This window comes from Bacillus sp. FSL W8-1141, assembly GCF_038593205.1.
In the GTDB taxonomy this organism is placed as follows: Bacteria; Bacillota; Bacilli; order Bacillales; family Bacillaceae; genus Bacillus; species Bacillus altitudinis.
On sequence record NZ_CP151973.1, the window covers coordinates 3607935 to 3665605 of the forward strand.

The 57671-nt window shown below is 41.9% G+C and carries 51 protein-coding genes, 1 pseudogene and 2 riboswitches (2 of these 54 cut by a window edge); of the genes and pseudogenes, 17 read left to right on the plus strand and 35 right to left on the minus strand.

Features of this window, described 5'->3' with window-relative positions:
- From NSQ52_RS18595 to NSQ52_RS18605, 3 genes are all read left to right on the plus strand, one after another.
- Positions 1–1094, plus strand: partial view of a four-carbon acid sugar kinase family protein gene (locus NSQ52_RS18595; protein WP_342473748.1) — the 3' portion only. 328 nt of this gene lie to the left of the window's left edge; the window shows 1094 of its 1422 coding nt (coding positions 329–1422); its start codon lies beyond the left edge, outside the window; the stop codon is at positions 1092–1094.
- A 50-nt stretch (positions 1095–1144) separates the two neighbouring features.
- Positions 1145–2464 carry a gluconate:H+ symporter gene (locus NSQ52_RS18600; protein WP_008345676.1) on the plus strand — a complete coding sequence of 440 codons (1320 nt, stop codon included), beginning with the start codon at positions 1145–1147 and terminating at the stop codon, positions 2462–2464.
- A gap of 81 nt (positions 2465–2545) precedes the next feature.
- Positions 2546–2658: riboswitch (SAM riboswitch) on the plus strand.
- Positions 2659–2745: 87 nt separating this feature from the next.
- Positions 2746–3870, plus strand: coding sequence for a 5-methyltetrahydropteroyltriglutamate--homocysteine S-methyltransferase (locus NSQ52_RS18605; RefSeq protein ID WP_342473749.1), 1125 nt, complete (start codon positions 2746–2748; stop codon positions 3868–3870).
- 54 nt (positions 3871–3924) lie between these two features.
- Here NSQ52_RS18605 and NSQ52_RS18610 read toward each other — a convergent pair whose 3' ends face one another.
- The 11 genes from NSQ52_RS18610 to NSQ52_RS18660 form a co-directional block, all read right to left on the minus strand.
- Positions 3925–5343: a glycoside hydrolase family 1 protein gene (locus NSQ52_RS18610; protein WP_342473750.1), complete on the minus strand. Its 1419-nt coding sequence runs from the start codon at positions 5341–5343 to the stop codon at positions 3925–3927.
- Entirely contained in the window at positions 5315–7222 is a 1908-nt protein-coding gene (locus NSQ52_RS18615; RefSeq protein ID WP_268430364.1) for a beta-glucoside-specific PTS transporter subunit IIABC, read from the minus strand. The genes NSQ52_RS18610 and NSQ52_RS18615 overlap by 29 nt, the downstream gene beginning before the upstream one ends.
- Before the next feature lie 325 nt (positions 7223–7547).
- A complete protein-coding gene (locus NSQ52_RS18620; RefSeq protein WP_017368351.1) occupies positions 7548–8381 on the minus strand; it encodes a PRD domain-containing protein in 834 nt (277 codons plus the stop codon).
- Between the two features lie 224 nt (positions 8382–8605).
- Positions 8606–9421 (minus strand): YwqG family protein, encoded by an 816-nt coding sequence (locus NSQ52_RS18625; RefSeq protein ID WP_017358646.1) that lies wholly within the window; start codon positions 9419–9421, stop codon positions 8606–8608.
- A 173-nt stretch (positions 9422–9594) separates the two neighbouring features.
- The gene (locus NSQ52_RS18630; protein WP_024719223.1) at positions 9595–10434 is read right to left on the minus strand and encodes a methyl-accepting chemotaxis protein; all 840 of its coding nucleotides are present in this window, start codon (positions 10432–10434) and stop codon (positions 9595–9597) included.
- A gap of 149 nt (positions 10435–10583) precedes the next feature.
- Positions 10584–11318: an energy-coupling factor transporter transmembrane component T gene (locus tag NSQ52_RS18635; protein WP_024719222.1), complete on the minus strand. Its 735-nt coding sequence runs from the start codon at positions 11316–11318 to the stop codon at positions 10584–10586.
- Entirely contained in the window at positions 11308–12900 is a 1593-nt protein-coding gene (locus tag NSQ52_RS18640; RefSeq protein WP_144679022.1) for an ABC transporter ATP-binding protein, read from the minus strand. The genes NSQ52_RS18635 and NSQ52_RS18640 overlap by 11 nt, the downstream gene beginning before the upstream one ends.
- Positions 12875–13474 carry an ECF transporter S component gene (locus NSQ52_RS18645; RefSeq protein WP_019743666.1) on the minus strand — a complete coding sequence of 200 codons (600 nt, stop codon included), beginning with the start codon at positions 13472–13474 and terminating at the stop codon, positions 12875–12877. Before NSQ52_RS18645 ends, NSQ52_RS18640 begins: the two co-directional genes overlap by 26 nt.
- Complete coding sequence (tenA, locus tag NSQ52_RS18650) at positions 13471–14157, minus strand: thiaminase II (protein WP_342473751.1); 687 nt, start codon at positions 14155–14157, stop codon at positions 13471–13473. Before tenA ends, NSQ52_RS18645 begins: the two co-directional genes overlap by 4 nt.
- Before the next feature lie 87 nt (positions 14158–14244).
- Positions 14245–14348, minus strand: a riboswitch (TPP riboswitch).
- Positions 14349–14404: 56 nt separating this feature from the next.
- Positions 14405–15532 carry a hypothetical protein gene (locus tag NSQ52_RS18655; RefSeq protein ID WP_342473752.1) on the minus strand — a complete coding sequence of 376 codons (1128 nt, stop codon included), beginning with the start codon at positions 15530–15532 and terminating at the stop codon, positions 14405–14407.
- Positions 15533–15673: 141 nt separating this feature from the next.
- Positions 15674–16330, minus strand: coding sequence for a type 1 glutamine amidotransferase domain-containing protein (locus tag NSQ52_RS18660; RefSeq protein WP_017358640.1), 657 nt, complete (start codon positions 16328–16330; stop codon positions 15674–15676).
- A gap of 224 nt (positions 16331–16554) precedes the next feature.
- Between NSQ52_RS18660 and NSQ52_RS18665 the strand changes: the two are divergent.
- Positions 16555–16749, plus strand: a pseudogene (locus tag NSQ52_RS18665) (hypothetical protein); the annotation flags it as partial.
- Between the two features lie 143 nt (positions 16750–16892).
- Here NSQ52_RS18665 and NSQ52_RS18670 read toward each other — a convergent pair.
- From NSQ52_RS18670 to NSQ52_RS18720, 11 genes are all read right to left on the minus strand, one after another.
- Positions 16893–17264 carry a DUF1304 domain-containing protein gene (locus tag NSQ52_RS18670; RefSeq protein WP_007498006.1) on the minus strand — a complete coding sequence of 124 codons (372 nt, stop codon included), beginning with the start codon at positions 17262–17264 and terminating at the stop codon, positions 16893–16895.
- The gene (locus NSQ52_RS18675; protein ID WP_008345710.1) at positions 17261–17524 is read right to left on the minus strand and encodes an ORF6C domain-containing protein; all 264 of its coding nucleotides are present in this window, start codon (positions 17522–17524) and stop codon (positions 17261–17263) included. The genes NSQ52_RS18670 and NSQ52_RS18675 overlap by 4 nt, the downstream gene beginning before the upstream one ends.
- Positions 17525–17731: 207 nt before the next feature.
- A complete protein-coding gene (locus NSQ52_RS18680; protein WP_342473753.1) occupies positions 17732–20113 on the minus strand; it encodes an immune inhibitor A domain-containing protein in 2382 nt (793 codons plus the stop codon).
- Between the two features lie 189 nt (positions 20114–20302).
- Positions 20303–20596, minus strand: coding sequence for a putative quinol monooxygenase (locus NSQ52_RS18685; RefSeq protein WP_327862300.1), 294 nt, complete (start codon positions 20594–20596; stop codon positions 20303–20305).
- Between the two features lie 25 nt (positions 20597–20621).
- Positions 20622–21260: a nitroreductase family protein gene (locus tag NSQ52_RS18690; protein ID WP_342473754.1), complete on the minus strand. Its 639-nt coding sequence runs from the start codon at positions 21258–21260 to the stop codon at positions 20622–20624.
- Between the two features lie 13 nt (positions 21261–21273).
- Positions 21274–21717, minus strand: a complete 444-nt coding sequence (locus NSQ52_RS18695; RefSeq protein ID WP_045033720.1) for a MarR family transcriptional regulator — start codon at positions 21715–21717, stop codon at positions 21274–21276.
- A gap of 547 nt (positions 21718–22264) precedes the next feature.
- A complete protein-coding gene (locus tag NSQ52_RS18700; protein WP_039164991.1) occupies positions 22265–23566 on the minus strand; it encodes a pyrimidine-nucleoside phosphorylase in 1302 nt (433 codons plus the stop codon).
- A 24-nt stretch (positions 23567–23590) separates the two neighbouring features.
- The gene (locus NSQ52_RS18705) at positions 23591–24772 is read right to left on the minus strand and encodes a NupC/NupG family nucleoside CNT transporter (RefSeq protein WP_017358632.1); all 1182 of its coding nucleotides are present in this window, start codon (positions 24770–24772) and stop codon (positions 23591–23593) included.
- Positions 24773–24939: 167 nt separating this feature from the next.
- Complete coding sequence (deoC, locus tag NSQ52_RS18710) at positions 24940–25611, minus strand: deoxyribose-phosphate aldolase (RefSeq protein ID WP_096882069.1); 672 nt, start codon at positions 25609–25611, stop codon at positions 24940–24942.
- A gap of 84 nt (positions 25612–25695) precedes the next feature.
- Positions 25696–26640, minus strand: coding sequence for a sugar-binding transcriptional regulator (locus NSQ52_RS18715; RefSeq protein WP_007498020.1), 945 nt, complete (start codon positions 26638–26640; stop codon positions 25696–25698).
- A 60-nt stretch (positions 26641–26700) separates the two neighbouring features.
- On the minus strand, positions 26701–27576 hold the full coding sequence (locus NSQ52_RS18720; RefSeq protein ID WP_342473755.1) for an aldose 1-epimerase family protein: 876 nt from the start codon (positions 27574–27576) through the stop codon (positions 26701–26703).
- 239 nt (positions 27577–27815) lie between these two features.
- On the opposite strand from NSQ52_RS18720, the gene NSQ52_RS18725 reads away from it, so the two are divergent.
- A complete protein-coding gene (locus NSQ52_RS18725; protein WP_047947041.1) occupies positions 27816–29639 on the plus strand; it encodes an acyltransferase family protein in 1824 nt (607 codons plus the stop codon).
- 95 nt (positions 29640–29734) lie between these two features.
- On the opposite strand, the gene NSQ52_RS18730 is transcribed toward NSQ52_RS18725, so the two are convergent.
- The 3 genes from NSQ52_RS18730 to NSQ52_RS18740 form a co-directional block, all read right to left on the minus strand.
- Positions 29735–31006, minus strand: coding sequence for an MFS transporter (locus tag NSQ52_RS18730; protein ID WP_342473756.1), 1272 nt, complete (start codon positions 31004–31006; stop codon positions 29735–29737).
- 220 nt (positions 31007–31226) lie between these two features.
- The gene (locus tag NSQ52_RS18735) at positions 31227–32324 is read right to left on the minus strand and encodes a saccharopine dehydrogenase NADP-binding domain-containing protein (protein ID WP_342473757.1); all 1098 of its coding nucleotides are present in this window, start codon (positions 32322–32324) and stop codon (positions 31227–31229) included.
- A complete protein-coding gene (locus NSQ52_RS18740) occupies positions 32321–33028 on the minus strand; it encodes a class I SAM-dependent methyltransferase (RefSeq protein WP_341018001.1) in 708 nt (235 codons plus the stop codon). The genes NSQ52_RS18735 and NSQ52_RS18740 overlap by 4 nt, the downstream gene beginning before the upstream one ends.
- A 125-nt stretch (positions 33029–33153) precedes the next feature.
- On the opposite strand from NSQ52_RS18740, the gene NSQ52_RS18745 reads away from it, so the two are divergent.
- The gene (locus NSQ52_RS18745) at positions 33154–34161 is read left to right on the plus strand and encodes a LuxR C-terminal-related transcriptional regulator (RefSeq protein ID WP_203143857.1); all 1008 of its coding nucleotides are present in this window, start codon (positions 33154–33156) and stop codon (positions 34159–34161) included.
- 35 nt (positions 34162–34196) lie between these two features.
- Here NSQ52_RS18745 and yidA read toward each other — a convergent pair whose 3' ends face one another.
- Positions 34197–35009, minus strand: coding sequence for a sugar-phosphatase (gene yidA / locus NSQ52_RS18750; protein ID WP_342473758.1), 813 nt, complete (start codon positions 35007–35009; stop codon positions 34197–34199).
- Positions 35010–35320: 311 nt separating this feature from the next.
- Here yidA and NSQ52_RS18755 point away from each other — a divergent pair, with 311 nt between their 5' ends.
- Complete coding sequence (locus NSQ52_RS18755) at positions 35321–35680, plus strand: MerR family transcriptional regulator (RefSeq protein ID WP_007498034.1); 360 nt, start codon at positions 35321–35323, stop codon at positions 35678–35680.
- Positions 35681–35824: 144 nt separating this feature from the next.
- Positions 35825–36808 carry a Gfo/Idh/MocA family oxidoreductase gene (locus NSQ52_RS18760; RefSeq protein ID WP_046344808.1) on the plus strand — a complete coding sequence of 328 codons (984 nt, stop codon included), beginning with the start codon at positions 35825–35827 and terminating at the stop codon, positions 36806–36808.
- A gap of 41 nt (positions 36809–36849) precedes the next feature.
- On the opposite strand, the gene NSQ52_RS18765 is transcribed toward NSQ52_RS18760, so the two are convergent.
- Positions 36850–38364 carry a PAS domain-containing protein gene (locus NSQ52_RS18765; protein ID WP_342473759.1) on the minus strand — a complete coding sequence of 505 codons (1515 nt, stop codon included), beginning with the start codon at positions 38362–38364 and terminating at the stop codon, positions 36850–36852.
- Positions 38365–38682: 318 nt separating this feature from the next.
- Between NSQ52_RS18765 and NSQ52_RS18770 the strand changes: the two genes are divergently transcribed.
- Positions 38683–40020 (plus strand): amino acid permease, encoded by a 1338-nt coding sequence (locus tag NSQ52_RS18770; RefSeq protein ID WP_024719206.1) that lies wholly within the window; start codon positions 38683–38685, stop codon positions 40018–40020.
- Positions 40021–40239: 219 nt separating this feature from the next.
- On the opposite strand, the gene NSQ52_RS18775 is transcribed toward NSQ52_RS18770, so the two are convergent.
- From NSQ52_RS18775 to NSQ52_RS18805, 7 genes are all read right to left on the minus strand, one after another.
- Complete coding sequence (locus NSQ52_RS18775) at positions 40240–41193, minus strand: DNA alkylation repair protein (protein ID WP_342473760.1); 954 nt, start codon at positions 41191–41193, stop codon at positions 40240–40242.
- A gap of 256 nt (positions 41194–41449) precedes the next feature.
- A complete protein-coding gene (locus NSQ52_RS18780) occupies positions 41450–42778 on the minus strand; it encodes a GntP family permease (protein WP_008347326.1) in 1329 nt (442 codons plus the stop codon).
- Positions 42779–42802: 24 nt separating this feature from the next.
- Positions 42803–44347 carry a gluconokinase gene (gene gntK, locus NSQ52_RS18785; protein WP_024720429.1) on the minus strand — a complete coding sequence of 515 codons (1545 nt, stop codon included), beginning with the start codon at positions 44345–44347 and terminating at the stop codon, positions 42803–42805.
- A gap of 185 nt (positions 44348–44532) precedes the next feature.
- Entirely contained in the window at positions 44533–45366 is an 834-nt protein-coding gene (locus tag NSQ52_RS18790; protein ID WP_039165382.1) for a MurR/RpiR family transcriptional regulator, read from the minus strand.
- A 116-nt stretch (positions 45367–45482) separates the two neighbouring features.
- The gene (locus tag NSQ52_RS18795) at positions 45483–46418 is read right to left on the minus strand and encodes a nucleoside hydrolase (RefSeq protein ID WP_056408434.1); all 936 of its coding nucleotides are present in this window, start codon (positions 46416–46418) and stop codon (positions 45483–45485) included.
- 99 nt (positions 46419–46517) lie between these two features.
- Positions 46518–46991: a DUF1433 domain-containing protein gene (locus tag NSQ52_RS18800; RefSeq protein WP_342473761.1), complete on the minus strand. Its 474-nt coding sequence runs from the start codon at positions 46989–46991 to the stop codon at positions 46518–46520.
- A 63-nt stretch (positions 46992–47054) separates the two neighbouring features.
- Positions 47055–47555 (minus strand): DUF1433 domain-containing protein, encoded by a 501-nt coding sequence (locus tag NSQ52_RS18805; RefSeq protein ID WP_341299125.1) that lies wholly within the window; start codon positions 47553–47555, stop codon positions 47055–47057.
- 115 nt (positions 47556–47670) lie between these two features.
- Between NSQ52_RS18805 and NSQ52_RS18810 the strand changes: the two genes are divergently transcribed.
- From NSQ52_RS18810 to NSQ52_RS18820, 3 genes are all read left to right on the plus strand, one after another.
- Complete coding sequence (locus tag NSQ52_RS18810; protein ID WP_342473762.1) at positions 47671–49155, plus strand: lipase; 1485 nt, start codon at positions 47671–47673, stop codon at positions 49153–49155.
- A gap of 12 nt (positions 49156–49167) precedes the next feature.
- A complete protein-coding gene (locus tag NSQ52_RS18815) occupies positions 49168–49578 on the plus strand; it encodes a hypothetical protein (protein ID WP_160758273.1) in 411 nt (136 codons plus the stop codon).
- Between the two features lie 82 nt (positions 49579–49660).
- On the plus strand, positions 49661–51337 hold the full coding sequence (locus NSQ52_RS18820; protein WP_047946714.1) for a hypothetical protein: 1677 nt from the start codon (positions 49661–49663) through the stop codon (positions 51335–51337).
- Between the two features lie 15 nt (positions 51338–51352).
- Here NSQ52_RS18820 and NSQ52_RS18825 read toward each other — a convergent pair whose 3' ends face one another.
- Entirely contained in the window at positions 51353–52252 is a 900-nt protein-coding gene (locus tag NSQ52_RS18825) for a LysR family transcriptional regulator (protein WP_342473763.1), read from the minus strand.
- A 171-nt stretch (positions 52253–52423) separates the two neighbouring features.
- On the opposite strand from NSQ52_RS18825, the gene NSQ52_RS18830 reads away from it, so the two are divergent.
- The 5 genes from NSQ52_RS18830 to NSQ52_RS18850 all read left to right on the plus strand — a co-directional run.
- Positions 52424–53419 carry a LacI family DNA-binding transcriptional regulator gene (locus NSQ52_RS18830; protein WP_024720441.1) on the plus strand — a complete coding sequence of 332 codons (996 nt, stop codon included), beginning with the start codon at positions 52424–52426 and terminating at the stop codon, positions 53417–53419.
- A gap of 172 nt (positions 53420–53591) precedes the next feature.
- Positions 53592–54857: an extracellular solute-binding protein gene (locus NSQ52_RS18835; protein WP_342473764.1), complete on the plus strand. Its 1266-nt coding sequence runs from the start codon at positions 53592–53594 to the stop codon at positions 54855–54857.
- Between the two features lie 145 nt (positions 54858–55002).
- Entirely contained in the window at positions 55003–56241 is a 1239-nt protein-coding gene (locus NSQ52_RS18840) for a sugar ABC transporter permease (protein WP_045033662.1), read from the plus strand.
- A gap of 1 nt (position 56242) precedes the next feature.
- Entirely contained in the window at positions 56243–57085 is an 843-nt protein-coding gene (locus NSQ52_RS18845; RefSeq protein WP_007497274.1) for a sugar ABC transporter permease, read from the plus strand.
- An 11-nt stretch (positions 57086–57096) separates the two neighbouring features.
- A protein-coding gene (locus NSQ52_RS18850) for a glycosyl hydrolase 53 family protein (protein WP_058337131.1) crosses the window boundary here: on the plus strand, positions 57097–57671 show its 5' portion. The gene runs 634 nt beyond the window's last position; 575 of the gene's 1209 nt are visible here — the first part of the coding sequence; its start codon is at positions 57097–57099; its stop codon lies off the right edge, out of view.

The following is a 57671-nucleotide window of genomic DNA, read 5'->3' on the forward strand; positions in this document are numbered from 1 at the left end:
TTGTCAGCCGGGGGGACTCCACCCTACGTGGACACTTCCCGCTAGAGACTGAAATTCTCAGAACGACCATTGAACAGCAAAGCTCCCGCCAATTTGACGGCGAAATCCTTCTTCCCTTTTTTAAAGAAGGCGGCCGCTTTACGATTGGCAATATTCACTACGTACAGGAAGGTCACGAATTAATTCCTGCTGGTGACACAGAATTTGCATTGGATCGTACATTCGGATTTCAATCTTCTCACCTCGGAGAATGGATCGAAGAGAAATCAAACGGATCGTTCACTAAGGAAAACACTACTTATATTTCTTTAGAAGATATCCGGGCTTTACGTATTGAACAAATCAAGGATCAGCTGATGACCGTGAAGGATTTTCAAAAAGTGGTTGTAAATGCAGTAGACTATGACGATGTCAAAGTCTTTGTCATTGCCCTCATAGATGCCATCAAAGCAGGTCAGCACTTTCTATTTAGAAGTGCGGCAGCTCTCACAAAAGTGCTTGGCGGTGTTGAGGATCAAGCACTATTAACTAGACAAGACTTAATACAGGAAGAAAGCACGCACGGTGGCCTCATCATGGTCGGTTCCCATGTCAAAAAAACAACCGAACAATTGCGAGCGCTGCAGCAAAATAAAGACATTGCATTTATTGAATTTGATACACACCTCGTGTTAGAACCTGAAGCATTTCAAGAGGAAATTGACCGCGTGATTCAACAAACTGAACGGCTTTTAACAACCGGGCAATCGGTTGCTGTTTATACAAGGAGAGAACGGCTTGATCTTGGGGACGATCGTCAAGAGGAAGAATTGAAACTGTCTGTTCAGATTAGTGATGCTGTGACAAGCATTGTTCAGCGCCTCTCCATTCGCCCTAAGTACCTCATTGCCAAAGGCGGAATCACCTCAAGCGATATTGGAACAAGAGGACTCAGTGTCAAACGTGCGACCGTCGCAGGTCAAATCAAACCAGGTATTCCCGTTTGGCAAACAGGCGAAGAAAGCAAATTCCCATTCATGTCTTATGTGATTTTCCCGGGAAATGTTGGCTCAAAGGATACGTTAAAAGAAGCAGTAGACATACTTGAAGGATAAAGCAGAGGGAGCGTTCACGCTCCCTTATGCAACACAAAGGAGGAAAGATCATGTCGTTAGTTTTTATCGGACTTGGCGTTTTGTTATTACTTTTACTCATGGTTGTCTTTAAGTTAAACGCTTTCATTTCGTTGATTATTGTCTCTTTAATCGTTGCCGTTTTAGAAGGCATGTCACCACTTGAAGCGATTGCTTCAGTCGAAAAAGGGCTTGGAAGTACACTCGGCCATCTGGCGTTGGTTCTTGGCTTTGGAGCGATGCTTGGTAAATTGATGGCTGATTCTGGCGGTGCTCAACGTATTGCCATGACACTCATCGACCGCTTTGGTATCGGGAAAATCCAATGGGCGACGATGCTGACTGGATTTGTTATCGGAATTGCTCTATTTTATGAAACCGGATTCATTATTCTTATTCCATTAGTCTTTACCATTGCTCAAGCCGCAAGACTTCCTGTGTTGTATGTGGGAATGCCGCTCGTCGCTGCACTCATTACAACACATGGCTTCCTCCCTCCTCATCCAGGGCCGACAGCCATTGCCAATGTATTTCAAGCCAACATGGGACAAACCTTATTGGTTGGAATTATTTTAGCCATTCCTGCTGTTTTAGTAGGCGGACTTCTGTTTACGAAACTATTTAAGAAAGATCAACTGCATGCACACATTCCAAAGGACTTGTTTAATCCAAAGGAATTTACAGAAGAGGAAATGCCAAGCTTCGGCATTAGTATTTTCACCGCTATTTTACCTGTATTGCTCATGACATTCAGAGCATGTTTAGAAATTTTCTTCCCGTCCTCCCCGCTACTACCGGCGGCTGAGTTTTTAGGTGAGCCGGCGATTGCCCTATTAATCTCTGTGCTGCTTGCCATCTACACATTTGGTCTTGGCAGAGGAAAGAGCATGCAGGACGTCATGAAGTCGATTACGGATTCAATTGGCTCCATTGCGATGATTCTATTGATCATTGCAGGCGGCGGCGCCTTTAAACAGGTGCTCATTGACAGCGGCGTTGATCAATACATTGCAGGGATTATGCAAGGAAGCACACTGTCTCCTCTGCTCCTCACTTGGCTGATTGCAGCTGTCCTTCGTGTCTCTTTAGGGTCAGCGACTGTCGCGGGTCTCACAGCAGCTGGCATTTCTGCACCGCTGATAGGTTTGACGGGAGTCAGCCCAGAATTAATGGTGATTGCAACAGGCGCCGGCAGTATAACATTCTCTCATGTGAATGATGCGGGTTTCTGGATTTACAAAGAATACTTTAATCTGTCGATGGCTCAAACTTTTAAAACTTGGACATTAATGGTGACTGTTCTATCACTTGTTGGATTAGCTGGTGTTCTCGTCGCTGATTTGTTTATGTAGGAAAATAAATAGGAAAAACCATTGACTTTTTCTCGAAAAGATTGAATAATTGTGTTTATTAAGAAAATTGAATCAAAGGTAACCTTATTAAGAGTGGTGGAGGGACTGGCCCTGTGAAACCCGGCAACCGCTGTTCCTAGGAACAGAATGGTGCTAATTCCTTAAGCAAGCTGATGCTTGTTTGAAGATAAGGCAGAGATCTCACAGTATATGATGCTCTTCCTTATCCAAGGAAGAGCTTTTTTATTTGATTTATAACCTGAAGAAAGAAGGGATTCAGCATGACACAAGTACAAACCATTGGTAAGAAAACAACAAAGCCGCCATTTCGCGCAGATCAAGTAGGGAGTTTACTTCGTTCTGAACGCATCAAAGAAGCACGCAAGCAAAAAGCAGACGGTACACTCACAGCAGAGCAGCTCCGACAAATTGAAAATGAAGAAATCACTCGTATTGTAGAGAAGCAAAAAGAAATTGGATTAGAGGTTGTCACAGATGGAGAATTCAGACGTGCATGGTGGCATTTTGACTTTCTAGAAGGGCTTGATGGGGTCGAAGGATTTGAAGCAGACCAAGGCATTCAATTCCACAATACGACAACAAAAGCGAGAGGCATCAAAGTAACAGGTAAGATTGATTTTACTGATCATCCAATGCTGGAGGATTATCGCTTCCTTCACAGCATCGCGGGTAATCATACGGCTAAAATGACGATTCCAAGTCCGAATATGCTCTTTTTCCGTGGAAAGCTTGAAGAAGGTGTGTACGACAGCTTAGATGATTTTCACCATGACGTGGCACAAGCTTATAAAAAAGCCATCCGTGCTTTTTATGATGCAGGCTGCCGTTACTTACAGCTAGATGATACAGCTTGGGCTGTGTTCTTTTCTGAAAAAGGACATGAACAAATCAAAGCTTTTGGCCGCGAGGAAGATGAACTGCGTGAATCGTTTGCGAAAACAATCAATGAAGCGGTTGCCGATCGACCAGATGATTTAGTGATCACCATGCACATTTGCCGTGGTAACTTTAAATCGACGTGGGCAGCTGAAGGTGGTTACGAGGCAGCGGCTGAAACGATTTTTGCGGGTCTGGATTTGGATGGTCTCTTCTTAGAATTCGACGATGACCGTTCTGGCGGATTTGAACCCCTGCGTTATGTGAAAAATCCAAACCTTCAAATCATACTAGGTCTTGTCACTTCAAAGTATGGGGAACTTGAGCCCGTTGATCAGATCAAAAGACGAATCGAAGAAGCGGCACAATATGTGGACATCAACCAAATCTGTTTAAGCCCACAATGTGGATTCGCCTCAACGGAGGAAGGCAATTTGTTAACAGAAGAACAGCAATGGGAAAAGCTGCGTCATGTGATTGAGATTGCGGATCAAGTGTGGACATCATAGTCCACTCACAATAAAAAGAGACAAACCGTTTGATCAGCGGTTTGTCTCTCTTTTTTATGCGTCTAAATGCTTTCCATTTGTCGCGATCACTTGTTTATACCAATCAAAGCTTTTCTTTTTCTTTCTATCTAATGTACCGTTGCCTTCATTGTCACGGTCGACATAAATGAAGCCGTAGCGTTTTTTCATTTCAGCTGTTGATGCACTGACAAGATCAATTGGGCCCCAGCTTGTATAGCCGATCAGATCAACGCCGTCTGCGATCGCTTCTCTTGCCTCAAGCAAATGACTTCTTAGGTAATCAATTCGGTAATCGTCTTGAATTGAGCCGTCTTCTTCTACTTGATCCACAGCACCCAATCCATTTTCTACGATAAACAATGGTTTTTGGTAGCGGTCATATAGTTGGTTTAGTGTTGTACGAAGTCCTTTTGGATCAATTTGCCATCCCCAATCACTTGCTTCTAGATAAGGGTTTTTCACGCCTTCAAATAGGTTGCCACCAGTCACTTGTCCAAGTACCTCTGGATCTGTACTTGTCACAAAACTCATATAATAGCTGAAGCCAATATAGTCGACTGTATGGTTTCTTAGAATGTCTTCGTCACCGTCTTGGAATTCAATGTTGATGTTATTTTCCAGGAAATAACGTTTCATATATCCAGGGTAATAGCCTCTTGACTGTACATCTGAGAAGAACAATGTTTTACGATCTTGATCCATCGCAGCAAACATATCTTCTGGTCTTGAGCTGTACGGATAAGTTGTCATCGCTGCAATCATACAACCGATTTTCGCATCAGGAATGATTTCGTGTCCTGCTTTAACAGCTAGAGCACTTGCAACAAATTGGTGATGCGCTGCTTGATATTGAATGCTTTTCTCGTCTTCGCCTTCTTCAAATACAAGGCCACCCCCTGTGAAAGGAGCATGTAAGACGACGTTAATTTCATTGAAAGTCATCCAATATTTCACTTTATCTTTAAAGCGAGTGAACAATGTTTTAGCGTATGTTTCATAAAGACCCACAAGCTTACGGTTTCTCCATCCGCCGTAATTTTTCACAAGTGCAAGTGGCATTTCATAGTGAGAGATCGTGACAACTGGCTCAATTCCATGCTTATGCAGTTCATCAAATACTTTTTCATAGAAAGCGAGGCCCGCTTCATTCGGTTCCGCATCGTCGCCATTTGGGAAAATACGTGGCCAAGAAATGGATAGTCTGAAGCACTTGAATCCCATTTCTGCAAACAGGGCAATATCTTCTTTGTAGCGATGATAGAAGTCGATCGCATCATGATATAAGTTAAGGTCTTTCATTGATTCATCGAATGGGTGCATAATACCGTGTGGTGATACATCCGCTGTCGATAAGCCTTTTCCATCTTTGTTATAAGCGCCTTCAATTTGGTTGGCGGCTACTGCGCCGCCCCATAAGAAACCTTTAGGAAATGTTTTTTCTAAATTGGTCATGTTGAATGCCCTCCTCATTTTCTTCTACACTGACTGTAAGCAATGTCTCTTTTACTGTAATCGCCCCATCTGTTTTCGCATCAACTTGTGCAAAATCATTTGTGTTGGTGACGATAATTGGCGTTGTTACATCATAGCCATCTTGCTGAATGCCCTTGATATCAAATTCAACTAGCAGATCTCCTGCTTGAACGAGATCACCTGACTGCACATGACTTGTGAAATGTTTACCGCCAAGTTTTACTGTATCAATCCCCACATGGATGAGAAGCTCTGTGCCTTGATCACTCTTTAAACCAATGGCATGTTTCGTTTGGAAAATGGTTTCAACTTTGCCGTTGAACGGTGCTACTACACGTCCAACTGTTGGGACAATGGCTGTTCCTTTACCCATGATTTCATTAGAGAATGTTGCATCATTTACTTGATTGAGCGGCTTTAGTTGACCTTCAAGCGGGCTTTGTACCACTTCATTTTGAAGCGCTACTGTGTCTTTCTTTTCTTCTGGTTTGTCTGCTTTTGTATCATCTTTCACTGGTACATCTTTGAACCCTAGAACAAGTGTCATGATGGTTGCTACAACAAAGCCGATCACTAATCCAATGATGGAGTAAACAAATGTCGGTCCAATGAACGTTGGGAGACCTGGAAGACCTGCTGATCCTGATATCACATATGACTTTACTTTGAAGATAGACATGAACACGCCGCCTGCTGCTGCACCAATGAGGGCTGCAAGGAACGGTTTTTTCAATCGCATGTTCACACCATACATAGCAGGTTCAGTAATACCCATTAACGCAGTGATACTTGTAGACATCGCCAATGATTTGAATGTTTTGTTTTTTGATCTTAAGAAGACACCGAATGCTGCGCCTGCTTGTGCCATATTCGCTACAAACATCATTGGAAGAATGAAGTCAAAACCGTTTAATGTAATGTTGTTGATCATGATTGGAAGTAGTGCATAGTGCATGCCCGTAATGATCAATGGTGACATAAAGCCACCGATTAAGAGTCCGGCCAAAATACCTGCATGTTTGAACAATAAATCAATTCCACCTGAAAGGCCATTTCCGATAATACCACCAAGCGGTCCAACCGCGATGAGCATAACTGGTACCACGACAAGAAGTGTAACTGTTGGAACAAGAATGATTTTTAGTGATTTCGGACTATATTTTTCCGCGAATCTTTCAACATATGAGCCGAGCCAGATAGTGAGTAGAATTGGAATCACCGATGAAGAGTACACAACGGCAACCACTGGTAGCCCTAGAAATTCTGTATTTCCTGCGCCTAGTAAAGCCGTTAACTGCGGGTGCAGTGCGGCTGCTGCAATGGCAGCGGCGATATACTGATTTGTGCCAATTTTTTTGGCTACGCTTACAGCAAGCAGAATCGGTAAGAAGTAAAAGGCTCCGTCTCCGATAGCTGTTAAAATCGCATATGTGCTGCTTTTATCTGAGATCCATTGGAACGTCAGCATTAATGCCAAGATCCCTTTGATCATACCAGCTCCAGCGATGGCTGGAAGAATCGGTGTGAAGACACCAGAGATAAAATCGAAAAGCTTTGAAATCACATTTTGTTTTGATGCTTCTTCTGAATCGCCTGACTTTACATCTGTTGATAACCCAGAATCAGCAATCATTGCTTGATAGACGTTTGATACGTCGTTGCCAATAATGACATGGTATTGACCGCCGCTTTGATTCACGCCCATGACGCCGTCTGTTGATTGCAGCTTCTCTTTATCCGCTTTGCTTTCATCGTATAGGTTGAAGCGGAGCCTTGTCATACAATGCGTGACTTGCTTTACATTCTTTTCACCGCCGACAAGCTCTAGAACTTCTTTTGCTGTTTGTTTGTGGTTCATTGTGTTACCCTCCAATCGTTGATTTCATCTTGATATAGAAAAAACCTAAACATCCATTAATGCCCGAAAAATAGCGATTCAGACATTAATCGATATTTAGGTTTTGCCTGCTTAACCAGTAACAATCCTTCATAGCGATTGATCGTTATTCAATTTTATAAGCCTTTAGATACAAAAAAACCTAAATCATGCCTTATCAAAGATAGGGACAATGATTTAGGTTTTGCCTGCTTGACCAGTAACAATCCTAAAAGATTGTGGGTTATTAAGTTTATAGTTATAAATTAGCATGTTAATTTCGTTATGTCAACGCTTTCTTTTTGATTTATTTTCTTTTTATGACTCGATCGATGTGCAAAGTTAAGTATAACATCTCATCTTCTATGAGACTTCGGTTGTATTCTTTTTGAACATAGTCATTAATTTTCTCCGCACATTGAAAAGCGGCTGTATTTTTTTCCTTTACCACTTCATACAGAAACTCATTTTGATTTTCCATTTGTGTTTCGTTAAACAGACGCTGTCCAAAAAACTTCAAATGCGTGACAAAACGGAAATAATTTAATGATTCTTCGTCCAAATCAATTTGGAAATGATACTTTACGATGTTCAAAATATCTTGAATCAGTTTTGTAATTTGAATGACATTCGGCATTTCCTCATTCAGTTCTGCATTGACAATATGCATCGCAATAAAGCCTGCTTCATCCTCGGGAAGATGGATGTTGAGCTTGTCCTGTATGATCCGAATCGCTTCTACACCACACATGAATTCCTCTTTGTACAGCCGTTTGATTTCCCAAAGCAAGGCATTTTTAATGTCCATTCCTTTTTGATGACGTTCAATAGCAAAGGTAATATGATCCGTTAATGTGACATAGATGCTGTCATTTAAATTTTTGTTAAGGGTCGTTCTTGCGTGATCGATAATTGCCTCACACACTTGCATATACTCGATCGGAATATCATAAAGCAGGGTTTTGAATTTTTCTGATATATCTTTATTTTGAATGGAAAATACTTTTTCGATACGTTCTTCGTCAATCGGGTCTCCGCTTTTCTTTTGAAACGCAATCCCTCTGCCCATAATGACCAGCTCATGCTGCTCGTCATCATACGCACTGACCACATTATTGTTGATTACTTTCGAAATGATCAATTGATCCCCCCCAGTACATTCCGCTTTTTCGAGCATTTCATTGTTGATTGATATGTCATTTTATTATTATTTTCAAAAAAGAGGACTTTAAGATGATTTTACATTTTTTTTTGATACGGTCAACTAGAAAGAATGACATATTACCTCTCAGAAATGACGATTTAGGGGCAAAAAGGCTAAAAATAGACAAAAAACACTCTTCAAAAAGAGTGTTTTTTACAAAATTAGGAGCAATCCCAGTTATAGACGACATTTTCGAAATGTTTTCGTTTGAGGTCTTCTGGTTTGATAAAAAAGTTAGCAATGCCGCAATCTCCCCACAACATGTCCACTTCATCATCTGAGTCAATTTGCAATAATAGCACAGTATGTTCTTGGTCTACATAGGTACGCGGGTCTTCTTGTGTAAAACCTGGGTATCCGCCAACTTTATGGCCAAAACCACTTGCTGTCTCATAAAATTCATCTAGCAATTGATCTGCTTCATCACCATCAATACCAACAGCATCTTCGAATAGATCCCAGCTTTGCTTTCCTGTGACTTTTTCAAAGCGGAAATCTCCTACACTGATCGTTTCGCTTGATAATTCACCTGTAATCGCACCTTCCTTCGTAACTGGAAAATAAAAATCGTCAGGAATTTTCACGAATGAAAAATCAGTCAATAAGTCTTCTTCAGCTAAGAAAGGTTCCTCAATAAATTTGATCCGAAAATCTTTTTGCTCTGTTTTTTGGTCAATATTCATCCCATAAAGATCATCATGTACAGAAATAAACACTTGCAAAAGTCCTGTTTCTGGGTAATCTTTCAGCTTTGGCAGCTGGCCGAAATTGATTTGTGCCAGCAGCTTCATAGGATGGCCTTCTCCATCAACGGGATATTCGTCGTTTTTTGGGAAATAAGGATCACCTGCTATTTTGCTGTCATATGGTCCTGTTTTTCCTTGTTTTATCTGTAATTGAATCAGTGGTTTTTCGGTTTGATCTAGCAATGGACGGTAAGGCGCAAGTACTTCTTGCAGCTTTGCTGATTGTGTCAAGATGGTCTTCCTCCTTATGAATAGGTCTAATGATCAAAACAGGTCTCTCTTTTTCTATCATACAGAAGTGTAACTTCCCTGTCAGTGAAAAACCCGTCAATATCATGACAAAAAACTCACTTTAACACGTTAAAAAACCTCCGATACGGCTGGAGGTTTGGTGATTCGTTTATTTATTTCACTTGATAATTCACTAAGTCTGTTGCCAATGATTTCATCGTTTCGTTCGTTTCGTGCAGCCCCTCAATAATTTTTGTGAAAGTGCCAACGAGTTCTGCTTGATGTTCAGAAGAAGCCACGATTTGTGCTATTTCTTCTTCCATTCCTTTGATAGAGCCTTGCACATCTTTTAGCGCTGTTTCAATATCAGTCGTTGCTTGCTTCGCGTGAGTAGACAGCTTTCTCACTTCTGTAGCAACCACCCCAAAGCCTGCTCCTGCTTCACCTACTCTTGCAGCCTCAATGGATGCATTGAGTCCAAGTAAGTTCGTTTGATCAGAGATACCTTTGATGAGATTAGACACTTGGTTGATTTTAGAGGAATTTTCGACAGTGGTTTTTGTATTTTGTAGAATTTGTTCACTTGTCGCTTGTAGTTCCTCTGAATGTGCAGCCACTTGCTGTACCATCGCGACTAGTTTTTCGGAAGCATCGTTACTTTCCGTCATAATGTGTTCTAATCGTTGTTGATTCGTTTGGTCATATGCTACACAGAAGGCAGCGATCACTTGACCATTGTCATCTTTAATCGGGACGGCGACGATGTCCATAGGAATTCCGTACACCTCTTTAGGAATCTGGATAAACGATGGCTCTCTCCCATTTTTCAACATTGAAAAGTTTTGGAACCCGGGAGCTACAACATCCCCTGCTTTAAACCCTAAGTCAATGTTCCCGTGCTGCTGATAATAAAGAACCTTCTCTTTCCCTAACACAGAAAAGGTTAGCTGCTCTCTCATAGCTAGTCCAACGATTGGTAAAGCGTCTATTATGTTATCAATTCTCTGTGACATTCGCTCACGTTCATCCTCTCTTTTTCTCAGTACACTCTCTTTATCGGTTCTTTATATGATCTATTACAGCCTGCAATGTGTACTAATATCAACCAAATGACCTAAGACATATAAAACAGCCACATTCTATCAAGAGAATGTGGCTGTTTTTAAAAGAAGAAGATGCATATCAACACACTAATGACGATGAAAAAAAGATACATGCAGTCGATCCATGAAGTGCTGATGACATGATAATACGTTCTCTCCCTCGTCCCTGTGAAGCCTCTTGCTTCCATCGCAATGGCTAGTCGTTCAGATTTCCGTACACCTTGCGTGAAAAGAGGGAGTGCATAACGTATAAAGGCTTTCCAACTGTTTTTTTGCTTGTAACCTCTAATTTTATGTGCAGCCTTCATTTGCTTCAATTCACTTTGAAACAACGGGATAAACCGGAAGCCTGCCAGCATCCCATATGCCCATTTGGGTGACATTCGGCATTGATGGATTAAGCTCATCATAAAGGCCGTCAAATCAGTTGTTGATGTAAAAAGGAGACCAAATGTCACAAACCCAAGCATTCTAAAAGAAATGGTCAGCCCATTTCTTAAACTCTCCTCTGTGATATGAAACCATGCCCACTTCCAAACTGTATGATCTCCCTTGCCAAAGGCCGCGATCATCCAAAACACGAGAATGAAAAAGAGCAGATAAGGTACAAGTCTGGTGATGAGGTATTTCAAATTCCAGCCGCCTAGGACAAGTCCAATTCCAAGTGCAAACAGCCAGATGATGAACGTCGTTTTAGGATCAGAAATCGCCATCAGACAGCACATCGCAAGGAGATGGGCGAGTAATTTCATGACTGGATTTACAGTGGATAGAAAGGAGTGATTACTTTGCAATCGTCATCACTTCCTTTCTTTCAGCCATATAGCGGTAATGTAACGGCACTCTGAGCTCACAGGAAGTGACAAGTTCCTGATGAGAAAATAAATCAAAAGGCGTACCATCATAAACATGCTCCCCTTGATGAAAAACAAGCACCTGATCAGCGCACTCATCAACGAGTTCCATATCATGTGTGACCATAATAATAGTGGTGCCTTGTCGTTGACGTTCTTTTAAACGCCGGATTAACTCCCTCGCCGTTTTCTCATCCTGCCCGAAGGTCGGCTCATCTAAAATGAGTACATCCTGATCAAAAAGAAGCATCGTGGCAACACTTAATCTTCTTTTTTGTCCTAAGCTTAAGGTGAAAGGATGCGCATCTCTATGCTTCTCTAGGCCGAACTCTACCAATAGCTGATTCGTTTTTTCTTGCACAACAGGCTCTGGCCAATTTCGCTGTCTCCCACCAAATGCGATTTCATCAAACACTGTGTCCTGTATAAATTGAAGTTCTGGATTTTGAAATACAAAGCCTGCTTTTTCATATAATGTTCGGTCAGACCACTTTTTCAGATGTTTTCCTTTTAAGTAAATGTGACCTTTCTTTATTGGTTCTAAACGGATGACATGTTTAAGAAACGTACTTTTTCCGCTCCCATTTTCACCGATGATCGCAACCCAATCTCCTGCTTTTATATTAAGGTCTAGGTCATCTATAATGCTTTTTTTCCCGTAGCTTAATTGTAGATGATCAGTGCGAATAATGACCTCTCGATTTGTTGATGTCTCATGACGTTCTTTTCTCGCCTCAAAGGTTTGCAAGAGTGTTTGACTCAGTGGATGAAACGGATCTTGTACGATAGTGGACCATTTCTCGGGAAATATTTTCGGACGCCAAATGCCGGCTTCTTTCATTTCTCCCTCAAATGTGTTCATCACGTCTTTTGGCGTTCCATCTGCTATGATACGGCCTTGATGATCTAATAAGATCACCCGATCCATCCACTCGATGACACCGTCTAACACATGCTCCACAAAAATCATCGTCTGATTCTGTTCAGCCGAAAGATGCTGAAGTAATTGAAATATCTCCATTCTTCCTGCTGGATCAAGCTGTGCTGTCGGTTCATCAAAGAACAGGACATCTGGCTCTAATGCTAGTAAACATGCAAGCGCCAACCGCTGCTTCATTCCGCCAGATAAGGTATGAATATCTGTATTTGGGTCGACATCCAGCTGTACCTTTTTCATGAGATGCTGAATCATGTCATCCATTTGTTCTCGAGGGACAGATCGATTCTCTAAGCTAAACGCAATTTCTTCATTGACTCGGTGCATACAAAACTGCGAATCTGGGTCTTGAAACATGACACCAGTATGCCTTTGCCGCATCACTTCTCCCTGTACTTCAGCTTCCATATGCTCTGGAATAATGCCAGCAAGCACAGAAATCAGCGTAGATTTCCCGCTTCCACTTGGTCCTAATATCAGCACCTTTTCCCCCTTTTGAATAGAAAGAGATACTTGATGAAGAACGGGATTCGGCTGTTCATAAAAACGGACAGTGAGATTACTGCACGCGAGAAATGAATCCATGCTGGTCACCCTTACTTCGTTTTTCTTTCATGATGGCATATTGATTCAGCACACCCGTTTTAGATAAAGCATCCACCACAACCTTTGCCAAGCAACCGCCGAGTAACATACCGCTAATGACTTGAGTGACAAGTGTCATGAGTAACACTTGAGGCGTGTAATAGCCGAATCCATTGGCAATGAGGCTATATGCCATTGCCCCTACTGCTGCAAAGGCACCAGACAACATGAGTGTCCACATGCGATATCGCTTATAGCCAAAAAGAGCGAAGGCGATTTCTGCTCCAAGTCCTTGGCATACACCAATCAAAAGCGCAGAAAGACCGAAGTGGCTGCCTGTCAGTAATTCCACGGCAGCGGCAGCTGTTTCTGCGATGAGGGCAGCGCCAGGCTTTTGGATAATGTAAGCAACGATTGGACTGGCAATGACCCAAATTCCGAACATGATGTTGCCTCCTGCTGGACCGACAAGGGCTGTAATCGGTAAATAAAGAGTCGACCACCCTAAATAGATGACTCCGCATGCCACTGATAAAATGACAGCAAGAACGACTTCTTTCATCTTCCATGTCATGAAGGCTGCACCTCCATTTGGACAGGCCACTCTTCGACAGTAAAGGCCATGTCCCAGAATTTATACTCAAGCTGACAGCTTAAGATGAAGTGCTGTTTCATTTTCTCCTTTTCCTTCTCACTTGCTCCTTCCGCCCACTGATCAAGCCGTTTGCAAAGCTCCACTGTAACAGAGTCCGTTAACCCGCCATAAAACGTGATCCACTCATAGAATGGATGGGCAGGATCGGGCTCAACATCTTTAAGCATTCGTTTGCCTATTTCCCAATAGGTCCAAGGGCAAGGGAGCAAAACCGCAATGATTTCTCCTAGCGTCCCTTCCTTTGCGACTTGCAGCATGTGATGAATATAGTGATGGGCACTTGGCGCCAAAGACGCACCTTGCAGTTCATCATAAGCGACACCTGCCACTCGGCAAAGGTTTTGATGAGGATGTGTCTCACTATCAAGGACAAAAGCCATTTGTTGATGGAAAAAGGTAATGTCCTCTCTGTCTGTACATCTGCTGATGGCTGCCGCATAAATTTTAATAAAGGCATTTAAATATTCTGCATCCTGTTTGACATAATGAATGATCTGTTCCTTTTCGAGTTCTCCTGCTGCGAGTCCTCTCACAAACGGATGCTGATAAATCGCTTCAAATAATGGTTCTGCTTCTTGCCTTAATTGGGTTGAAAATGTCATAAAAAAAGCCTCCTCTTTTTCAGTTGAATAAATGAAAAAGCCACCCCAAATGGAGCGGCCTTCTTATCGATTCAATCATGAATAAGACAAGGTCCAGCTCCACTTCCCTCCGCTAGTACAAACTAGATCAGGTTCAAAGGGTCCAAGATTTCCTCTTGTCTCAGTCATACATGACTCCCCTAGTGGACTTTTGTCATTTAATTATCTTTACTCTACACATGTGGCGATTTGATGTCAACCGCCGATCTTAATTCAATGTATTGATCGTTGGCAGCTTCTCGATCCCTGCTGCATAGTAGAAATTAAGGACACTGAAGAAATCAATTGGCTTTCCTGTCTTTAAATCAACAGCCAAAATATGATCGCCGTAATTTGTCAGGTCATCAATGTCTAAACGCCTTGGCGTTGTCTTTCCGAGAGTATCAACAAAGCTGCTATGGTAGTACTGCCCACTAGCAAACGATGATTCATGATACATAAATAATGTCTCCACATCTAAGTAGACAAGAATGGCCTCAGAGGAACTCGCATATGGAGCAGAGTACGATACTGGTGCCGAAATACTTTTCACTTTTACACTGTCAACAGAATGCGTTCTCTGTTGATATTTTCCATCATATGAGAAATAAAATACACGCTCCCATTTATAATCAGCGGTCTTAGATTGTTTGTTATACACTTTTGTACCATTTGCGAAAACATCCCCATTGGCATACGAAGCAACAAAGTATTGCAATGTTGATGACAGGGATTCAGCACCTGTGAAATTTGGTGGGTTTTTTGCATTCACCTGTAATGTATATGAGTCTCCAAAGTCTCCACCGCTAGTAATACCAAACGCATAATCCCCCGCTGGTAAATTGCTTAACGCAAGCAGACTGCCTGCCGATTGAATCAGATCCGTTGGATAAGCTTGTCCTTCTTCATAATCAATAACAAATAACTGAACGAAATAATCAGCATTTGGAGAGGTAATCCGGCTGATGAGCGCCTGAGGGGACGATGTACTTAAGAACCATAAATCAACTGGATCTTCCTCGTTTAAAACTGCCGATTGATTAATGGCTAGTCCATCAATAGAGCGAACGGCAGACGTGCGCATCTTTCCATCTGCAGCCGCTTTTCGTTTAATACTTATTCCCTTTTTCTTATCTACTTTAAATGATTTTTTTACTTCCTTCTGTTGAACCGCAGTCCCTTTATCCTGCTTTTCAAACGACTCTTGCACTTGCTGAATGGCTTTTTCAGTCAGTGGCGATACTTTTTCACTTGATTTTGGTGCATCTTCTGCTTTGATTGCTGGTGAAAATAAACCTGTTGTGACCAATAAAATAGACAGTAAGGCGGCGGTGATTTTGACATAAAATGCTCTCACAGGAACATCCCCTTTTTCCTAATTTGGGTTTTTTACCCTGTGATTATTTTACCATTTTTCTAATACTTGTTTTGGACTTTTTTAGGAAATTTTTATAACAAAAAACCAGCCGTATGAGTCACGACTGGTTTTTTTGATGATTTATGCAATGGTTTTGACAAATAAGCGTGCTGTTTCTGCACTTGATCCTGGATTTTGTCCAGTAATAATTTGTCCGTCTACAACAGCGAATGGCGCAAATGCATCGCCTTTTTCAAATGCTGCCCCTTGCTCGCGAAGTTTTGTTTCCAATAAAAATGGAACTTTAGATGTCAGCTGAACAGCATCCTCTTCCTCATTTGTGAATCCTGTTATTTTCTTGCCGTCGATAAATGATTTTCCATCACGATCCTTCACATCAACAAAGGCAGAAACGCCATGGCAAACTGCCCCAACGGCTCCATTTTTGTCTGAAATCGCTAAGATCGCATCGGCAACCAATTGATTGGACGCAAAGTCGATCATTGGGCCATGTCCTCCAGCAAAGAAAATGCCATCATACTCAGCTGGGTTTACATCGGTCAGTGCCTTTGTGTCTTGAAGTAATTCATACACATCTTGATATTGTGCTGGAACCCCTTCAGGAATTGAATTTTTATCGATCGGTACTGTTCCACCTTTTATTGAAACAATTTGCACGTTGAGTCCATTTTCTTTAAAAATATGAAATGGCTCGGCTAATTCTTCAAGCCATAAGCCTGTTGGGTGTCCGTTCATTTCTGAGCTGCTTGTTGATACTAATAAAACGTTCTTGCTCAACTTTATCATCCTTTCTATTTATCATGTGGCTATTTTATATTTTGCACAATTAAATATCAAGCAATCAGACTTGGATACAACTCTTTATGTTATACCCGATTTTTTAAAAAATATAGCCTCACTTCAAATCTAATCATTCTGTCACATTCTATTGACAGGGAATTTCATGTAAAATTGTGATGAAATGATATAATATGAGAAACAATTGACAGACCTCTTGCGCTAGAGGGAATTTAAAAGGAGTGGAAAAAGAGATGAAAACCTATTCGATTGTGATGATTATCATCACGCTCTGTATCATATTGGCTGTCTTTTTAATGAATCTTACGGGCGTCATGTATGGAAAAATCATATTGGCTGTCGCTGTTGCCCTTTGTCTTACGTCCATTATTCGTTTGATGGGAATGCGTAAAAGATAAAAGCCGCCCTCTGGGGCGGCTTTACCGTGTAGACAAACCCTCGCATTCGGTGTCAGTTCTGTGCTTCGGTGCTCATCAATGTCAGATTCGCTCCGATGCTCGTCCTTCCTAAACTGCAAAGGTTTTCTATCACGTTGATAGGATTATATAGCCAGGATAAGTGCAATTAATGCAAGAAAAGCTGGTAACCCTTGTTTGATGATAATCGATTTATTAGACGTCACACCGCCAAATACTGCTGCGATGAACACACAAAGAACGAAAAATAGCTGAATCATATATCCTACGGTATTCGAACCAAGAATGAGCCCCCAAATGAGTCCAGCAGCTAGAAAGCCATTGTATAGCCCTTGATTAGCAAACATCACTTTCACATTTGGATCCTTTTGTAAGTGTTCAGGCAGATTGAAAGATCTTTTCGCCATTTTTGATTCCATAAAAAACATTTCTAGTAACATGATGACAATGTGCTCTAAAGCGACAATTCCTACTAAAATCATTGCTAAAATATTCAATTTAGTGAATTCCTTTCTGATAGACGGTCTCGTATTTGTATTTTGTCCGTGTATAAATCAAAGTCTTGGATTAGCTCTAACGCCTCATGAAAACGACTTTGTGGAATGTCTTTCATTTTTCTTACACCAAATTCCTTTTTAATAAAAGCCATGATGGTATTAATATGAAGCTTACCGTGGCCATCATACTCTAAATGGCTGCAAAAAGTCTGCATCGTCCCTCGAATCACCTTTAATTGCTTGGCAGTGACACAACTCATTGGTAACGCTCATCCTTTCTTGGTTTTTTAACAACTAAAAAGAACATTGAATGAAAGAAAAACCTTCCAATCTCTATTATATAATGGTTTCATTCGGATATCAAAATAAAAAAGAACAAACATTCGATCAAAGACGAGTCATACGCTAAAAATCCATGTCTTAACGTATCAAAAAGCCGGATTCATGGATAGAATCCGGCTTTTTGTTTAGTTGCTTTTAGAAATTAATACCTTTCCAACAGAACGGTCCTTACTTTGTCCGACGACTTTAAAGGATAGGCCGTATGTTGGCACATCACGTCCTGCATCCGGGTTATTTGGATTCACATAGTTCTTTTTATCACTAAATGTACGCGTTGGGCGGATATAGCGATCCTCTAAGGTTAAGCCTGTTGTCGCTGTATAATCAATATTCAGCTTCGTGCTTGGATTCAAAGAGAATGCTGCATCATGTACTTGGAAACCTGTCGCTGCAATAGAGCCGTCACTCCATTTCAACACTTGTTGATCTGCATCTACGACTCCAAGGAAGCCGTTCCCTGGATGTTTTCCAACCCAGTTATCACTGTACGATTGATCGACGTACCACACGACCAAACCGTTATTATAGCTCATCAGACTTGCTCCTCGTTTGATATGCTTTAAGCCTTTATCGACATCAGCATAAGAGCGCCATTCTAGTAAATAATACTGAGCGGCATATTGTTTTCCATTAGATTGAGAGAATCCATTAAAAGTGAACGTGGACGTTCCCTCGGCATCATCTGACCACACTTTTGCTCCATCTGCTGTAATCTTTAGATCATCTACAAATAAACCTGGCAGTGAATATCCTGCATCGGTTGTATAGCGGAATTGCAGATCGATCTTCTTCCCTGCATAAGCAGAAAGGTCAAAGGATGCATCTACCCAGCCATCTGATTTTCCATCGATGCCATTGCCTTCATTCGCTCCTGCCTCATTTCGATCATTCGTAATATTACCAGCAATGGTTGTCCATTTGTCTGTCCCAGTTTCACGAACTTCTACATACGCATAGTCATAATCTTCTTCGATATCGTACCATGCTTTAAACGTAAGCTCGGCTTTGCTTCCCTTCGACAAATCAATCTCTGATGTCGTCATGGTAGCATTCAAATTGTCACCTGTTCCGCTGAAGTATGAATATTGCCCTTGTGCAGGCTGAGTGACCACAATCTCTTTATCTGGCAAATCAACTCGAACCGCATCATGGTTGGTTCCTTTTGTTGCTGCTTCATCGATTAAAACTGTTTTGCTTTTTGTTAATGTCTTACCATCAATGGTTTTTCCAGAAAGCCAGTTGCCGCCATGCAAGTTTTGAAGCATTTCTTTTGCATATGGACTAAAACCTGTTGGTTCCGTACCAGGTACTTTACCTGCCCAGCTTCCGCTTGACATGATAGACCAATAAGAAACGGGCTCTCCTCTGCCTGTGTATTGTGTATCGTATTCATCAGGCAGACCAAGATCATGTCCAAATTCATGTGTGAACACGCCTGCTGCGCCATCTTCAGGCTCAATCGTATAATCTAGAGCGCCTAACTTTCCGCCTTGACCCACTTCTGATTCAGTGTTTGGAATCTCAAATACATCACCAAGTGACCAGCGATGCGACCAAATCGCGTCAGAGCCAAGCTGTCCGCCGCCAGCTTCTTCACCTACGCCAGCGTGTACAACCATGAGGTGGTCAATGATACCGTCCGGCTCATTATAAACACCGTCCCCATCCATATCATAGCGGTCCCATTGATCATATTCACCAAGGTCAATGTTTGGATCCTTTGCCGCTGCTTCGAGGGCTTCTTTCACCAATTCGCGCGGTCTGCCGTCACTGCCTGATTCGTCTGGTACGTTCCCGCCATAATATGCTGCTTCATGCTTGGCTGTATACCATCCAGCTACTGTTCCACTAATCGTGTAGCTTCCACCGGACTGCTTTTCGTAATACTGCTTCATAGATACTTTTCTTTTACCATCTGGACCGATGTAGCCATTTTTTCCGAAAAGCATGTCTTGGTAGTGCTGCTGATCGTACTTGTCATAGTACATATCAGTCTCTTCTTTTTTAATACTATTATGCTTATAATCTTTAAAATCTACTAATAATACCAAAACTTTATCATTACGGACGTCGCCTTTATATTTTTCCTTTTTCACCGGCTTTACTTGATTGCCTTCTTTTCCTTTATGCTTCTTTAACTTTTTCTTTTTGGCTAGTTTATTATGTACATTTTGTTTGTATTCTTTTAGGAATTCAGGTTCTTCTGTTAAGGTACTTGCGCTTTGTTTCATCGCTGCTTCTTCTTTTTTCTTTAAGTAGTTCTTTAATGCTTTTTGGGTTTCTGCCTCATTGGCATTCTTTTTGATCTTTCCTTGTTTTTTCAAGGCTTTGATGAGGCGGTCTTCATTGACAACACTTGCGTCGAATGGAATACCTGAATAATGACCACCATCTGAGGATGTTGACTTTTCTGAGGTGTGGGCAGATAGAGGGGTGCTGAAAGCTGTCAATGTGCCTAAACTGAGGACAGCTGTTAGTGCGATGCTCGTCCATTTCCCTTTTTTCATATTGGTTCCTCCCTAATTTGGTAATAAATAATATCTAATTCTAGCATATTCCAATATACTTAAGTCGAAAAACATTTTATTTTCAGAAACTTTGTGGAAAATGCACAATACGAGATTGAAATAGGTGGAACGAATTGTCGAAAATAAAAGAACCCTAGGCTATAAATGCCTAGGGTGTTTGTTGTTTTTCTATGAAAGTTGCTCTCCTTGATATGCAACAACATCAAGTGGAGCGGCTAAAAATTCTTTTGCCTTTGCGACGAAAGCTTGGAAATGTGCACTTGCATTATGGCTTTGAACCGCTGCTTCATCTTTCCACACTTCTACCATTAAAAAGGTGTTTTCTTTCTCTGTATCCTTGAAAAGCTTGTAGGACACATTTCCTAATTCTTCCTGTGAAGCTTTCATTAAACCGTTGATTTCTTCTAAAAATACGTTTTCTTTCTCTGGATGAATGGTCATCCCTGCATGAATAATAATCATATGATCGTCTCCCTTTTTTAAAAAATTATTTCCACTCTGTGATGCGATCGATCGGTAAACGGTAAGAAGCATAACCTTCGTCAGCTGCTTTCCCAATGGATAGAAGCATAACTGGTACATAGCGCTCTTTATCCCAGCCGAATGTTTCAGCGATGACTTCTTTGTCATATCCGCCAATTGGGTTTGTATCATAGCCATGCGTACGAGCAGCAAGCATCAGCTGCATTGACACAAGTCCACCGTCAATTAAGATCGTTTCACGATTCACTTGCTCTGGAAGAGCTTCAAAATGTGCAGTTAATGCAGCAATTTGTCTTTCTTTTACTTCCTGCGGCATGTAGCCATTTTCTACTGCTTTTGAATAAATTTCTTCTAAGTATTCATTGTTTTTCATATCTGCAAACACAGCGATGACAGCTGATGATGTAGCTACTTGTGTTTGGTTGAATTTTGCGAGTGGTGCGAGCTTTTCTTTTCCTTCTGGGCTGTCAATGACCATGAAGCGCCAAGGCTGTGCATTCACTGATGATGGTGCTGTTGTTGCCTCTTCTAAAATCTCCGTCATTTCTTCTTTGCTAATTTTCACTGCTGGATCATAGTTACGAATGGAGCGGCGCCCTTTCATAATATCCATAAAATCGTTTGTTTTTAATGTTGTAGCCATGTGTAACACTCCTTTAGGTTGTTTGAATCTTCTCGATGTTTTGTTGTATACGGATGAGCACATCAGTGAGAAGCTTTCGTTCTTCATCACTTACGTTTTCAAGCATTTCTGAGATAAATCGTTCTTTTTCTTTTTTAGAAGCTTCGATTCTTGTTCTGCCTTCATCTGTCAGACGAACAAGCGTGACTCGATTATCTTCCGGCTTTCTTCTGCGCGTGACCATTCCTTTTGTTTCTAACTGTTTTAAGTGACGCGTCACAGCCGCACTATCAATATTTACTTTTTTCTGCAAATCGGATTGGCTGATTTCGTCGGCTTGGAATAACAGTGATAGCAACTCCAGTCTTGATTGGCTGATGCCCGTGCATGCTTCGAACTTCACACCCATCATACGGTTCACGCACTGCAAACGATATAATACCTCTGCTTCTTCAGAGCAAAATGCAGTCAATGCCATCCCCTCTTTTCTATTCAGATCAATTAGTTGATATATCAATCATTGACTCGTCAACTAATATACACCCATTGTTTCATGATTGCAAGAGGTTTGTTTCATAAAGTGAAATTTTTTATTTCAATCAAAAAAGACGAGCTTTTGCTCGTCTCAGACCGTAGACAAAGGGCTAAAATGTAGTTTATTTTAGCCCTTTGTCTTCTTTTCAGCGTGAAAGAAAACCTTTGCAGTCTAGGATGGACGAGCAATGGAGCGGAGCGAATTTGACATTCGTGAGCACCAGCGCGCAGGACTGACACCGAATGCGAGGGTTTGTCTTCACGCTGGGACGAGCTTTTGCTCGTCTTAAGAACTTGGTGTCGATGTTGGTCCCACATAGTAGCTGATAAATCCAATGATCATCAAGACTACAAAAATAAAGAGAATGAGTTTGAGCATTCTCATGGTTTATCCCCTCCCACTCATCTAACTTATCATATCTAGAAGAAGCGCTACCTAAAATTTACATAAAAAAAGACAAAAGCGATTCATCACTTTTGTCTTCTTCTCTTTATTCTGTAATCACTGTATGAATCAAAGTCGGAGCATCAGCATGGTCAGCGATGCGGATGTTGTCATAAATTTTCTCCATGACATTCGCAACATCTTCACGATTTGCATGCAGCGTCACGAGAGATTCACCTTTTTCTACACGATCGCCTACTTTTTTGTTGAGCATGATGCCAACAGATAGATCGATATCGTCTTCTTTTGTTGCACGTCCTGCTCCAAGAATCATCGCTGCAACACCGATTTCGTCTGCGACGATTTCAGCGATCACACCTGATTCTTTTGCCGGCACTTCGATTTGATAAGGTGCTTGTGGCAGTTTTTCCGGTTGATCTACAATCGAGCCGTCTCCACCTTGGTTTTCTAAAAATTCCTTGAATTTCTCAAGTGCTTTGCCGTTTTTCATGACTTCAATTAGCTTTTCTCTTGCTTCATCAAGTGTCTCTGCTTTTTTCGCAAGAACGACCATTTGACTTCCTAATGTGAGCACAAGCTCGTTTAAGTCTTCAGGGCCTTCGCCTTTAAGCGTGTCAATCGCCTCTTTCACTTCAAGGGAATTTCCAATCGCTAATCCTAGCGGCTGAGACATGTCTGAGATGACAGCCATCGTTTGTCTGCCAACATTATTTCCGATACGAACCATTGCTTTTGCAAGCTTCTCAGAGTCTTCAGGTGTTTTCATGAAAGCACCTGCACCTGTTTTCACATCTAATACGATTGCATCTGCGCCAGCAGCGATTTTCTTACTCATAATCGAACTTGCAATGAGCGGGATTGAGTTAACAGTTCCTGTTACATCACGAAGGGCATACAGTTTTTTATCAGCAGGTGTCAGGTTGCCTGATTGTCCAATGACCGCTACTTTATGACGGTTCACCAGTTCGATGAACTCGTCTTTTGTAATTTCAACGTGGAAGCCTTTGACTGCCTCTAACTTGTCGACTGTTCCACCCGTATGTCCAAGACCACGCCCAGACATTTTTGCAACAGGTACATCAAGTGCTGCAACAAGAGGAGCGAGTACAAGCGTTGTTGTATCGCCTACACCGCCTGTTGAATGCTTGTCTACTTTAATGCCGTCGATAGCAGACAGGTCAATTGTGTCCCCTGAGTTTGCCATAGCGAGTGTTAAATCTGCACGTTCTTGATCCGTCATATCTTGGAAGAAAATCGCCATCGCCAAGGCACTTGCTTGGTAGTCAGGAATTGTTCCGTCCGTATAACCTTTGACAAAGAAAGAAATTTCCTCTGAAGATAATTCTTTTCCGTCACGTTTTTTCGCAATGATATCTACCATTCTCATTGTTTTCACCATTCCTTTTTTAGTTTAGTAAATCAAACCGACAACGCCTGCTGTTAAGAAGCTGACGAGTGTTGCACCGAATAACAGCTTTAATCCAAAGCGTGCGACAACGTTTCCTTGTTTTTCATTTAAGCCTTTCACTGCTCCAGCAATGATACCGATAGACGAGAAGTTCGCAAATGACACAAGGAATACAGAAATGATCGCTTCTGTACGAGCAGTGAAATGAAGACCGTCGCCAGATAGAGCAAGCATCGCTACAAATTCGTTAGATACCATTTTGGTCGCCATAATACTTCCTGCTTGTACCGCTTCACTCCAAGGTACACCAACAAGGAAAGCAAATGGTGCAAACACATATCCAAGTACATCTTGGAAAGAAACACCGATGGCAGCTGTGAAAATGCCATTAATCATCGCAATTAATGCAACGAATCCAATCAACATCGCAGCCACAACAATGGCTACTTTGAAACCATCCATAATGTATTCGCCGAGCATTTCGAAGAAAGATTGTCTTTCTTCTTCTACGACTTCAAGCATGTCTTCGTCTTTAGACACTTCATATGGATTGATGATAGACGCAATAATAAATCCACCAAATAGGTTCAGCACAAGTGCTGTAACAACGTACTCCGGTTTAATCATTTGCATATACGCACCGACAATGGACATTGATACAGTCGACATCGCAGATGCACACAATGTATAAAGACGCTGTTGAGGTAATAATCCAAGCTGCTTCTTAATGGAAATGAACACTTCGGATTGACCTAAAATCGCTGACGCTACGGCGTTGTAAGATTCTAGTTTCCCCATTCCATTGACTTTACTAAGCAAATACCCAATTCCGCGTACGATCAGCGGAAGGATACGCCAATGCTGCAGGATACCAATCAAGGCAGAAATGAAGACGATCGGCAGCAAGACATTGATAAAGAAAGTTGACGCATTATCATTCATTAAACCGCCAAATACGAAGTTGATCCCTTCACCAGCATAGCCTAGAAGCATTTGGAATCCTTTTGCAAAGCCCCCGACTAGGAAGTTCCCAACACCTGTATTGAGCAGAATATAACCTAAAATAAATTGCAGTACAATCATGACAATGACTGGACGGAATTTCACTCGCTTTTTCCCGTTACTTGCCAGCCATGCAATGGCGAGAATCACCAGCAAACCGATAATACCAATGACGTATTTCATGTTTTTCCTCCTTGAATGAATTCGTTTACATTAATGTGCTTGTATGGAACAAACCCTATTTCGCAAACAAATTGCGGAAGAAAATCCCAGAAATGAGATCCTTCCGCATATGACTTTTTCATCATCTAATGAGTCATGATTGTTATCCTACCATAGGATCGTATGAATTAATAGTCTTTAGAAGGAGCTGATTGATCCCCTTTAATAATGGAAACGCCTGCACTGGCACCAATACGGGTTGCGCCTGCAGCTGTCATCGCTTCTACGTCTTCTTTTGTTCTTACGCCGCCTGATGCTTTGACACCGATGTCAGGTCCAACTGTTTTACGCATTAATGCGATGTCCTCAGCTGTTGCACCGCCTGTACTAAATCCAGTCGATGTTTTGACGAAATCAGCGCCAGCTTTTACAGAAAGTTCACAAGCTCGTACTTTCTCTTCATCTGTGAGTAAACAAGTTTCAATGATGACTTTCACTAAGGCTTTGCCTTTTGCTGCGTCTACAACGGCACGAATATCTTGTTCAACTGCATCATATTCGCCATCTTTCAATGCCGCAATATTGATGACCATGTCCACTTCAGTTGCACCGTTTTCAATGGCATCCTTTGTTTCAAATGCTTTCACTGCTGTTGTGTTTGCACCTAACGGGAAACCGATGACTGTACATACATCAACGCCTGTTCCTTCTAGTTCTTTCGCCGCAAGAGATACCCAAGTTGGGTTCACACAAACGGAAGCAAATTGATATGTCTTTGCTTCATCTAGTAACTGCATGATCGCAGCTTTAGATGTATCTGGTTTTAGTGCTGTATGATCAATGAGCTTTGCTATTGTCATGATTCACACTTCCTTTTAAATATGATACTTTCATCTTAAATGACTATTGAACAATTGTAAATATAGTTATGAAATTTTGTTCATCTATTTTGTGACATTTAAAAGAGCTCTTGCTGTGTGCTGATCGATCATCAATACGTTCGCATATTTTCCTCTCAGCGCCCCATGGATAGAGGCAACCTTTCGATGTCCACCAGCAACAAGAATGGAACGCTCTTTTGTTCTCAAATCATCCAGCTCCACACCGATTGTGCGATTGTTAATCGCTTCACTGCAAATGCGTCCTTCTTGATCATAAAAACGCGAACAGATATCTCCAACACTGGATGTCTTGAGCAGCGCCTTTTCTTCTTCACGGAAATAACCAAGCCTAAACAAAAGCGCCTCATCTCTTACCGTCCCAACAGTAAACACAGCGATATTTGCCTGTTTGCCCATTTCAATAATGCGCTGAATATGTCTGTCCTGTTCGACCATCTCTTTAACGGCGGCACTATCGAACACAACAGGCAGTGGCAAATAGCGTGGTGCCGTTTGAAAAGCTGATGCAAACAGCTGGATCGTTTCCGCAGAATATGTATTCACATGTGAATGGCTGATTCCGCCTTTCAGCTGAACAACTTCTACCCCTTTTACCTGTTTAGGTTGCATCTTTTGAGCAATTTGATACATCGTGGTGCCCCAGCTCACTCCAACGATATCACCGTCTTTCACCGTATTCTGAAGATAATCTGCACCAAACCGGCTCAAGTAATCCGTAATCGTTGGATAATCGTCCTTTGGCGAAAATACCACATGAGCCTCGAGCAGATCATATTTTTCTTTCAGCAATAAGGACAGCTCATTTAAATCCTCAAATGGGTCCATCACTGTAATTTGGACGTACCCTTTTTCCTTCGCATACTGAAGCAGACGAGACACCGTTGGCCTCGACAGGTCAAGCTGCTTGGCGATTTCCTGCTGACTGTAATCAGATAAGTAATAGAGCCTTGCTGCTTCAATACTTAATTGCTGTTTCTCCCGATCCATTCGTACGCCTCCTTTTTTCCTCTATCATAACAAATTGTTCACTTCACCATGCACAAATGTTCATTTAAAGAAAATGGTGTAAGCTGCGTGAAAGGTCTCTTGCTTCTCTAAGGTTTGAATGCCGAATTTCTCCTTATACTGCCCGTTTGTCCCTTCCATATCAGCGATCCCATACCAAGGCTCAATACAAACAAAAGGAGCCATTGTTCCCTTTTCTTGATCATATGGAGACCAAATACCAACGAACGGAAAACCACTGAGATCGACCTCAACGCCGTGACCTGCTTGAGAAGTCAATGATACTTGATCAATATGACTAAAGATCATTGCATCGTTCTGAAAAAGTTCTGGGCGAAGTTGAATCGGCTCAAACTCAACACCTTTCTCCTTCTCTCTCACAAGTGAATCATGAAGTTCATATTGAACTGGATCATGTTCGGTGGAAGGTATCAATGTGAGTGAATAATCATCTGTCTGCTCGCCTTCAACAAGCGGGACATGAAATGCCGGATGTCCACCAATCGAGAAATACATCGTGCCATCTCCTTCATGAACAATTTCCCAGGAAATCGTTAGTCCATTTTCCGACAGTGCATAACTGATGCGCGCTGTAAATTCATACGGATATTGTGACGTGTGACGGCCATTTGATTGATATTGAAAAATCACCTGATCTTTTGCTTCTTCAAATAGTTCAAAATCAACATCACGCAAAAATCCATGCTGCGAGAGTTGATACGTTTGATCGTCTATCTTGTATTGATCATCCTTCAACCGTCCGACAATCGGAAATAAGACGGGCGACACCCTGCCCCAATAAGCAGGGTCACCAGACCACATATATTGACGTCCACTTTCTTTATGAAGCACCTCTCTCACCTCGGCACCTCTCTCATTGATTTGAACCAATAACAGATCATTTTCAATCGTTCTCATTCAACACATCCCCTTTCCTTCTTCTTTTATTATGACAGGGATTTTCGGTTTGAGTATAAAAATAAGAATCCCTCAAGCCTTAGAATGTTTCTTCATATAAAAAAATTTAAAAAAAGACAGAAATTCGCCAACAAAATGTAATGCTGATTCGTCTAATCTTATATAAAATAAAAGAATCGTTGTTCTTTTGGAGTAACAACAAAAAAGACGCGTTTGACATTGATGGGGGATTCTTTTTCATGAACAGCAAGGAAAACCGTTTACGTTACATATTAGGATTAGATGGTCTGAGAGCTGTTGCCGTTTTGGCGGTCATTGCTTATCACTTACATATTGAACCCGCAAGCGGCGGGTTTCTTGGCGTTGATTTGTTTTTTGTGATTTCTGGTTACTTGATTACAACCATCTTGCTGCATAAGCAGGATTTGGGCTATCAAGAGCTTCTGCCTTTTTGGATGGGCCGCATCAGAAGGCTGCTTCCAGCTGCCTACGTCATGATTTTTTTAATCGTCAGCTGGTGCGCCATTGCTGGTTCAAATGCATTAATGTCCATTCGTGGCGATGCCTTATCGTCCTTTTTTTATGTGAGTAACTGGTGGTATATTTTTCATCAGCTCTCTTACTTTGACAGCTTCAATGCTGTATCTCCACTAAAAAATTTATGGTCTTTGGCGATTGAAGAGCAATTTTATCTCATTTGGCCGGTACTGTTGATTGCTGGACTGAAATGGGTGAAAAATAGATCCCATCTTCCTATGATCACCTTTGGTCTGGCACTTGTATCTGCTTTATGGATGGCCATTCTCTATTCACCGGATACTGACCCGAGCAGGATCTATTATGGAACAGACACACGTGCGTTTGCACTCCTCATCGGGTGCAGTCTTGCATTTGTCTGGCCCATGCACAGACTTTCCAGCAGAAAATTACTTCCTATCGGCAGACGTATGTTACAAATAGCCGGATTCGGTTCGATGGTCATTTTCCTCTTATGTGTTTATGCAGTCGACGAATTTGACGGCTTTCTCTACCAAGGCGGTATGCTTTTATTCTGTTTGAATGCAGCGATCTTAATTGCGTGTGTCTGCCATCCTGCCAGTCTTATTGGGAAATGGCTGTCATTTCAACCACTCGTTTGGCTCGGAAAGCGGTCTTATGGCATCTACTTATGGCATTATCCAATTATCGTGCTGACCACACCGGTCATTGAGATTGGACAGCCTTCCATGGGACGTGTCACATTGCAGCTCATCGCAATTCTACTCATATCAGAGGCTTCCTATCGTTTGATCGAACAGCCGATTCGTAAACTCGGGTTTAGACACTATTTTGCCTCTTGGTCGATTTGGAAAACAGGAATCAAGCAATGGTCTATGTCCAATAAAGTGTTTCTTGGGATTGCCGCAGTCCTTTTGATTTTATTTACCATTGGCATGTCTAGCTCGTCTCATACATCCCCGCATGCGCAAGAAGTCACACAAATTAAGACAGCGCCCCAAAAGGCAGGCGGTCAGACAGAATCAAAAGTGAAGAAAAAGAAAGACAAACATGAGAAAAAAGCAGCGGATCCTAAACAATTTCACCAAGTTCTTGCCATTGGTGATTCCGTCATGTTAGACATTGCTTCAAACTTAGAAAAGGCCTATGAACCCATTACCATTGACGCAAGGGTCGGAAGGCAAATGAACGAAGCCATCCGCATCGCCCCTCAATATGCTTCTTTTAACAAGGCTGATGCCGCTGTTATTATTGAGCTTGGCACAAATGGTTATTTTACAGAGGGGACTTTGACCTCATTCATTCAACATTTCTCGAAGGCACATATTTTTCTTGTGAACACTCGCGTTCCAAGATCTTGGGAAAATGATGTGAATGCAGTCATTGAGCGTGTGGCCAATCAACACCACAATGTGAGCTTAGTCGATTGGCATTCAGCCGCTACCGGACAGCCATCCTATTTTCAGCCAGATGGTGTTCATCTTTCCACAAAAGGCTCTGACACATTGACTGAGCTCATTAAAGCCAGTATCAAGAAAAAAGGAGATGTGTCCTCGGCATCATAAGAAGACTAGCATCCTGTGAAGAGAGATTCAAAAAAGACATGCTTTCCTATGATTGGAGGCATGTCTTTTTTGTGATGGATGAGCACGGAGCTGCATTATGTTTTACTTTTAAAAGACCAAACGATGACAGGGATGAGAATTAACGATAAAATTCCTCCGCTTAAAGATAATGTAGCATAACTCGTATTCGCCATGACCATTCCTGAAAGGGCACCGCCAGAAGCACCTGCTAACGCAACAAAAACATCGAGTGTTCCTTGGGTTTTTGCCCGGTTTGATGGTTCTGTAGAATCCACTATTTGAGCAGTACCACTAATTAAACCAAAGTTCCATCCCAATCCAAGTAAAGACAAAGCAATGATTAATAGAACCATTGAATCACTTGGTGCGAATGCTGCTAATAAACCAGCAAGTAACAATGTGATGCCCGACGCTATGCTCATAGCTGTTCGTCCTAGTTTATCTACAAGTACACCCGTGATAGGTGAAGGAAGATACATGGCTCCTATATGAAAACCAATCACAATGCCCACTTCGGCTAATCCATGACCATGATGCTGCATATGCACCGGTGTCATGGTCATGAGTGCCACCATGACAATTTGAGTTAAGATCATCACTGTGGCACCTACTGTAAGCCCTTTTTTATCTGTTTTTTTATCAGCAGCATCTGGTTTATTTCCATGCCCATGTTCTGCTTTGTAAGTTGCTATTCTTCGGGCAATGTCTAATGGATCAGGACGCAGCAGAATAAAAAGGACAAGACCAGCTACAATAAATGCTACTGCTGATAAAATAAAAGGACCGGCAAGTGCTGGAACACCAATGGACACTGCAAATTTACCCATCACTTCAACTAAATTCGGACCTGCTACTGCTCCAAATGTTGTCATGACCATTGTTGTACTAATTGCAGTTGCACGCTGTTTAGAATTTGCTAAGTCCGTCCCAGCATAACGCGCTTGTAAGTTCGTGGATGTTCCTGCTCCGTAAATGAAGAGCGATGCAAATAATAAAATGACACTATTCATCATAGCTGCCAGCACAACGCCAATTGCTCCGAGCCCTCCAACAACAAAACCTGTCGATAAACCGATGCGACGTCCATAACGTTGCGAAAGCTTTCCTACAATGAAAGCTGACCCAGCTGACCCCAAAGTAAATAAAGCGATTGGGACTCCTGTATAGGCTTCAGTTCCAAGCATTTGTTGTGCTAAAATGGCACCTACCGTAATTCCTGCAGCTATTCCAGCCCCTCCAAATATTTGCGATAGACTGACAACGAACAATACTCGTTTATATAAATTTTTCAATTTTTGGGGTGAATCTATATAATTCTTCACTACATCTTTTTCTGTATCTAACACTTGTAAACACCCACTTGAGATTTATTTGCCCAATGTAACCATTATATCAGTTCCGACTACAATCCTTGATTTAAATCTCTTCCGCCTCTCGGCCATTTACATGGAGAGCAAGCGGTTGTTTTCGGATCATAGACACCTTGTTTTGAAATGGATCATGAATAAAGCGCCCACATGACTGACCTGTACTTTTGAGCTGATGCGTATCTTTTGTCGTTTTCTTTTATGCCGTTAAAAGGCTGGCTCTCAATGCTAGTGCGTGCTTTTCCTTCGTTTTTTGATCCACCAACGCAAAATCACCATTCTCATACGCTAATGAAAATAATTCTTCGATATGAAAAACACCTGCCTGAAACTGCTTGCTCAATACATGCAGTGCCACAGCACTGGCGACTTGAGCCGTTGCTTGAGACTCATCGCGACCTTTTATTCCAAGCGCTGCTCGATGAATTTCGTTACCCTTCATTCCTACCGCTTCCACTTTCACTGCATATTGATCTGTACCCATTTGAGCAGATTGAATCAGTGAAATGGCACGTTCCTTGATTTTCGGCATCGTGAGAAGGGACGTCATTCCGAGTTTCCTTGTGAGAGCAAATGCACGTGTCGCTACACCAGAATCAAAACAGAGCCTTGTTGTCACAGAAGGCACATGGAGCGTCGAAGGCAATGTTTGCTGGTCAGAGAAAGGGAATTGATAGGCTTGCCGCTTTCCAAACGTTTTGCCAAAATCAATGCGTTTCCCTCCAGTAAAACTTTTGACTTTCTTTCGCTGATGATTCTTCGTCAGCTCATAATCCGTATGCACATGATCAAGCGTCCATTCAATAGCTGCTTTTCCATGCTGGTCACCTAGCCCAAGCATGATACTAATATCAATTTGCTCCACAGAGGTCAGAATAGATGCCGCCTTCGCTGCAAGCAAATTGGTGAGACCAGGTGCAAGGCCTACACTCAGCACAGCCGTTGCGTTCAATTGCTGTTGATGGACCTTTGCTAGCTTCTCAATATAGGCTCCTTTTGCCGAAATATCGAGATAATCAATACCTGATCGTAAGCATGTTTCAGCAAATGACGTGTCATCTTGATCCAGACACATGATCACGAGTTTCGTTTCATCCATCCAGTCCGTATCCACTTGTTGTCTTACGTCTATCTGAAATGGACGTACACGCCCATTCGTTTGGCGTGCAAATTGTTCAGCCTTCTCATAACTTCGGCCAGCCGCAAAGACTTGCCCAGGATACACGTCACTTAATTGAAGACATATTTGCTGCCCCACATGTCCATAACCGCCTATCACCATCACTTTTGACCTCATTTTCCAACCGCCTTTCTATCGCCTCTTTTACAAACAATCCCTTTGATCATGCCCGCTTGAAAATAAGGTCTGATGTCTTGAAATCCTGCTTCGGTTAATTGTGCTGTCATCTTTTCTTCAGACACGGGATATGTTGTGACACCCAGCCTTTCTCGGAAGGACGTAAACACTTCCTTTCCCAAACCTTGACGCTTCATGAATAGAGAAAGCATATGAAGCTCCAGCTGAAATGTCGGCGTTTCCGGGTCTCCTTGAATAAATGCCAACACGAGAGGAGCACCTGGTTGAAGCCGGCGGGCGATCTCCTGTAAAAAGGTCAGCTGATCTTTTACAAAATGAATGACAAGCAAACTTACTGCTGCATCGTACGACTTTTCAACCGGCACTTTGTCTAAGGCCATCTCATACCATGTGACACGATCTTGCATATGAAGCTGTGCCACTCTGCGCTTGGCCATATCAAGCATGGTTGGAGATGGATCAACCCCTGTGATATGCCAGTCTTTATTTCTTTGAAGCATGTTGATGATCTCTTCGCCCCCACCTGCTCCGACTGTTAACATGCGAGAAGCCGCTCCCATTAATTCGATTTCTACTCTATCCACTGTCAGCTCATGCAAAAGATGATAGCCCGGTACTTTATGTGCAATTGTCGCTGCATAGGATTCAGCAACAGGATCATGCCAATGTTGATTTACACTCATATGTCTTCTCCTCCAGTTTCCTCTTTGCTTCGTTTCCTTTACACTAACGGTATGTTATCTTCATTGTAAGAAGATAGATGAGTAAAAACGATCCCTAAAAGTGGGGATATTGAGGAGGAGATCAAATGAACAATCCAGCCGCTCATTTTCAGCAGCTGAGAAAAAGCATTCGAGATGAACTTGCTGCTATCTGTGATTTTGATGCTGCCTGTATCACAACCATTGATCCAGCTACTCTCCTCTCGACGGGTTCTTTTACAGATGAACCGATTGAAGCCATACATAACGAGCTGTTTCAAAATGAATATTTAAAAAAAGATGTGCACCAGCATGAAGATCTAGCGAAAGGTCCTGTCCACGCTGCCAGTCTCGTCCAAAGCGGAGAATACACCAATAGTGGTCGATACCAGCACATTTTGTTACCTAACGGATGGGCAGATGAATTGCGGGCAGCCCTTGTGATTCAAGGTGAATGCTGGGGAATCGCCAGCCTTTATCGGAAAAAGGAGAAGGAACCTTTTCATGAACAAGATATACAAGCGGTTAGTCGTCAAACACCAGCACTCGCAGCCAAACTGAGAGATGAACTTTTTAAAAGAAGAGAAACGGAAGAAGATGAAACGGCGGAACACCAAGGCTTCCTCATTCTTTCACACGATTACCATCTTCTTTATGGAAATGAAACTGGACTTCATTGGCTCCACACCTTCCAAACCTTTGAGCAAATTCATGACGGTGCCATCATGCCCCGTCCGTTTAGAGCATTAGGTGCTAAGCTTTTATATGGCGGCGGTGACCAAACAGCGGTCAGCATCACCAGAATGCCGACAGGGCGTTTTCTCTCTCTTCAAGCATTTCGTTTAGCACAGGCAGCCGGGGAGGAAGAGGCTGTCATGATTCATATTAAACGAGCTCAAACAAGTGACATTCTTCCTTATATAGCGAAAACATATCGGCTGACAGAAAGAGAAATGAACGTCCTTGACTGCTTAATAAAAGGACAATCCACAAAAGAAATTGCCAGTACGTTATTTATCTCGCCTCATACGGTGCACGATCATGTAAAGGCGATGCTCGAAAAAACAAATTTGAACAGCAGACGTATGCTTGTTTACTTTTTCTCACACATATAAAAAAGCGGCTACCTCATTGGTAGACCGCTCTTTCTTTATTTTCCGATGACTCGCTCATGCAGGACATGTGCGACTCCTGCTTCGTTATTGGATTTTGTCACAACATCCGCAACTGCTTTGACATCTTCAATGGCATTTCCCATCGCAACGCCACAGCCCGCAAATTCTAGCATCGACACGTCGTTCCCATTGTCACCAATCGCCATCACTTCTTCACGAGAAATCCCAAGTTCATGCGCTAGAAGCTTCACGGCATTCCCTTTGCTCACATCAGGATGAAGAATTTCTAGGAAGAAATCTGTGCTTTTTACCATCATGTACTGATCCTTCACTTCAGATGGAATGGCTTGTATCGTCTTTTCCAAACGTTCCGGCTGATCAATATACATCATCTTCGGAAGTCTCATGGATAGGTCTGCCTCTTCGACAGGTAAATACTTAAGCGGCAATTTCGTTAAATACGATTCAAGTACCGTGTATTCACTAATATCCCGATTTGGTGTGTATAGATGAGCCGAATCGAAATAATGCATAGGTGTATCCAGCTGACGGCTCAGTTCATATAAAGAAGTCAAATCATCATAGGATAAAGTTAATTCTGATACGACTTCATTTGTATGGCTGTTTTGTACAAGCGCTCCGTTATAGGCGATGACATAATCCCCCTCTTGATCAAGCTGCAGCTCTTTTAAATAGCGATGCACCCCGCCAATCGGCCGGCCTGTACATAAAACAATTTTAACGCCTTCTGCCTTCGCCTGTTGAATGGCTTCAAACACCTCATCCGGCACCATATGCTGATCATTTAATAACGTACCATCCATATCAATTGCGACTAATTTATACATTCACTGCTCCCCTTTTCTCAGCAAAACGTGCTGTCACTATTTTGAGTGATCATCTACATGATCACATGCTATTCATCATACTATGTACCTATTTTAGCCTATCGTTTTTTTCTCACGCTGTCTACTTGTTCCTATCTGTAACAAAAAATCACTTCATCCTCATCTATTATAACCTATTCTATAGAATCCGCTGTGAATAGAACAGACCTGTCATTTTAACAGTATGAAAAGGAACAAATGTTCATCGGAGAATATTTTGAAACTAGCAAATCTAATTGTATGATGGATAGCAAAGAAAGGAGGTGCAGGGAATGATTACATTTACGAGAGGAAAATTGTCAAAAATGTCTGGTGTACATATTGAAACCATTCGTTTTTATGAAAATGAGGGTGTGCTCCCCGAGCCTAAGAGAGCACATAACGGCTATCGTTTATATGATAAAAAATATGTACTCATGCTATCCTTTATCACTGAAGCAAGAAAGCTAGATTTCTCACTCAAAGAAATTCGAGAAATTATCACGTCACTATTCGAGAAACAGTCAAAAACAGAAGCGGAACAGCTGCTCGAACAAAAAGTAGAAGATATTCAAAAATCCATTCAAGAGTTAAAAAAGAGGAAGGCGGCCATTCAACTGTTAACGAAACAAACATTAGCTAACATTAGTTAATTGTAGAGACTGCCAAAGATGTGCCGGTATTTTTTACTGGCACCCCTCTGCGCCTAGCTGTTAAGTACACGTTGTATGAAAACATCAGGTATACTAGAGACAGCTTGACGTGACATCAATCGTATGAAAGGGGTTATGAATAGAATGAGAATAGCAACCATTGGAACAGGTGTGATTGTGGAAGGTTTCCTCCAGGCAATTGAACAGCTTGAAGGTGCTTCTTGCCACGCTGTCTATTCAAGAAAGGAAGCGACGGCAAAGAAACTCGCAGATCAATTTGGGGTGCAAACGACTTATACGGATTTAACCGCTATGTTAGAAGATCCCCACATAGAAGCGGTATATATCGCATCACCCAATCGTTTACATAGCGAGCATGCCACGGCTGCATTGAAACACGGAAAACATGTGATTTGCGAAAAGCCTTTTACCTCTAATGTGAAAGAGCTAGAAGCCTTAATCGCTCTCGCAAAGGAAAAGCAGCTCTTCCTATTTGAAGCCATTACGACCGTTCATATGCCCAACTATCATTTAATCAAAAAACACCTTCATCAATTAGGCAGAATCAAACTCGTTCAATGCAACTACAGTCAATATTCAAGTAAATATAATCAGCTGCTCGCCGGGGAAACGCCGAATGTCTTTAACCCAGAGTTTTCTGGCGGTGCCCTCATGGATATTAACATTTACAATGTTCATTTCATTATGAATCTATTTGGTTCACCGAAAGACGTTCGTTACCAGGCCAACCGCCATCCAAACGGCATCGACACATCTGGTGTTTTAACTTTTACTTACAATGATTTCATCGCCACAAGTGTTGGCAGCAAAGATACAAGCAGTATGAATTTCGCTTTGATTCAAGGGGAAAAAGGGTTCCTGCATGTGAAAAATGGTGCGAATGGCTGTGAGGAAGTGTTGCTGCATATAGGAGACCAAGTCACTTCACTCAATGCACAAACCAATTCAAACCGCCTGTTTTATGAAGCAGAAGCATTTCAGCATATCATTGAAACAGGAAATGTCGAAAAGTGTTATGAATGGCTTGATGACAGTCTTTCTGTCATGAAGGTTCTTGAAGCCGCTAGGAAAGACGCCGGTATTGTTTTCCCAGCGGATCATGCTTAAATAAAAAAACCGCCTTCTGATGAAAAGGCGGTTTTTTGACATTAGATACTCTTTGAATATGCCACCAGACGCTGAGACATATGATTCACTTCATCAACTGAAGCGTTCACTTGCTCTGTTAAAGCAGCCTGTGTTTGCGTAAGAGCTGTCATATTGGAGATATTTTCAAGAATTTGATCGATTTGTGTTTTCATTTCAGTTAAACTAGATTCGATATTTTCTGTCGCATTGGCACTATGAAGCGCTAGCTTACGTACTTCATCGGCAACGACTGAGAAACCGCGTCCCTGCTCGCCTGCTCTTGCTGCTTCGATTGCGGCATTCAAACCAAGCAGATTCGTTTGGTTTGCCACTTCTTTGATTAAGTCTGAAATGTTCTTCGTCTCATCTGCACTGTTTTTCGCCAAATTAGCAGCAGACGTTGACTGCTCTTGAGCGACAGCAAGCTCTTGTGCTTGGTTTGTTACAGAACTGATACCAGATACCATTTCACTAATAGAACTTGAAAGCTGCTCTACTTGGGAAGCCATTTCATTGGCTGTTTTTTCTTTATTTTTTTCTAACGTAATATCACGAATCGTTCCTGCGACACGTAAAGGGACACCCTTCTCATCACGAATGGTTTCACCGCCCGCATGATACCAGCGATACTCGCCATTTTTACTCTGCAATCTATAGTCAATATCAAATGGTGTACGGCCAGAATGGTCATTTAAGTGATCCGCAAAGGCTTGGAGAGCCGATTCTTTATCTTCAGGATGCAAACGATCACTCCAGCTGCTCAATACGTTCGGGAAATCCTTTTCATCTGTAAAACCAAGCGTTTTTCTAAACTGCGGAGACCACCAGAATTCATTGTTTGGATTGACAGGATCGCCAGCCTCTACAACCATATCCCAAGGAGCTTCCACAAGCGCACGGTTGATCAAGTCATATCTTGTCACGAATGCTTGCAGCTCTTCTTCTTTCAATTTCTGATCATGAATATCAAAAAGAGCCCCTGCCACACGAAGAGGTACCCCATTTCGATCTCGAATCGTCGTTCCAGTTGCTTTGAACCAGCGATACTCGCCATTTTTCAACATCAGACGATATTCGATATCATACGGTGTCCGGCCAGAATGATCCAATAAATGCGTAGAGAATGCATTCAAGGTGTATTCCTGCTCATCTGGGTGAATTCGAGATGCCCAGCTGTCTAAGACATTCGGAAAATCGTTTTCATTTTGAAAACCTAGCATTTTGCGGAAATCATCTGTCCATTTGAATTCGTTTTTTGGATTCACAGGATCTCCTGCTACAACCGTCATATCCCATAGACCCACTTGAATCGCTTTTGTCACTAAATTCATACGCATATGAATATCTTCTTGCACTTCTTGCATCTTTTGTAACGCTTCATTTATTTGAGCCACTGCTTCTATTGTTTGACTAGAAGAGAATGCAGCAGTATCAATTCTGGCTGAAAAATCTCCCTTCTCAATTCGTTCAACTAATTGACTGCTTTCACTAAGAAGGGCTTCCGACGATGAATCACTTGCTTTTCTCATAAACATCTTCAATAACTCCTTTCATTTTTTCATACATTTTTGAAATATTTTACAGTTATAAACAATTCTTTATTAGGACTTTAGTAATACAAAAGATATATCGACAAAAACTGAAAATTGTTTATGTCAGAATGAAGGCAAATGTTCATTTTTTCACGAAGTTTTAGATTTTGGGGATGGGTCATGGAAAAGATTTATGGAAGAAAACGGCTCAATTGATAGAATCAACCGCCTATTTTGTCTGAAAAATCTCTTTTTTTATATTGACACTGACCGCTCGAAAAAAGAAAATGGAACATAAGCATTTTAAAAAAGGAGAACGTCATGAGCGCGAATCAGGAACAACACGAATTAAAAAAGCTTTTATCGCCGCGTCATATTCGCATGATTGCGATGGGCGGGGTCATTGGTACAGGAATCTTTAAAGGAAGTGCCGATACAATCGGCTTAGCAGGTCCTGGAGTCATCTTTTCCTATGTATTTGCTGGATTGCTTCTTCTCATTGTCATGGCGGCTTTAGCTGAAATGGCCATCGTCTACCCGGGGAATAACCTTCGCGACCTCATACAGATTGCGCTTGGTCAACGTTTTTCATTTGTTGTCGGATGGGTTTACTGTTTTATGTGGCTCACTGTATGTGTCATTGAAATTATTGCAGCGGGCAGTTTGCTTCAATATTGGTTGCCGAACGTACCATTATGGTCTTTATGTTTACTTTGCTCGCTCTTAGTCATCGGAATTAATTTAAATAATGTAAAATACTTTGGTGAAATTGAGTTTTGGTTCGCTGGAATGAAGATTTTCGTTATTATTGTGTTTATTCTTCTCGGTGCTGCATTATTATTTGGAATCATTCCGAGCGAACAAAGCACGCCTGTTCTCACCAATTACCAAAACTTTGTCCCGAACGGATGGGGTGCTGTCTTTGCCTCATTATTAGTGGTGATCTTCTCGTATGGAGGCTCTGAATTGATCGGGCTGACCATTACAGAAACAAAGGATGCAGAAAAGGTATTACCTGGTGTTGTCAAAAGTATGATGTGGCGCATCATCTTGTTTTACACACTGCCGATTTTGATTATTTGTGGACTCATTCCTTGGAATCAAATTGATCCGAATAACAGTCCTTTTGTCCAAGTCTTTTCAGCAGCTGGCATGCAAGGTGCCTCTCACTTCATTAATTTCGTCTTAATTACAGCCGTTCTATCTGCCGCCAACTCTGGTATTTACGGCACGACGAGAATGATTCATTCTCTATCTAAATCAGACGGCGGTCCAAAAAAGCTGGCACAGGTCAACAAAAGAGGTGTACCTATTTTAAGTTTATGGGTGACCGTTCTGTTTCTTTTAATCGGAACATTCTTTGCTTACTTGTACCCAGATCAAATTTTCAGCTATATGCTGGCTATCCCTGGTTTTGCGGTCTCTCTTATTTGGATTAGCATCTGTCTGGCACATTTGAAACTGCGTCCAAGATATCCGCAGGAGCCGTATTTCAAAGTTTGGTTATTTCCGTATTTCACTTTATTTGCTGGTCTTGTACTCAGTGTCAGTTTTGTTCTGTTCCTATTCAGACCAGAGAACTTACCTAGCTCGATTATCAGCATCGGTTTCTTAGCAGCCGCCATCATTGCTTCATTCTTAATGAAAAAGAAAGCTTAGAAACGCATGAAAAAACCCGCCTCAGTGGCGGGTATCAGATTGTTGACAAAGGGCTAAAATGAACTTGATTTTAGCCCTTTGTCTTCTTTTCAGCGTGATAGAAAACCTTTGCAGTCTAGGAAGGACGAGTACTGGCGCGGAGCGAATTTGACATTCGTGAGCACCAGCACGCAGGACTGACAAAGAATGCGAGGGTTTGTCTACACGCTGAAGCCCGCCTCAGTGGCGGGTTTTTTCATGAGCAGCTGCTGTGACTTCGAAATCGACAGACGCTTTTGGGATGCCGTTGATGATGATGGTTAATGTATGAATGCCCTCATAGTGCTTTCTCGTTGTCATATTTTTAAATGACTGTGACCGGACAAATTCTCTATGCAGCGCCGATCCTGTTTCAAATTCTGTGATTTTAAATACCTTTTGACTGCGTGTACCACGAGCTTTAACGTAATCAACGGCATACTCTACGCGCAGCTTTAATGGCTTATCAACCTGAAGAATAAAATGAAAGGGCAGCTTCTCTCCAATACGAACGGGGTCTTGCGTCACCTTCAAATCCGTTACTTGGATAGACGGATCATCTCCATAGCCAAATAAAGCCATGATATCTGGATCGCCTTTTTTCAATAAAGTACGGGATGCATGTTTGACAATCCAGTTTGTATGTTCATTGGTTCCATACCAGCTTTTGACCATTTGCTTCATGAGGTCTGGCTGAATTGCGGAAATATCATTTAAATGATTCGCTACACTTTTTTGCACATACTTGGCCGAATCTGACTTCAAATTTTCTAGAATGGGCAGCGTGACAGAAGGGTCCTTTTTCAGCGCAGGGACGGATAATCCCCACGGCAAACGAGGCCTGCATCCTTCACTAGCGAGACGGCGAATATGTTCATTTTGATCCTGTGACCACACAAGCATCTGCGCCAGCATTTTCTCTTGATCTTGAATGAGAAAAGGTCGAACGGCAAATTCAGCAGTGGAAAACGGTGTAAAGAATTCAAGTGCTTTGATCGAGATATCCCAATGGTCAACACCATATGTCTCGACGTAGTCTGGAAATACGAGCGCACTGAGCCCTGTAAAATGCGGTGCTGTCTGACGCAGTACATCGATTGCCTTCTCATAATCTTCAGGCAGACAGGCGTGCATCGATTCAGTCACTCTTCTCATTCGTCCTTTTAACTCCAGCTGCTCCCAATCCTCTTGAAACACGAGCTGCTGAAAGTGATCAGCATCAAATACAGTTGACGCTTGCGCCAGTTTTTCTGCTAAATGTTGAATAAATGGTTCATTATATACATGTTTTAAAGGTTCGATCGTGTCCGCCTCCCATAGCTCAATATCATTATTTTATCCTAAATTGTCAAAAGCGGCATAACAACAAACCAAAAACAGCCCAATCCCGAAGAATTGAGCTGTTGTCCCGTTATATAAACATATTTATGATCATAATAAATGCAATGGCGCTAACGGAAATGATGGTCTCCATAGCCGTCCAAGTCAAGAACGTCTCTTTAATGGTCATACCAAAATACTCTTTGATCAGCCAAAAACCAGAGTCATTGACATGAGACAAAATCAGTGAACCCGCTCCTGTTGCTAAAACAAGCAACTCTCTGCTCACATCCGGCATGGATGCAGCAATTGGGGCTACAATTCCGGCCGCTGTCATCATGGATACTGTAGCTGATCCTGTTGCCACACGAATAACCGCAGCAATCAGCCAGCTAAGTAAAATCGGTGAGATTGGGGAGTGTTTGGCTAAATCAGCAATATAATCCCCAACGCCTGAATCGATCAGTACATTATTGAACGCTCCGCCTGCACCAATCACAAGCAGAATGGAAGCGATCGGTCCCAAACAATCGTTACTGAATGACAGCACTCGGTCACGGCTCATCCCTTGTATAAAGCCAAGACTAAAGAAAGAATACACTGTCGCAATCAATAAAGCTGTTATGGGATCTCCAATGTACTTGAACATCTGATACCACATACTATCCTCTGGCAAAATAATATCCGCCAACGTGGCAAGCAGCATAAGAATGACCGGCACCAAAATGGTAAACATCGTATTCGCAAAACCAGGAAGCTTCCGATCAGCATGTCGTTCCGTGAATTGCTTTCTGAGCAGCTCTGGAACTGGTTTATGTATCCGTTTTCCAATCCACTTACCGTACAGCGGTCCAGCGATAATAGCTGTTGGCAAACCGACGATGATTGAAAAGAAAATCGTTTTTCCCACGTTGGCATGATAGATGCCTACTGCTGCCATTGCAGCTGGATGAGGCGGGACTAGCCCATGCACAACAGACAAGCCTGCGATTAATGAAATCCCAATCGTCACGAGCGAAATGCCCGTTTCAATCGCAATGGTAAAGAGTAAGGGAATGAGAAGAACGAATCCGACCTGGAAAAAGACAGGTATCCCCACGATAAAGGCTACAAACATCATCGCCCAATGCACATTTTTCGTCCCAAAACGACTGATGAGTGTTTGAGCTATCCGCTCAGCGCCCCCTGACTCAGCCATCATTTTCCCAAGCATGGTCCCAAGTGCTAGTACAATCGCCAGTAACGATAACGTGTTCCCTAATCCCGTTTTAATCGATTGAATGATTTCCTGTAAATCCATTCCTGTAGCAAAGCCTACTAGCATAGAGGTAATGATCAAACTCACAAACGGATTCAACTTAGCGACTGTAATGAGAATGAGTAAAAGGACAATCGCCGCAATCACAATGAATAAAAGCATGTTCTCCCACCTTTTCCCCGATGTTTAACGATTTTGTTTTAATTGCAACGCACTAATGACATCAAATTCATCCTTCAGTTTGTCATAGAGACGCTCATATAAATAAAACAGCTCTATGTATGTTTCGTTGTTCTTCATATTTGGTTCATGGCGGGCAGAAATACGGATCCATTCCTGTACCTCTTCTATCTCTTCCATATGACCTAAACTATGAAGTGCAAGGACAGCCGCCCCAAGTGCGGAAGCCTCGTAGCTCTCTGGAACAAGCACTTCTCTGCCCATTGTATCCGCCAAAATCTGCCGCCATAGCGGGGATCTCGCAAATCCACCAGAAGCCCTGACATCCTTCGCTGGACCTGTTAAATCTCTTAGTGCCACACCGATCGAGAAAACACTCATAATGACGCCTTCTAACACGGCTCTAATAAAGTGCTCGCGCTTATGCTGAAGACCGATCCCGAAGAACGTGCCTCTTGCGTTTGGATTCCAATAAGGTGCTCGCTCACCTGTTAAAAATGGTAGAAACAGCAGTCCTTCTGAGCCAGCTGGAACCTTTTCTGCAATATCAATCATTAGATCGTAAGGGTCTACACCTAGACGCTTTGCTACCTCCACCTCGGAAGACCCAAATTCATCCTTGAGCCATCTCAGCATAATTCCGCCGTTATTGGTCGGTCCTCCGACGACCCAATGCTTGTCCGTCAATGCATAGCAAAATGTTCTTGATTGCTCATCTGTAATTGGCTGATCTACGACTGTACGTACTGCACCACTTGTCCCAATCGTGACTGCTACCTCACCTTTGCCAATCGCACCAACACCAAGATTCGCTAGTACACCGTCATTTGCACCCACAACAAATGGTGTATCTTCTTCAATGCCCATTCGCAGCGCAATTTCTGGCTGAAGCCCACGTAGCTGATGCGTCGTTGGAACAAGTTCAGACAGCTGATTCACCTGAATTCCTGCAATACGTAGTGCCTCCTCGTCCCATTGAAGCGTTTCCAATCGGAACAGTCCTGTTGCTGATGCGATTGAATAATCGACCACATACTGACCGAAGAAATGATAAAGAACATACTCTTTGATGGAAATGAATTTTGCTGCCTGATTGAAGACGTCAGGTGTCATTTCCTTGATCCATCGTATTTTTGAAAGCGGTGACATTGGATGGATCGGTGTTCCGGTTCTTTTATAAATTTGAAAGCCATCTAAGTCCGTTATGATTCGTTTCGCTTGTTCTGCACTTCTGTTATCAGCCCAAATGATACTGTTTGTTAATGCTTTTCCATTCTCATCCATGACGATTAAGGAATGCATCGCCGTACTAATTCCCACACCTATGAGGTTTTTTGCATCAAATGCTGCTTTCGTCAATGCGCCTCTTACACTCGCAATCACAGCATCTAAAATATGTTCAGGATTCTGCTCAACCCATGCTGGCTGGGGGTGAATGAGGTCATAAGGAACAGAATGCTTTGATATGACTTTCCCCTGTGGTCCAAATAGAACCGCCTTTGTACTTGTTGTTCCAATATCCAAACCAATTACCGCCTGGTTTCCCTTCATCTGTATCACGCCCAATCATTGATTTGAAATAAAGTGTCGTGGTGCCGGTGTACCTGATAAATCCCATTATAGGAATATTTTTTTCGACATTCAACGATCAAAAAGAAAATAATTTTCACTAAAAACCTCAGAATCGTTACCACAACAGCATTTTTCACTAATAGAAAAATTTATTTTTGAAACCATTACACTCTTTTTTGAGAAATGGTTTCTCTCATTTGCTTTAAGTTTGTTAATGTTTCCTGCTGCCTTAAATGTGCAAGCGCAAAATATAGCACATCAATCACAGTAAGCTGGGCAAGCCTAGCAGACATCGCTTCTGTTCGGAAAGCCGTTTCTTGCGTTGATGTATACAGCGTGACATCTGCAAGCTGACTCAATGGAGAACGCTGATAGCTTGTAATGCCAATGGTTTTCGCTCCTTTTTCCTTAGCTGTTTTCATCGCATCCAGTAAATCCTTATTTCGACCAGAATGAGATATACCAAGCACTGTGCTCTTTTGATCAAGCAGACCTGCCGACATCGCTTGAAAGTGAGAATCTGTATGAACAATACAGTTGATGCCTGTTCTCATAAATTTGTGAAAAGCATCTGTGGCGATGAGGCCAGACCCACCGCTGCCATAAAACTCTAAGCGCTCTGCTTCATGGATTAATTGTACGGCTCTTTCTACATCTTCTGGATTCAACAATTGAAAACTATCCTTTAATGCAGTGATGTTCGCCTGAAATACCTTTTGCATAAAAACAGCAGTATCATCGTCAAGACTCATCTCTTCATCTACATAATCAGGCTTCGTTTGGTCTATTTCCTGGGCAATAGCAATCTTCAAATCTTGATACCCCTCAAATCCAAGCCTTTTACAAAGACGAAAAATCGTTGCCTCTGAGCTCGCTGTCTTTTTGGCAAGCTCGACAATCGACAAATGGATGATGTCGCGGGGCTCACTCGTAATGTGCTCAGCAATTGCTTTCAGTTTTGGCGGCAATCCTCTGCTTGCTGCCCTTATCTTATCCATACTACTTAAACTGACAAAAGCCAATTAACTTCACTCCTTCTCTATTCATGTGAGCGCATACATTTCCTCATGTTCCCATCTTATAAAAAAGAAGCCTGTTTGCACAGACTTCTTTTTTAAGAATTCAAGACTTTGATCATTAAATCAAAAAACCCTTCAGCATCTACATCCATACACACTTGAAGATTGCGATCTTTTCCCCATTGGTGCTGAAAATCACATATCATTTGACCATCGCAGAACTCACTCTTCGTCTCCACTTCTACATGAAAAGCCTGTGTATTCACAAGTTGTTTATCAATTGCAAGACTTACAGCAAGCGGATCATGCATGGCACATGCCCACACCCCATTCCGCTCAAAATAGCGCTGGCGGTAAATGCTTGTGCTCTCTCTGATATAACTGGCTAACGTTTCATTTTGAATGGCATTAATTCTCTCATCCGTTAACAAGACCTGTCTCGTGACATCCAGCCCTACTTGAGTCAATGAAGGGAAACCAGCCTCCAGCACCAATTTCGCCGCTTCTGGATCTGCATATGTATTAAATTCCGCAACCGGTGTGACATTCCCCTGTCCCTGCACGACACCCCCCATAAAAATGACTTCTTTCACGTGATGAATCAGCTCAGGGCATTTTTTTACCGCAAGGGCTAAATTCGTTAACGGTCCTGTCAACACAAGCGTAACCTGCTTCGAATACTTCAGTACTTGGTCAATGATAAAATCAGGCGCAAAACCTTCATCTGCGGTCTTCTTAGGCTCGACATCTTTTAAAGCGCCGCCAATTCCATCCTCCCCATGCACCCGATGTTCATAATGAGGGGCTCTCAAAAGAGGCGTTACTGCACCTTTGATGACAGGGATTTCCTCTGCCTCAACCAACTCAAGCACTTTACACGTATTCAACGTCGCCGCTTCAACAGACACATTCCCGCACACCGTTGTGATCCCCAACATATCAAACCGCTTACTTTTCACTGCAAGCAAAATACCAATCGCATCATCAATTCCAGTGTCTACATCCAAGATCAATTTCTTTTTATTTGCCATGTTTGAAAGCTCTCCCTTGTTTGTAAGTGTTGTTAGGGGAATGATAGCATATTACTTTGGTCATCGTTTTTTAAAGAACATACAGCTAACGGATATTTTTCACTCTTTTTCTCCAATGTCTCTCAGATACTGATCACGTTCCTCCTTAGTAAAACTTTTAAGGTAATTTTCTTTCACTTCCGGCTCATCTTTATATTCTTCCCAATCTATAAAGCGGTCTGATAAATCAGGGTCATAACTCATTGAACCGATTTTTTTAGCTCTATATTGTAAAGAACCTGAGAAACCGTACTTTTCCGGTTCATCATTTACATAACCATCAATCGTAATATCTCCCATTGGGTTAATGGTCACATCTTTTTCAAACGTGATGGTTTTGATAAAGTTATGAATATCTATTTTGTGTAAGTGCTCTTCAATCTTGGGTTTCATCTTCTCTGCAAGTTCTTCTGCTTTTGCTTGATCACTCTTTTCCTTGACCGCATTATTATTGTTAATCTGAACGATTAACGAAGTCACTGCGACAAGGATGACTACAAACAATACAGATAAAAGCTTTATTGTGTTTTTCATGTCTACCGTTGCCACCTTCTTAATAATGAAAAATAAAAAACAGGTAGGTGATTACCTGTTTTATTATTTTTCTCCAATATCTTTAAGATACTGTTCACGTTCTTTTTCGGAGAGTCTTTTAAGATAGTTTTCCTTTAGTTCAGGTTCATCTTTGAATTTATCCCAGTCTTTAAATCGATAAGATAATTCAGGAGAAAAAGTCATGGTACCTACTTCCTTAGATCGATATTCTAATGATGCAGAGAAGTCATACTTTTCTGGGTTACCATTAATATACCCTCTAATTATTATATAACCCATTGGATTAACATTTACTCCCTTATCGAACGTAATGGTTTTAATAAAGTTGTGAATATCTATTTTATGTAAACGTTCTTCTACTTTCGGTTTCATTTCTTCTGCGAATTCTTTTGCTTGTTCTAAATCGTTCTTCTCTTTCACGATTGTTTCACCTTCTGATTCATTCAATTTTTTTTCTTTATCTTTTTGAAAAACAAGTGATAATACTAGAATAAAAACGATAGTAATCAAAACAATCAGTACAACCTTAAATGTATTTTTCACAAAAAATATCCCACCTTTTAAATATTCAATCGATAGGTTTTTATACCTTTTTTTATAGATATTTACCATACAATATCTTATAATATACATGATTATTATTACAGGAGTGTAAATATTGACCAAAAAATATGCAATTAATCAACTTAGCGATAAAGAATATAATGAAATATCATCAGCCTCTTATGATATCTTCAACTATGAAAATTCTAAAGATATACACTTGAAAAATGGTAAAATAATGTATGTTGTTGACCACCAAGAAACAAAAAAAGGTCTTAACTCACTAACCCTTGTATCAGAAGAAGATTTTGAGCGCTCCGATGGCGGCAAAGACCTCACCAAAATCAAAAACGCCGTCATCGCCTACCGCGGCTCAGAACCGATTGGGGCAGGCCAATATAAAGATACCATTAAAAAACATGGAAAAAAAGAGTCAGATGATCTTCTTTCTACCATTTTGACAAAGCTGCCTCCTTTTAGCCAGTCACAGACGTCAAAGGAAGTCACGACGAAGATGACGACAGGGACAACGACCTATACAAATGAGATTGTACAAGATTGGTTGATTTCAGATACGAAGTATTTGATTAAAAATATCCCCTTTGAACACGGTGCAGAGAATCAAATGGTGCAGGCGGACCGGTATGCAAAAGAGATCAATAAAAAAATGCCGAATGCGAAGATGTATGTGACAGGGCATTCACTTGGCGGGTCAAATGCTTCTTATGTTCTTGTCAAAAATGATTTTATTCAAGGCGGGGTCACCTTTGAGAATCCGAATATTTACCCAAATCTATCGGATGGTCTGCAAGCCAAAGCATTAAAAGGTGATTACCGTAGTAGATTAACAGAATATATCAATCTCAATGACGGGCTATCTCTCTTAAATCGTCATACGACAGAAATCGGTCGTGTGAAAGTGATGTATGATGCCGCTTTACCTGAAGGCGTCGATTACACTGAGGACTCCTCAAAGGCCGTCCAATTTATGAAAAATCTCCTCAATCGGGCAATGAGTGTGAATCCTTCACTTGATGCGAATTTATTTCTTGAAGCCCTCGCCGGCAGCCATGGCTTAGACCGGTATTCCTTTTCGTCAGATGGCTCCGTTCAAACCATTGATGATATGTTGAGAAAAAACCCTTCTCTCACTGCCGCCATGTTACATCAATTGAGCCAATCAAATGTTCACCCGCAAAGTGTGGTAGCGATTTTAATCAAGTCGCATGTTCTCATGAACACAGGTCGTAAATTCTCCACATATGCCGAGCACCATATGCAGCAAATCATTCGTAAAATTGAGAAACTCGATGACAAAGTGGATCAATCGGTGGAACGCGTTCGTTCAAGATACAAACAAATTGTCGGTTTTGGTTCGTATGACCAGCTGACGGCTTCAGATGTGGATGCTGTGATTCGCCACTTAAAAACAGAGGGTCTTGAAAATGAATTCTATTCGGTCAAAAAGTATGATGCAGCGATTGATCATGCGATGGATATGAAAAGGTGGATGGACTCAATATCAGATGATATGAGCCAGCTAGGAAAACAATACCACGATACAGATACAACCCTTGCCAAGAATATGGGGATTTCTTAAGGAGTACGACAAATGGAATTTTCAAAGAAACAACCAACAGACGCAGATCGTTTTTTGCAGAGAGTCACAGATACGCATACATCTAGCTCCATCTTCTCTCAAGCAAACTTTAACACGGAAGATATGACACCAGCAGAGCTGGCTGCTTTGAAGGCAAAGATCAAGGAAGAACAGAAAACAGCGCTGATCAGAGCCATCCGGCATCAACTTCAAAATGAATTTGCAGAGGATCGTCAAGAAGCCAAAAAAATAGTAGATCTGATTGATGACCTTCTGATTAACGTGTACAAACATCAAAGGAACATCCAAACCCATATGTCAGGTGAAGCCATTGACGCGTTAATAGAGAAAATCGAAGAAAGACTCACATTTTTTGAGCTGAAAGAAGATGTTCAATCAGCCATTGATTCGATCGGCATTTAAATGAACCTTCCATCCGGTGAATCTTTTCCCCGTCTCACTCGTATATACTAAAAGAGTGATTGATTTGAAAGGAGATCTGTTTGTGGGATATATGTTGTTATTTTCGGTTGTGATCGGTCTTGTCCTGACCCTTTTGCTCACACCACTCAGGTTAATCGTTAGAAAGAAAGGGACTGAACAACAGGTGCCGCTTATGTGGATTGCGGGACTGGCACTGCTGTTTATCATCGGGATTTTCGGCTTCTACTACATCACCAATTTAGACCGCAACCCATCATCACTGTGGCTCATTGGACTTGTTGTGACAGCAGCAGGTGCCTTTTTATCAGTGGGATTGGAGCGGAAGATCAAGGGCGTTTTATTTCTCATATTATTGCTGCTCGGTGTTTATATGGCAACCGCTTTTCTATTTAATGCAAATGAGAAATTCGACGTGTCTAAAATGGAGCAAAAAGTCGAAATCAAAGCGTTCGATGAGACAGAAACACCTGCGAGTGTACCACCGCAATTTGCTCGCAATAAGATGAAGAAATCGTTCGGACAGGTGCCAAACACGAGTTACTACGAGCTTGGCAGCTTGCAAATTCAGAAGGTCAATGGTGAGTATGTGTATATCGCACCCGTCGAGTTCTCCGATTTCTTTAAATGGATTCGTTCTGGTAGCACACCGGGTTACTTTACATTAAGTGCGACCGACTCATCTGCCAATCCAAAGTTTGTGAAAACCGAGATGGTCTATACGCCTTCTTCCTATTTCAATAAGGAAATTGAGCGGCATATCCGTCTTCAGTACCCAGATTTGATTTTCTATGGAGACACGCAGCTCGAGATCAATGATGATGGCAAGCCTTATTACATCCAAACATTTGGAGATTTCATCTCTGCACGAAACGGGTTTAAAGCTTCAGGTGTGGTTGTTGTGGATGCCAAAACGGGTGCAACGAAGAAATATTCCTTAGACAAAGTACCAGCCTTTATTGATGGCGCTGTGTCACCAGAGGCTGTCAGTCTGCAGAATAGTTACTTCGGCAACTATGTACATGGTTTCTGGAACAGCCTCTTTGGAAAATCAGATGTGAAGCTGCCTTCTGATGAGGGGACTGAAGCCAATGTAAGTCCGGTGTTTGATTCAAAAGGGGATATGTATTACTTCACAGATTTCACCAGTCCAAAAGAGGGCGTTGATTCCATGCTCGGGTATGCACTAACAAATGCCCGAACAGGAAAAGCCACGTATTATACGGGTAATCTTGAAGAATCCTACATGGATTCACAGGGAGCTTTGCAAATTATTGAGAAACGATTTATCGAGAAGAAATGGAAGGGCCGCATGCCGATTCTTTATAATTTCTACGGGGAAGCCAGCTGGCTTACACCTGTTCTCGATTCAAACGGATTCCTGCAAAACTACTTTATTGTTTCGGCAGCCAATCCTGAAATCGCCGCATACGCTTCTACACCAAACGAAGCACTAAGAGCCTATAAAACAGCTCTTCAAAAAGGCGGCGGTACCGTCAATAGTTCATCAAAGCAAGAAAAGAAAGAGTCGACAGGCAAAGTGAAGAGGGTGTATAAGGAAAAGACCGGTGATTATACAACCGTCACCTTCTTACTAGACGATGGGAAAAACTACACCATGTCATCTGAAAAAGAGCCTCTTATTATTTATTTAAAAGAAGGCGATCAAGTCACCATGAAGTACACAGATACAGGTGAGATTTTCCTCCCAGTCGATGAAATCAACATCAAAGGATTATAAAAAAAGACGTTTCTCCTACTGCGGAGAAGCGTCTTTTTTCTCTTTTCTCAACAACTCAACAAGCAATTCCTTATTTTTATTCCCACCTGTCATCGGGGATTCGACATAGGAAAATGTCCGTTTAAAGTCCATTCCCCTCACAGAAATGACAGCCAATTCCCCGCCAATGCTGCCCCGCTGAAGGACATATTTAGATAAAACAGACAGCCCCATTCCATGAATGACAGCTTCTTTAATCGCTTGATTGCTGCTAAATGTCACAAAGGTCCGCGCTTTCAGTCCATTTGATTTCAGGACGTGCTGTAAGTATTCTCCTGTCCCAGATCCTTCTTCTCTTGTGATCCATGTTTCATTTTGTAATTGCTCAATGGTGACATCCTTTTTCTTTGCAAACGGATGGTCTAATGGGGCAACGATATACAGTTCATCCTCTAGGAACGTTTCTACAGAGAGTTCTTTGTCATTGGTTTGTCCTTCAATCAGTCCGATGTCGACATGGAACAACCGAACATGTCTAGCGATCGCCTCTGTATTATCAATGACTACCTCAATATCAACATGCGGATAGAGCTGATGAAATTGTGCCAAAATTTGCGGCAGCACATACTCCCCAATGGTAAAACTCGCTCCAATCGTGAGCTTCCCTCGTGCCAGATGATGATGCTCATAAATATCCTGCTTCGCCTGTTCATATAAACGAATGATTTGTTTTGATCGATGGTACAGCATATCCCCAGTTGGCGTCACCGTTAATTGCTTTGGCGAACGATTGAGCAGAACCGTCTGAAATTCCTGCTCCAAGTTCTTAATGTGAAGACTGACACTCGGTTGAGAAATCCGTAGCTTCTGAGCTGCTTTTGTAAAGTTTTTCTCTTCTACCACTGTCACAAATGTCTTCAGTGCATCATAATACATCTGTCCCTCTCCTATCAGAAATCTTAATCCTACATCTTCAATACATATATCTTACTAATTCCTTTCCAACTCGTAAAGAACAGCCTAAACCAATCAATTTAATAAAAATATTTACTAATTTTTTTAAAGACTCTATACTGAAAGGAGATATTTTCTATAGGAGGTGCTGACTTGGCAGCTAAAATAAAGGACATTGCGGAAAAAGCCGGATTATCCATCGCCACCGTGTCTCGCGTACTGAACCAAGATCCCAACCTATCGGTTACGGATCAAACACGTGAGAGAGTATACGCGGCAGCAGAAGCTTTGTCCTATCAAAAAAAGACATTCAAACATTCACTAAAAAAAATTGCCTTTCTCTATTGGATGACCGAAAAAGAAGAGCTTGAAGATATTTATTTCAAATCCATTCGTCTAGGCATTGAGGAACTCACCAATACCAGAAGCTTAAATGTTACCGCTTACAACCCATCTGATGGTCTTCAATCGATTGATCCTTCTACAGAAGGCATCATCGCCATCGGTCGATTTAAAAAAACTGAGCTTGATCAATTATATGCAATCACAAAACATATCGTCTTTATTGATACATCACCAGATGAAGACCGCTTTGATTCTGTGAAACCAAACCTGAAACGAATTGTAGAAAAGATTATCGATTCTTTTATCGAAAAACAGCACACATCCATCGGATTTATTGGCGGGACAGATCTTGATCTCAATACAAATAGGCGTATTCCAGATATTCGTGAAACGACCTTCCGCCAGTACATGACAGCACACAACAAACTGGATGAACAATTGGTCTATATCGGTCACCACTTCTCTGTAGATGAAGGCTATTCATTGATGATGAAGGCGATCGACGAGCTCGGCGATCACCTGCCAACCGCTTTTTGTGTCGCAAGTGATCCTCTTGCGATAGGCTGTTTACAAGCATTAAATGAACGCGGTTTTTCTTTACCAAATCGAGTGAGTGTCTTTAGTATCAACGATATTCACGTCTCTCAATATGTGTCACCACCGCTCACAACTTATCACATCCATACCTCTTTACTTTGCGAAACAGCTGTCGATTTACTTTTAGAAAGACTGGTTGATGGCAGAACATTACCAAAAACCGTGCTGATTGCCTCAGAACCTGTCTTTCGGAAAAGCACGATATAAACAGCTGGAAGGCCTGCCGTATATGGTGGGCTTCTTTTCTCTTTATTTCAGTAAAAAATTTTACTTAATAAATTTAATAAAATGTGTTTACTTTTTTTACTCAAGTTGATATTCTCACATTAAGAAAGCGTTTTCTTATCATCTGTGAAAAAAGAACGAGAGGGGATTACGAATGAAAAAGGGAAAATGGGCGACATTATCGGCAGTCGTTGGTACTGCTGTGCTGCTGCTGTCAGCATGCGGACCAGGAGATGACAATTCAAGCGGTACACAGCCGGCATCTACAGGTACAAAGACCTTGCTAGTGTGGGAGGATGTCAAAAAGTCTGATGGGATTCAAGACGCCGTCAAAGAATTTGAAAAACAAAACGACGTGAAAGTCAAAGTGGTCGAAAAAGCATATGCCGACCAAATTGAAGCGCTTCGTCTTGATGGCGCAGCCGGCACTGGTCCAGATGTCATCACCATGCCTCACGACCAAATTGGATCAGCTGTCACAGAGGGATTGTTACAAGAAATCAAACCAGATGAAAAAGTGATCAATTCCTTCACAGACGAATCGATTCAATCACAAACGATAGATGGTAAGCTATATGGCCTGCCAAAATCCGTTGAAACCACTGTGCTTTTCTATAACAAAGACCTTGTGAAAAAGGCACCAACGACACTCGATGGCTGGTATGACCTTTCGAAAAAGCTGACAAAGGACGGGAAATACGGTTTTGTTGCGAAGTGGGATGAAATTTACTACGCACAAAGTGTATTAGGCGGTTCAGGTGGCTATATTTTCAAACAGAAAAACGATGGTTCTTATGACGTCAATGATATTGGTCTTAATAACGATGGTGCCATCGAAGGCGGAAAATACATTCAGACATTCTTTAGCGAAGGACTTTTCCCGAAAGGTATCATTGGTGAGCAAGGAATCAATGTCCTCAATTCCTTATTCACTGAGAAAAAGGCAGCGGCTGTCATTTCTGGTCCATGGTCATTTGGTCCTTATAAAGAAGCGGGTATCGACTATGGCGTGTCCGAGCTACCAACACTCACTAACGGAAAACATATGAGCTCGTTCTTAGGTGTAAAGAGCTACAACGTCTCCTCTTATTCTAAAAATAAAGAACTTGCCGAGAAATTTGTTGAGTTTATCACGAACGAAAAAAATTCGAAAAAGCGCTTTGAAGTCACAGAGGAAATTCCACCAGTGAAAAAACTGATGAAAGACCCAGTCATTACTGAAAACGCTAATGCGGATGCTGTTTCAAAGCAAACGAAATATGCCACGCTGACACCGAACAATCCAGAAATGGCAGAGGTGTGGAAGCCAATTGACAGCGCATTAGGGCTGATTGCGACTGGCCGTACCGATGTGAAAAAAGCATTTGATGATGCGGTCAAACAAATCGACTCGCAAATTAAAGCGAATCACTCCAAATAAACACCAAGCGCAGGAAGCTGTTCATCTGTCATGCTGCCTGCACTTGATCTAATTTCATATGAAGTAGGTGTTAAACGTGACGGGTAACCTTGAACTAGACCGCACACACATAGTGGAATCAAATACACACCGGAGACGGGCGCTAATGTTCTCTCTTATACCCGGGATGGGGCAAATATACAACAAACAGTATGGCAAAGGGGCACTCTTTTTCCTGTTTGGCGTTTCTTTTCTACTTGTGTTTTATGATTTATTCAATATTGGCTTCTGGGGGCTGTTCACACTTGGTACGATGCTGCCTCGTGACAACTCTGTTTTCCTTTTAGCAAAAGGAATTATTGCACTTTTAACAGCTGGATTTGGCATCGGTTTTTATGTACTCATGATACGAGATGCATTTATGAACGGAAAGAAACGTGATCAAGGGGTTCCGCTTCATTCCATCCGTGCTCAATACCATCAGCTCATCGACCAAGGCTTTCCTTACTTAATGAGCACTCCTGCTTTCTTTTTACTTCTATTCTCTGTTGTCTTTCCTATTATGTTCAGCTTTGCGCTGGCCTTTACAAACTATGATTTATACCACTCGCCTCCTGCCAATCTCATTGATTGGGTAGGCATCAAAAACTTTCAAAATATCTTTTCAATCGATATTTGGAGAGACACATTCATTGATGTACTAGGCTGGACGGTCGTATGGACGTTGGCTGCATCGACCCTTCAATGTGCTGTCGGCATTTTCCTAGCGGTTCTGCTCAATCAAAAAGATTTAAAAGGAAAACGGTTTTTCAGAACGATTTTGATTCTGCCGTGGGCTGTTCCAGGATTTGTGACCATTTTGGTGTTTGCTGGATTGTTTAACGACACGTTTGGTGCGATCAACAATACCCTTTTTGCATCGATTGGAATTGATCCAAAACCATGGCTGACAGATCCATTTTGGAGCAAAATCGCTCTTATTGCGATGCAGACTTGGCTTGGTTTTCCTTTTGTGTTCATTATGACAACTGGCGTTTTGCAGGCCATTCCTGAAGATTTATACGAGGCTGCAACCATTGATGGGGCAAATTTCTTTCAGAAATTCCGTTCCATCACATTACCGCTTGTCCTCTATTCAATTGCACCTATATTAATCACGCAATATACGTTTAACTTTAACAACTTTAATATCATCTACTTATTTAATGGCGGAGGACCGCCTGTGGCTGGCTCAACTGCTGGGGGCACAGACATCTTGGTGTCTTGGATTTACAAACTGACGATGCAGTCTTCTCAATATGCACTCGCTGCCGCTGTTACGATCTTACTATCAATCTTCGTCATTGCCATTGCACTTTGGCAATTTAAGAGAACGAATTCATTCAAAGAGGAGGACATGATGTGATATGGGATCAAAACAAAATAAGCTCATTCGCCTGAGTATCACTTATTTCATCCTTTTCATTGCCTCCGTTTGTATTCTATATCCACTCCTTTGGACGATCGGCGCTTCCTTTAATCCTGGAAACAGCCTGATGAGCACAAGCATGTTTCCGAAGAATCCAACGTTCAGCCACTTTACAGAACTCTTCTTCGGTCAGGGGGCACTTTATGCAAAATGGTATTGGAACTCAATGAAAATCAGTATTGCGACTATGCTCTTAACGTTGATCCTTGTCAGCTTTACAGGCTATGCCTTTTCTAGGTTCCGATTCAAAGGACGCAAAAATGGGCTAATGCTCTTTTTGCTGTTGCAAATGATTCCTCAATTTTCAGCGCTGATTGCCATATTTGTATTGGCTCAAATGCTTGGACTCATTAACAGCCACCTCGCATTGATTTTGATTTATGCAGGCGGACAAATTCCGATGAATACGTATTTAATGAAAGGCTATCTTGATGCGATTCCAAAGGATCTTGATGAATCAGCCAGAATGGATGGCGCAGGGCATTTCCGGATTTTCATCCAAATTATTATGCCACTTGCCAAGCCGATTTTAGCCGTTGTTGCCATCAACTCATTTACAGGGCCGCTCGGTGATTTCATTATCTCCAGTGTCATTGTCCGCTCACCCGAAATGTATACGCTCCCAATCGGTCTATACAATCTTGTATCAGACAAAATGGGTGCCAGCTACACGACCTTTGCAGCCGGGGCTTTACTCATTGCGATTCCAGTTGCTCTATTGTTTCTTGTTTTACAAAAACAATTTGTATCCGGCCTCACACAAGGCGGGACAAAAGGATAAGGAGAGATTTGATGAAGAAATGGTTGCTTGTCACTGTTGTCGTTTTCTTTCTGATGGGGTTAGGTATTCTGCCTGAAGCAAAGGCTGATTCGATTTCGGTGAAACCGATCAATGGATTGCAAGGTGATTTCATCAAAGGAGCCGATATCTCCATGCTCGCAGAAGTGGAGCGAAGCGGCGGCAAATACTACAACCAAAACTGGCAGCAGGTTGATCCGCTCAAGCTATTAAAAGAGAAAGGTGTCAACTATGTGCGCATCAGACTCTGGAACCATCCATACGACAACCAAGGCCGTGCCTATAACGGGGGGACAAACGATTTAAATACCGCCATTTCTCTCTCGAAACGTGCAAAAGCACAAAATATGAAAGTGCTGCTTGATTTTCACTACAGTGATTTCTGGACCGATCCCGGTAAACAGTTCAAACCGAAAGCTTGGACCAATCTCTCCCAAAGCGATTTAGAAAAAGCTGTTGGCACTTACACAAGCGATGTACTTAAAGCGATGAAAGCACAAAATGCCCTACCAAATATGGTACAGGTCGGGAATGAATTAAATTCAGGTATGCTTTGGCCGAACGGAAA

Excerpts from the sequence above, each read along its gene's own strand:
- NSQ52_RS18600 (WP_008345676.1), top strand. The coding sequence starts at position 1,145 with ATGTCGTTAGTTTTTATCGGACTTGGCGTTTTGTTATTACTTTTACTC.
- NSQ52_RS18605 (WP_342473749.1), top strand. The coding sequence starts at position 2,746 with ATGACACAAGTACAAACCATTGGTAAGAAAACAACAAAGCCGCCATTT.
- NSQ52_RS18610 (WP_342473750.1), bottom strand. The coding sequence starts at position 5,343 with ATGACCAATTTAGAAAAAACATTTCCTAAAGGTTTCTTATGGGGCGGC.
- NSQ52_RS18615 (WP_268430364.1), bottom strand. The coding sequence starts at position 7,222 with ATGAACCACAAACAAACAGCAAAAGAAGTTCTAGAGCTTGTCGGCGGT.
- NSQ52_RS18630 (WP_024719223.1), bottom strand. The coding sequence starts at position 10,434 with ATGTCACAGAGAATTGATAACATAATAGACGCTTTACCAATCGTTGGA.
- NSQ52_RS18640 (WP_144679022.1), bottom strand. The coding sequence starts at position 12,900 with ATGGATTCATTTCTCGCGTGCAGTAATCTCACTGTCCGTTTTTATGAA.
- NSQ52_RS18645 (WP_019743666.1), bottom strand. The coding sequence starts at position 13,474 with ATGACATGGAAGATGAAAGAAGTCGTTCTTGCTGTCATTTTATCAGTG.
- tenA (WP_342473751.1), bottom strand. The coding sequence starts at position 14,157 with ATGACATTTTCAACCCAATTAAGGCAAGAAGCAGAACCATTATTTGAA.
- NSQ52_RS18675 (WP_008345710.1), bottom strand. The coding sequence starts at position 17,524 with ATGAGTTGTGTCACTGCCAAGCAATTAAAGGTGATTCGAGGGACGATG.
- NSQ52_RS18680 (WP_342473753.1), bottom strand. The coding sequence starts at position 20,113 with ATGAAAAAAGGGAAATGGACGAGCATCGCACTAACAGCTGTCCTCAGT.
- NSQ52_RS18685 (WP_327862300.1), bottom strand. The coding sequence starts at position 20,596 with ATGATTATTATTCATGCAGGGATGACCATTCATCCAGAGAAAGAAAAC.
- NSQ52_RS18690 (WP_342473754.1), bottom strand. The coding sequence starts at position 21,260 with ATGGCTACAACATTAAAAACAAACGATTTTATGGATATTATGAAAGGG.
- NSQ52_RS18695 (WP_045033720.1), bottom strand. The coding sequence starts at position 21,717 with ATGGCATTGACTGCATTTTGCTCTGAAGAAGCAGAGGTATTATATCGT.
- NSQ52_RS18700 (WP_039164991.1), bottom strand. The coding sequence starts at position 23,566 with ATGAGAATGGTAGATATCATTGCGAAAAAACGTGACGGAAAAGAATTA.
- NSQ52_RS18705 (WP_017358632.1), bottom strand. The coding sequence starts at position 24,772 with ATGAAATACGTCATTGGTATTATCGGTTTGCTGGTGATTCTCGCCATT.
- deoC (WP_096882069.1), bottom strand. The coding sequence starts at position 25,611 with ATGACAATAGCAAAGCTCATTGATCATACAGCACTAAAACCAGATACA.
- NSQ52_RS18715 (WP_007498020.1), bottom strand. The coding sequence starts at position 26,640 with ATGGATCGGGAGAAACAGCAATTAAGTATTGAAGCAGCAAGGCTCTAT.
- NSQ52_RS18720 (WP_342473755.1), bottom strand. The coding sequence starts at position 27,576 with ATGAGAACGATTGAAAATGATCTGTTATTGGTTCAAATCAATGAGAGA.
- NSQ52_RS18725 (WP_047947041.1), top strand. The coding sequence starts at position 27,816 with ATGAACAGCAAGGAAAACCGTTTACGTTACATATTAGGATTAGATGGT.
- NSQ52_RS18735 (WP_342473757.1), bottom strand. The coding sequence starts at position 32,324 with ATGAGGTCAAAAGTGATGGTGATAGGCGGTTATGGACATGTGGGGCAG.
- NSQ52_RS18740 (WP_341018001.1), bottom strand. The coding sequence starts at position 33,028 with ATGAGTGTAAATCAACATTGGCATGATCCTGTTGCTGAATCCTATGCA.
- NSQ52_RS18745 (WP_203143857.1), top strand. The coding sequence starts at position 33,154 with ATGAACAATCCAGCCGCTCATTTTCAGCAGCTGAGAAAAAGCATTCGA.
- yidA (WP_342473758.1), bottom strand. The coding sequence starts at position 35,009 with ATGTATAAATTAGTCGCAATTGATATGGATGGTACGTTATTAAATGAT.
- NSQ52_RS18755 (WP_007498034.1), top strand. The coding sequence starts at position 35,321 with ATGATTACATTTACGAGAGGAAAATTGTCAAAAATGTCTGGTGTACAT.
- NSQ52_RS18760 (WP_046344808.1), top strand. The coding sequence starts at position 35,825 with ATGAGAATAGCAACCATTGGAACAGGTGTGATTGTGGAAGGTTTCCTC.
- NSQ52_RS18765 (WP_342473759.1), bottom strand. The coding sequence starts at position 38,364 with ATGTTTATGAGAAAAGCAAGTGATTCATCGTCGGAAGCCCTTCTTAGT.
- NSQ52_RS18770 (WP_024719206.1), top strand. The coding sequence starts at position 38,683 with ATGAGCGCGAATCAGGAACAACACGAATTAAAAAAGCTTTTATCGCCG.
- NSQ52_RS18775 (WP_342473760.1), bottom strand. The coding sequence starts at position 41,193 with ATGAGAAGAGTGACTGAATCGATGCACGCCTGTCTGCCTGAAGATTAT.
- NSQ52_RS18780 (WP_008347326.1), bottom strand. The coding sequence starts at position 42,778 with ATGCTTTTATTCATTGTGATTGCGGCGATTGTCCTTTTACTCATTCTC.
- gntK (WP_024720429.1), bottom strand. The coding sequence starts at position 44,347 with ATGAAGGGAAACCAGGCGGTAATTGGTTTGGATATTGGAACAACAAGT.
- NSQ52_RS18790 (WP_039165382.1), bottom strand. The coding sequence starts at position 45,366 with ATGGATAAGATAAGGGCAGCAAGCAGAGGATTGCCGCCAAAACTGAAA.
- NSQ52_RS18795 (WP_056408434.1), bottom strand. The coding sequence starts at position 46,418 with ATGGCAAATAAAAAGAAATTGATCTTGGATGTAGACACTGGAATTGAT.
- NSQ52_RS18800 (WP_342473761.1), bottom strand. The coding sequence starts at position 46,991 with ATGAAAAACACAATAAAGCTTTTATCTGTATTGTTTGTAGTCATCCTT.
- NSQ52_RS18815 (WP_160758273.1), top strand. The coding sequence starts at position 49,168 with ATGGAATTTTCAAAGAAACAACCAACAGACGCAGATCGTTTTTTGCAG.
- NSQ52_RS18825 (WP_342473763.1), bottom strand. The coding sequence starts at position 52,252 with ATGTATTATGATGCACTGAAGACATTTGTGACAGTGGTAGAAGAGAAA.
- NSQ52_RS18835 (WP_342473764.1), top strand. The coding sequence starts at position 53,592 with ATGAAAAAGGGAAAATGGGCGACATTATCGGCAGTCGTTGGTACTGCT.
- NSQ52_RS18840 (WP_045033662.1), top strand. The coding sequence starts at position 55,003 with ATGTTCTCTCTTATACCCGGGATGGGGCAAATATACAACAAACAGTAT.
- NSQ52_RS18845 (WP_007497274.1), top strand. The coding sequence starts at position 56,243 with ATGGGATCAAAACAAAATAAGCTCATTCGCCTGAGTATCACTTATTTC.